This window comes from Jiangella asiatica, from assembly GCF_004349065.1.
Taxonomy (GTDB): Bacteria; Actinomycetota; Actinomycetes; order Jiangellales; family Jiangellaceae; genus Jiangella; species Jiangella asiatica.
In genome coordinates, this window is the sequence record NZ_SMKZ01000048.1 from 1 (window position 1) to 54,344 (window position 54,344).

Here is a 54,344-nt window from a genome sequence, read left to right on the forward strand (position 1 = left end):
CCCCCGGGCCCTGTCCGGTGATCATCAACGATTGAGCCTGCCTATGGCGTCACCAACCGTTGAGGATCACCGGGAACACCGCCCGCGGCCTCGTGCAGGCTGGCCGCGTTCGCACGGTCCCCGCGCACCCGGGCACCGAGCGCCGCCAGCAGCAGCCCGCCCACGACCCAGGAGCCCAGCACCAGGAGGGCCTGGCCGGACCCGGCACCGTCGAAGTAGGCCGTCGAGCGCAGCAGAGTGCCGCCGGCACCGGGCGGGAGGAGCTGACCCAAGGCGCCCCAGCCGGACGGCAGCAGCTCCGGCGACGACGTGACCCCGGACAGTGGGTTGCCCAGCAGCAGCACCACTGCCGCGCCCAGGCCGGCGCCCGGGTGACCCAGCAGCGCGTTCAGGCCGATGAGCCCGATCGACGTCGCACCGAGCGTGAGCGCGAACGCGCCGGCGTTGGCCAGCCAGTTGCCGTCCAGGACGCCGAGCCACGTCTGCATCACGAGCACCGCGACGGTCCCGCCGCCGAGCGCCGCGACGGTGGCGCCGACCAGCCGTCGCCCGACACCCGGCACCACGAAGCTCATCGCCGCGCCGATCGCGATGCCGGCCAGGACCATCGGCAGGGCGCCGGAGCTGAACCCGGCGCCGCGGGGATCGTCCTGCGGCAGCGGCACGACGTCCTCGACGGCGGCCGTCGGCGCCTCGCCGCCACCGGACTGCGCCGCGAGCTCGGCGGCCACCCCCTGCAACAGCTGGGCCACCAGTGGCCCCGCCGCCGACGCGGTCAGTACCTGGGGCGGCCCGGCGGGATCGAGCAACACGGCGCCGTAGACGTCGCGGTCCTCGATCGCCTCGCGTGCCGCCGCCTCGTCGTCAACCTGCGACACGTCGAAGGCGTCGGGCATGGCCGCGGACAGCTGCTCCTCGACCTGGCCGACCGCTTCCGGCGAGCCGGCGACGGCGATCGGCACGTCCCGTGGCGCCACCTCCGAGTTCGGCCAGACGAACGCGGTGACCAGCACGCCGATCATGAGTGACAGGCCGAGCGCGATGCCGATGACCCTGCGCATGATTTCCTCCGCAATAAAACGAACAATCGTTCTCTAATACTCTCGCTGGCGCCTGGAGCTGTCAAGAACGGGCGTTCGTTTTACAATGTGAGCATGCCCCGTGTCTCCGACGCCCATCTCGCTGCCCGCCGCCAACAGATCCTCGAGGCGGCCTGGCGCTGTTTCGCCCAGCAGGGTTTCCATGCCACGTCCATGCAGGACGTGTTCGCCGAGTCAGGGCTGTCGGCGGGCGCGGTCTACCGGTACTTCCCCAGCAAGGCCGACCTGGTACGCACCACCGCCGAGGGCATCGCCGGCATCGCCGACGAAGTGTTCCACGAGATGATGGACAGCGATCCCTGTCCCTGGCCGGACGAAGCACTGCGCCGCGTCATCACCTACATCCAAGAGCTGGTCACCGACGACGGCACCGACCGCACCAAGGTCGCGCTGCACGTGTGGTCCGAGGCCCTGCGCAACCAGGAGATCAACGGGATCGTCACCTCGATCGCCGACCGGCTGATCGCCCGCTGGGTGGAGCTGGCCGAACGCTGGCGCGCCGTGGGGTACGTGCCGGCCGACGCCGACGCGCAGAAGATCGGGCGCACACTCTACGGCGTCATGATCGGCTTCGTCGCGCAGCGGCACCTGTTCGGCCTGCGGGCCGAGGACTACGCCGACGGCTTCAGCTCGATCACCACGACGGGACACCCGGCCTCAGTCGCGGAAGTCGCCGGCGGCGATGCGTAGGCCACGCAACAGGTCGAACACCAGCTTTCGCTCGTCGTCGCCGAGTGCGCGCAGCCCGAACTCGGCCTCCATGAGCTCGGTCGTCACGCGGTCGACGGCGTCGCGGCCGGACTGGGTGATGCGGGCCAGCGTGCCGCGGCCGTCGCGCGGGTTGGGCTCGCGAGTGACGAAACCGGCCGTCTCCAGCCGCTGGATGGTGTTGGTGACGCTGGTCGGGTGCACCATGAGCCGCTCCCCGATCTTGGCCATCGGCAGCGCACCGGTGCGGCTGAAGCTCAACAGCACCAGCGCCTCGTAGCGGGCGAACGTCAGCCCGTACGGCCGGCAGATGCGGTCGAACTCACCGATCAGCAGCTGCTGCACGCGCATGATCGACGTGGCCGCGGCCATGGCGTCGGAGGGCCCGAAGCGGTCACGCCAGATCGACGCGGCACGCTCGATCGGGTCGAAGTCCAGGTCCAGTGGCTCCGCCATGAGCAGTCAGCCTCGCACAAGCGTCGGGTCCAGCACCAAGCACCAACTCCCACCTGTCAATGTCCGCTCTGGACCGACGACTCCAGGGGACTTCCGGCCCCCTGTCGTCGACGGTAGTGCATGACCCGACACGGGACCCTAGTAGACGTCGTAGCGCCGACGAGCGGAGACGGCCTGCCGTGAGCGCGGGTGGTCGGGCCGGCGCGGGTTCGGCTTCTTCGGCTCCTCAGCCGCCGGCGCGGACGCACCGGTGGCCTCGCGGCGCAGCGCATGGATGACCCGGGCCACGTCGGCCGGGCGCGGGATGTAGGTGATGTCGCGCACGCCCTGCTCCTGGGCGGCGTTCTCCAGCACCAGGTGGCCGGAGAAGAACGGGCGCAGCCACCATGGGCGCTCGACGGTGATGTCGAGCAGCCGGACGATCTCCATCTCAGCCTCTTTGAGGGTGAACAGCCCCCAGACCCGGAAGACCCGGGAGTCGGTGACGACGAACCGGTCACGGGAGATGTACAACGACTTGATCAACGTGTACCCGAGCAGACCGACCGCGCCGGCCAGCGGCAGCCAGGCGATCCGCGCCTCGATGAACGGCGTGGCCACCAGCAACACCAGCCCGCCCAGGGCGGCCAGCGCCGGCAGCGCGTAGAGGACCAGGCTGTGCTTGCACTCGGCGACGATCTCCTCGCCGGCCACGAGCTTCCGCTTGACCAGCCGGTGCCCGAACCACGACGTGAAGTTGCGCCAGAACAGCCGGATCAGGCCGTCCTCGGCCACCCGGTCCAGCCAACGGACGAAACCGTCAGTGAGACCGTCGACCGTCCGGCGCGGGGTCCACATGGGCCCGAGCTAGAAGAGCTCGGTGAAGAACGTCATGACGGCGTCGAAGAAGTCCGCGATGCCGCCGCCGAGTTCGCCGAGCAGGTCGGCCAGGCCCTCCGGCTCGGTGAGCACGAAGTAGACCAAAAACGCGATGCCCAGGATGATGAGCGCTTTCCTCACTGCATCATCCTTTCGTACCGATGCGCGCGAACGGGGCCGCCGCGCGCGGTGCTTGAAGACTTTGTACCCCAGATTTGGTCGTGATCCCTAACGCCACGCCGGATCATGACATCGCGGCGACGATCTTCTCCGCCGCCGTGTACGGGTCCTGCTCGCCGGCGACGACGCTGGCTGCCAGCTCGTCCAGGCGCGCGTCGCCGTGCAACCCCGCGAACCGGCGGCGCAGCCCCGTCAGGGCGATGGCCTCGATCTCGTCGCGGGCCCGCCGGACCCGGCGCCGGCCGGCCTCACCGCTGTCGGCCGACCACGACCGGTGCTTCTCGACGGCGTCGACGACCTCGTCCAATCCCTCGCCGCGGGAGGCGACGGTGGTCAGGATCGGCTGGCGCCACGCGCCCGGCGGGTGCTCGGTCATCCGGACCGTGGCTCGCAGGTCACGGACCACCTGGTCCGCGCCCTCGCGGTCGGCCTTGTTGACGACGAAGACGTCGCCCACCTCCAGGATGCCGGCCTTCGCCGCCTGCACGCCGTCCCCGAGGCCCGGCGCCAGCAGCACGACGGTGGTGTCGGCGAGCGCAGCGACGTCGACCTCGGACTGCCCGACGCCCACGGTCTCGACCAGCACGATGTCGCAGCCCGCGGCGTCGAGCACGCGGACCGCCTGCGGCGTGGCCCACGACAACCCGCCCAGGTGGCCGCGGGTGGCCATGGACCTGATGAACACGCCGGCGTCGGTGGCGTGCTCCTGCATCCGGACCCGGTCGCCCAGCAGCGCGCCGCCGGTGAACGGTGAAGACGGGTCCACGGCCAGCACTCCAACCCGCTCGTCACGCGCGCGGAATGCGCTGACCAGGGCCGACGTCGTGGTCGACTTGCCGACGCCGGGTGCGCCGGTGATGCCGACGACGAACGCGCCGCCGGCGTGCGGGGTGAGAAGCGCCGCCACCTCACGCAGCTCGGCCGAGCCGTTCTCGACCAGGGAGAGCAGCCTGGCGACCGCGCGCGGGTCGCCGTCGAGCGCCCGGGCGACGAGTTCGTCGACGGCCGTCACGGCACCCGCAGCACCAGGGCGTCGCCCTGGCCGCCGCCGCCACACAGCGCCGCCGCGCCGACCCCGCCGCCGCGCCGGCGCAGCTCCAGCGCCAGGTGGAGCGTGAGGCGCGCACCCGACATGCCGATGGGGTGCCCCACCGCGATGGCGCCGCCGTTGACGTTGACCCGCGCGGGGTCGAGCCCGAGCTCGCGGGTGCTGGCGATGCCGACCGCCGCGAACGCCTCGTTGATCTCGACCAGGTCGAGATCAACGGGGTCGATGCCCTCCTTGGCGCAGGCCGCCCGGATGGCCGCAGCCGGCTGGCTCTGCAGCGTGGAGTCCGGGCCTGCGACCACGCCGTGCGCGCCGACGTGCGCGATCGGGGTGACGCCGAGCTCGTCGGCCTTGGCCTCGCTCATGACAACGACCGCGCAGGCGCCGTCGGACAGCTGGGACGCCGAGCCGGCGGTGATGGTGCCGTCGGGACGGAAGCTGGGCCGGAGCCGGGCCAGCGTCTCGGCCGTGGTGTCGGCGCGGATGCCTTCGTCGCGGTCCACGACGAGAGGGTCGCCCTTGCGCTGCGCAACCTCGACCGGGACGACCTCGTCGGCGAACAGCCCGTTCTTCCACGCCGCGGCGGCCCGCTGGTGTGAGGCGGCGGAGAACTCGTCCTGCTCCTCGCGGGTGAGCGTGCGGTTGGCCGACTCGGTCAGCGCACCCATGGCCTGGTCGGTGAAGATGTCGTAGAGCCCGTCGTAGGACATGTGGTCGAGCAGGGTGACGTCGCCGAACCTGTGGCCGGCGCGCGACCCGGGCAACAGGTGCGGCGCGTTGGTCATGGACTCCATGCCGCCGGCGACGACGACATCGAACTCGCCCGCGCGGATGAGCTGGGCAGCCAGCGCGATGGCGTCGATGCCGGACAGGCATACCTTGTTCACCGTGAGCGCCGGGACGGTCATCGGGACGCCGGCCTTGACCGCGGCCTGCCGGGCCGGGATCTGACCGCAGCCGGCCTGCAGGACCTGGCCCATGATGACGTACTGGACCTGGTTGGCTGCCACGCCGGCCCGGTCGAGCGCGGCGGAGATGGCGAACCCGCCCAGATCGGTGGCGGAGAAGCCGGACAGCGAGCCCAGCAGCTTTCCGATCGGGGTCCGCGCCCCACCGGCGATGACGACCATGCGTCCTCCTCTGTTTCCAGCCACTCCAACCGTAACCGGCCCTCTTGCCCCCCGGTCGTCAGGCCGGCTGCACCAGCTCGACCAGCACGCCGCCGGCGTCCTTGGGGTGCACGAAGTTGACCAGCGAACCGCCGGTGCCGCGGCGCGCGGTGTCGTAGAGCAGCCGCAGTCCCTGCGCTCGCAGCGTGGCCGCGGCCGCCTCGACGTCGTCGACGCGGTAGGCCAGCTGCTGGATGCCGGGGCCTCGGGTGTTGAGGAACCGCGCGATCGGCGAGTCGGGGCGCAGCGGCGCGAGCAGCTGGATGCGGGGACCGTCGTCGCCGGCGCAGACGCGCAGCATCGCCTCGCGCACGCCCTGCTCCTCGTTGGCCTCCTCGTGCTCCACCTCCATCCCGAACTGCTCGCGGTACCACTCGACGGCGGCGTCGAGGTCCACGACGGCGATGCCGACGTGGTCGATCGTCGTGAACACGGCCATGCCCTGAAGATTACGGTGACGAGTCCAGTCGAAGAGATATCGACGGATGTGTCCCAACCGGTGGTGAGTTCGCACTCGGGCAACTAACGTGAGCACCTTGGAGAGGCCAGACGTTGATCTCCTGAGGACGTGACTGCCCGACCCCGACCAACCGAACCCCCCGAAAGCCGGCCAGCCCGCGGTGTGCGGACGTCCACCGCCATCGGCAGCGACGCGGAAGCGGAGTACTCTGCGTTGCACGCGAGGGGCTCGGCGTCCGTGACGGGGAAGACCCGGGCATAGCGCCTCGACGGAAATCGACCGAACCACAGACGTGTGCCGACACCACCGGTGGTCGCACCCCCGATGAGGGAGAACATGAGCGAGGTAAGAGAAGTAGCGGTCAGGGAGACGGGCACGGACGGCCTGTCGATCTTCGACGGCTCGCCGACGGGCGGGTTCACCATCGCGATGCGTGGCTACGACCGGGTCCAGGTCGAGCAGCACGTGCGGCAACTCGAGGCGACGCTCGCGCAGACGCGCGGCCGCGCCAATGAGCTGGACAAGCAGGTCGTCCGGCTCCGCCAGGAGCTCGCCCAGGCCAGTACCGAGCTCCGTGAGGTCGAGCGTCCGTCGTACTCCGGGCTCGGAGCGCGCATCGAGCAGCTGCTCCGGCTCGCCGAGGAGCAGGCGAGCGAGCTCATCGCGCAGGCCGACGCCGAGGCCAGCGAGACCCGCGCCGAGGCTCAGGTGCTCGCCACCGAGCTGCGCACCGCGGCCGAGAACGAGGCCAGCGAGCTGCAGGCCAACGCCAAGCGCAGCGCCGACGAGCTCATCGACGAGGCCCGAGTCGAGGCCGAAGAGGTCAGGTCCGCGGCCAACCGCGAGGCGTCCAACCTGGTCGAGACCGCCAAGCGCGAGGCGGCCAAGGTCCGTTCCTCGATCGACCACGAGACGAGCGAGCGGCGGGCCCAGGCCGAGCGCGAGCTGAGCCGCATGCGCGCGGTCGCCGAGCGCGAGGTCACCGAGATGCGCGCCACCGCCAAGCGCGAGGTGGACGAGCAGCGGAACTCCGCGAAGCGCGAGGCCGAGTCCATGCGGGCCAAGGCCCAGGCCATCCTCGACGAGGCGCAACTCAAGGCCGAGAAGGAGAACACCGAGCACGAGCTGCTGCTGGTCTCCAAGCGCGAAGAGCTCGAGCGCGAGATCAACGAGCGCTACGAGGCCTCCGTCGCCGAGACCCAGAAGCTGGTCAACGACGCCGAGAACCGTGCCGCCGACGCCGAGTCCCGCGCCGCCGCCGCCCACGAGCGCGCCGAGAAGGTCCGCCGCGAGGCCGACGAGCAGGCGAAGGCCCTCGTGGCCGGCGCCAAGCGCAACGCCGAGCAGCTGGTCGCCGAGGCCAAGGCGCACGCGGAGTCCATGGTCGGCGAGGCCAAGAGCGAGGCGTCCTCCACGCTCACCGCGGCCAAGCGTGAGGTGGCCGAGCTCAACCGCCAGCGCGACAGCATCACCGCGCACCTCAGCCAGCTGCGCAGCCTGCTCGGTGGGGTCGCGCCGACCGACCCGGCGCCGGCCGTCGAGTCCGGCAAGTCCGACGACGTCGTCGACGCCGAACTGGTCGACGACCCCTCGCAGGACAAGTAGGTCAGACACACCCGCGGGCGGGTGGCGCGAGCCGTCGGGCTCGGGCCACCCGCCCGCGAGTCGTGTCCGCGTCAGCTGGCGACGCGGACCATCGCCTCGACCTCGACCGGACTGCCGGTCGGCAGCTCCGCGACACCGATGGCGCTGCGCGAGGAGTGCCCGACCTCGTCCCCGAACACATGCTTCAGGTAGGCGGTCGCGGCGTCGGCCACCAGGTGCTGCTCGATGAAGCCGGGTGCGCTGGCCACGAAGACGGTGATCTTGACGACGGCGGTGACGGCCTCCAACGTGCCCAGCTCGCCCCGGATCGCCTCCACCACGTTGGCCATGCACCGCCAGGCGCACGCCCGCGCCGTCTCCAGGTCCACCTGGTCGCCGACCCGCCCGCTGGCGATGAGCGCGCCGTCCGGTCCCACCGCGGTCTGCCCGGACGTGACAAGCAGGTCGCCGTGCCGCCGGGTCATGGCGAGCGTGGGCCGGGTGGGCGGTGCGGGCGGCGGGGTGGCCGGTGCGGACGCGTGCCGGTCGTCGCTGGTCACGAAGGCTCCTCTGGATTCTGGATGCGCGGGATCAGGTACGGGGCAGATCCTGCCAGGTGTCCAGGACACCATGTACGGCGGCGGCCACCGCGTCGGGGTTCTCGACCGCGCTGAGGTGCCCGGCCGCCGCGATGACGTGCACCTGCGTGAATGACTGGAACGCCGCTGCCATGGCCCGCGCGTCGTCCTCACCGGCCAGCGTGTCCTCGGCGCCGACGACCACGGCACCCGGCACGCCGGCGGCGCTCGCCGTCCGCAACGTGTCGAACGACGCCGGACGCGCGGCCATCGCGCGCTGCGCCCAGGCGACCCCCCGGGGCCGGGCCGCGTCCAGCCACGCCGACACCCGGGCGACGATGGCGGGCCGCTCCCGCCGTGTGGTGTCGCCGAGCAGCGTGTCGACCATCGGGCGCAGCGTCCTGGTGCCGTGCTGGAGCACCGCGGCGGCAATCCGCTCGCGGTTGACGCGTGCCTCGCCGGTGTCCGCGCTGGCCTTGGTGTCCATGAGGACCACCCCCGCGACCCGGCCGGGGTGCCGGCGCAGCATCGCCATGGTGACGTAGCCGCCCATCGACAGCCCGCCGACCACGGCGCGCTCGACGCCCTCGCGGTCCAGCAGCTCGGCGACGTCGTCGGCGTACCGGTCGATCGTCGGCTGCTCGCCGCCGGGTTCGGGCGCGGTGCCGAAGCCGCGCAGGTCCGGCCGGATCACCCGGACCCCGGGCAGCCGCTCGACGACGCCGTCGTACATGACCGAGGACACCGGGAACGCGTGCAGCAGCACCAGCGGAAGGCTCACCCTTGGACCCTAGCGGGCAGGTCGACACGGATCAGCAAGCCTCCCTGGTCGCGGGGCCGGGCGACCACCCGTCCGCCGTGGGCGCGGGCGATCGATCGGACGATCGAGAGGCCGAGGCCGACGCCCTGGCCACGCGCACTCCGGCCCTCACCCCGCCGGAAGGGCTCGAACAGCCCTTCGACCTCGTAGGTACCGAGCTTCGGACCGGTGTTCTCGACCTGGATGGCGACCCAGCCGTCCCGCGGCCCGGTCCACACCCGCGCCGTACCGTCCGGACCGCCGTGACGGATCGCGTTCTGCACCAGGTTCACCACCATCCGTTCCAGCAGGACGCCGTTGCCGGTCGTCAGCGCGTGCCGCAGCTGCGACGTCACGGCCATCCCGTGGCGGGTGGCCTCGCCCTTCTCCTGGTCGAGGACCGCCGAGGTGATCTCGCGCAGATCGACCGCGACCGGTTCGGTGACCGACTGCTCGGAACGGGCCAGCGTCAACAGCCCTTCCACCAGCCTCTCGCTGCGCTCGTTGGTGGCCAGGAGCGTCGGCGCCAGCCGTCGCAGATCGTCGGAGATGTCCGGTTCGCCCAGCGCCACCTCCAGCAGAGTCCGGTTGACCGCCAGCGGCGTGCGCAACTCGTGCGACGCGTTGGCGACGAAGGTGCGCTGTGCGTCGAACGACCGGTCCAGCCGTTCGAGCATCGCGTCGAAGGTGTCGGCGAGCTCCCTCAGCTCGTCCTTCGGCCCGGTGAGCCCGATCCGCTCGTGCAGGTTGCGCTCAGCGACCCGCCGCGCGGTCTCGGTGACCTGTTGGAGCGGCCGGAGCGCACGCCCGGCCAGAAACCAGCCGAGGACACCCGCCAGCACCAAGGCGGCACCCAGCGCGACGATCGACCAGGTGAGCAGCCCGTGCAAGGTCTCGGCGCGGTATGCCTCGATGGCCGACCGAACGGTCTCGTCAATGCCCGCCGTGCGCCGCTCGACCTCGTCGTCCAGGAGATCGCGGCGGCTGGACGGCGCGTCGAGCAGCGACTGCGAGACCAGGAAGTACATCATCAGGACCAACACGACGCCGGCGGCCAGGAACGCCAGCGTGTACAGCAGTGTCAGCCGCAGCCTGATCGGCCACCTGGCCGCGATCACCCGCCGCCCCCGATGCGATAGCCGGCCGACACCACGGTGCGCACGATCGGCGGATCGCCGAGCTTGCGTCGCAACGTCATGACGGTCACCCGGACGACGTTGGTGAACGGATCAGCGTTCTCGTCCCATACCTTCTCCAGCAACTGCTCGGCGCTGACGACGGCACCGTCGGCGCGCATGAGCTCCTCGAGCACACCGAACTCCTTGCGGCCCAGGCGCACCGGCACGCCGTCGCGGGTGACCTCGTGCCGGGCCGGATCGAGCCGGAGACCGTCGCGTTCGAGCACCGGCGGGCTGGCCGCGCGGCTGCGTCGGGCGAGCGCCCGCAGCCGAGCCACCAGCTCAGCGAACGCGAACGGCTTGCCGAGATAGTCATCGGCGCCCAGCCCCAGGCCCTCGACGCGGTCGACCACGTCGGCCGCCGCCGTCAGCATCAGGACCCGGACGTCGTGCCGCTCCGCGACCAGCACACGGCATACGTCGTCGCCGTGCGTCCCCGGCAGGTCGCGGTCGAGCACGACCACGTCGTAGTCGTTCACGCCGAGCCGCTCCAGCGCCGCCGCCCCGTCGTACCCGACATCCACCGCCATGCCCTCTCGGCGCAGGCCACGAGCGATCGCGTCGGCCAGCAGCCGCTCGTCCTCGACGACGAGCACTCGCACCATCCACCTCCCGCGTCCCACCGAGGGAACTCGCTCGATCGAGTGTGCGGTCATCCTGGCCCGCGCGACCTAAGAACCGCGTAAGAACCGTGCGTGAACAGAACGGACGCGCCCAGCTTTGACGCCGGCTTTATCCGCTTCCTCGTACACCTGGTGCTGCCCGGTGCGCCCTGCGCCGGGGTCCCACCAGAGGAGTACGACATGACAGCCACAACCGCCGGGCGGCGACGGTTTCGTCTGGCCGCCTCGGCCGTGTCTCTGGCCGCGCTCATGGCCCTTACGGCCTGTAGTGGCGACTCCGAAGACCAGGAGGTCGCGTCGGCCGGCGACGACATCGTCGTCATCCCGGAGGGCACGCCGGACGATTCCGGCGACGCGGCCGACGACACCCCGACCGAGGACACGACCGAGGACGCCACGGCCGAGGACGTCGAACCGGACGATCAAGGGCTCGCGTTCGCCCAGTGCATGCGCGACAACGGGATCGACATGCCTGACCCGACGGGTACGGGTGAAGAGGCGTTCATGGAGGCGATGCAGGTGTTCGGCGACTACGACCGCGAGGTGCTGCGCCCGGCTTTGGACGCCTGTCGCGACCTCCTGCCCGCCCAGGCGACCATCGAGCAACGAGGGCCGCAGGACGAGGAGACCCGGCTGGCGCTCACCGAGTGCATGCGCGACAAGGGCGTCGAGGTGCCCGATGACGTCTGGGAGAGCGGCCTGCCCGAGGACGTCGACCGGGAGGAGTTTCGAGCCGCGCTGCGGGAATGCCGCGAGGAGACGGGCGTAGTCCGCGAGGAGACGGGGGAAGGCAGTGCGCAGCAATCCTGACCAGGCACGCACGACGACACTCAGCCTCGCCGACGAGGATGCCGCGGAGGAAGCCTCCGAGCAGGCCGACGAGCCGGCCCGTCCACGCCGGCGTGGTCTCTGGCTCACACTGGGTGCCGTCGTGCTGGCCGGCGCCGGCGCGGGCACGTGGTACTGGCAGCACGGCTTGTCCGAGTCGGCGTCGCCCACGGTGTCCGGCCCGGTCGCCACCGCCGAGGTCACTCGCGGCACGATCTCGGCGACGGAGACGTGGGCGGGAACGCTCGGCCACGGGTCGCCGTTCACCGTGTCCGCCACAGGCACCGGAACCATCACGCGCATCGCCGCCCAGGGCACCGTTGTGGGAGTCGGAGCGGCCCTCTACCACCTCGACGAGCAACCGGTCACGCTGCTCGCCGGGATGGTCCCGATGTACCGCGACATCGCGCCCGGTGACACGGGGACCGACGTCGAGCAGCTGGAAGCCAACTTGGTGGCGCTCGGCTACGACGGCTTCACCGCCGACGACGAGTACACGTGGCACACCGAGGCCGCCGTACATGAATGGCAGGATGACCTCGGCGCCGCCGCGACCGGCACGGTCTCGCGGGCGAGCGTCGTCTTCATGCCGGCCGGCGGCCGCGTCGACGGCGTGCACGTGGACGTCGGCGGCTCGGTGCAGCCTGGCTCGGCCGTGCTCGACCTCACCGGAAACGAGCAGGTCGTCAGCCTGGAAGCCGACGTGGACGACCGTGACCTGCTCGCGGTGGACACCGCGGTCACGGTCGGCCTACCCGGCGGCCAGCACATCGCCGGGAGCGTCAGATCGGTGACGGTCGTGAAGGCGGAGTCCAGCGGCTCCGAAGGCGGTCCGGGCGCCGGCGAGGAGTCCTCCGGTGCCGACGACACCATCACCGCCGTCGAGGTGACCTTGGCCGAACCGGTGGGCGAGGACCTGATCGGGTCGCCGGTGGACGTCCTGGTCGCGGTCGACGAGCGCACCGACGTCCTGCTGGTCCCCATCAGCGCCCTGCTGGCATTGGCCGCGGGCGGCTACGGGCTCGAGGTGGTGGCGGACGACGGCACGACATCGATCACGGCCGTCGACACCGGCCTGTTCGCCGACGGCCGGGTCGAAGTGAGCGGCGAGGGCTTGGCGCAGGGAACCGTCGTGGGGGTGGCCGGCCGATGAGCACCGACACCCTCGCGACCGCCGCCTCCACGGGCGCGGCCGGCGCCGACGCCGTCGTCGAGTTGGAGGACGTCGTCCGCGTCTATCCGGGACATCCGCCGGTGCGCGCGCTGCGCGGACTGAGCCTGCGCATCGACCGCGGCGAGCTCGTCGGCATCGTCGGGCCGTCGGGGGCGGGCAAGTCGACCCTGCTCCACATCCTCGGCACGCTGGACCAAGCCGACTCCGGGACCGTCCACATCGACGGCCATGACGTCGGCGCCATGAACGACCGCCAGCTCTCCGCGCTGCGAGCGCACCGGATCGGCTTCGTCTTCCAGCAGTTCTTCCTCAACCCTGGGGTCAGCGCGTTGGACAACGTCGCCGACGGGCTCCTCTACACCGGCGCGCCACTGGCCCGCCGGCGGAGGCGGGCTCGAACCACGCTGGAGCGGGTCGGACTCGGCAACCGGATGCATCACCGGACCAACGAGCTCTCCGGCGGGCAGCGCCAGCGGGTTGCGGTAGCGCGTGCGGTCGCGGGCCGCCCGTCCATGCTGCTCGCCGACGAACCGACCGGTGCGCTCGACTCGGCCTCCGGCGCCGGCGTGCTCGACCTGCTGCACGAATTGCACTCGGCCGGCACCACCGTCGTGGTGATCACCCCCGACCACGACGTCGCCGACTCGCTGCCCCGTCAGGTGCACATCCTCGACGGGCGGATTGAACACGACGAACGGAGGACGAGGTGACCGGCCCGAAGCCCAACGGGCGCGCCGGCGCGCCCACCCCGTCCCGGCTCCGCCCCCGTGACGTCCTGCGGGTGGCGGCGTCCGGCCTTCGGGCGCGTCCGCTGCGAGCGGTGCTGTCCGCGCTGGGCATCGCGGTCGGGATCGCCGCGATGGTCGCCGTCGTGGGCATCTCGGCAAGCAGCCGCGAAGAGGTCACCGAGCAGCTCGAGGCACTTGGCACCAACCTGCTGACGGTCGCGCCCGGGCAGACGCTCGGCGGCCAGCAGGCCACGCTGCCCGAGGGGAGCGTCGACATGGTGGCCCGGGTGGGTCCGGTCACGTCGGTCAGCGCGGTGGGCGAGGTCGACGCGTCCGTCTACCGAAGCGCCGAGATCGAGGAGACGCACACCAACGGCCTGACCGTCCTCGCCACGCGCACCGACCTGCTCGACACGGTCGGCGGCACGGTCAGCTCCGGCCGTTGGCTCGATGACGCGTTGGCCGGCTATCCGACCGTCGTCCTGGGAGCCAACGCCGCCGAACGCCTCGGGGTGTCCCGGACCGACGGCACCGTCTCGGTCTGGCTCGGCGACGAGTGGTTCACGGTGGTCGGCACCCTCGACCCGGTGCCGTTGGCGCCTGAGCTCGACTCGGCGGTCTTGATCGGGTGGCCGGCGGCCATGGAGGTGCTCGGCTTCGACGGCGCGCCGACGACGATCTACGAGCGCTCACCGGAGTCGGCCGTCGCGGCCGTGCGCGACGTGCTGCCAGCGACCGTGAACCCGTCCAGCCCCGAGGAGGTCACCGTCAGCCGGCCGTCCGACGCCCTCGCCGCTCAGGCCGCGACCGACGAGACGCTGACGACGCTGCTGCTGGCGCTGGGCGGCGTGGCGCTGCTGGTTGGTGGCATCGGCGTGGCCAACACGATGGTCATCGCCGTGCTCGAACGACGCTCCGAGATCGGGCTGCGGCGGGCGCTGGGCGCGACCCGGGCGCATGTGCGGCGGCAGTTCCTCGGCGAGTCGGTGCTGCTGGCCGGCCTGGGCGGGGTCGGCGGTGCCGTTCTCGGCGGCGGACTGACCGCGGCGTTCGCGTCGACGCGCGGGTGGCCGCTCGCACTGCCGGCCTGGGTCCTGGCCGCCGCGGCCGGCGCGACGATCGTCGTCGGCGCCCTCGCCGGCGCCTACCCGGCCGCGCGGGCCGCCCGGATGTCGCCGACGACGGCGCTGTCGGCGCCGTGAGCACGTCAGCGACGACGGCTGCGCGCCCGCCAGCAGCCGGTGTGCCAGTGCCGGCGCTCGTCGACGCCCTCGCCGGTGAACGACGTGCTGACGGCCGGCCACGCCACGACGTGCGGCGTGGCCGGCCGGATCAGCTGGTCACAGCCGGGGCATCGGTACGCCTTGGTGGACGAGCTGCCGGTGATGCGCCGCACCACCCAGTCGCCGTCGGGCCCGGCCTCGATGCTTTCGTGCACACCACCATGGTGTCAGCTGGTGGTCTGGCGTCAGCAGGTGGCGAGCATCTCCTGCAGCGCGGTCTTCTCCGCGGAGGTGATGGTGAGGTCCCAGTCGTACTTCACGTCGGTCCAGTGCCGTGCGTAGTAGCACCACCAGTTCTGGTTCGGCGGCCGCCACTCCGACGGGTCGCTGTCGCCCTTGGAGCTGTTGCTGCTAGCGGTGACCGCGATCAGCTGGCCGCGGGCGAGATCGTTGGCGAAGTCCTCGCGGCGGTCCTCGGTCCAGGAGCTGGCGCCGGAACGCCAGGCGTTGGCCAGCGGCACCATGTGGTCGACCGAGACGTCGGACGGCTCTTCGATCCACACCTGGTCGTAGACGCTGTACCAGCTGCCGGCGGTGGGATAGCAGTCGGCGCCCGTGCTGACGCCGGAACCGTCGCGGACGAGCACCATCTCGCGGGTGTTGCAGCTGCCCTCCGCGGGACTCCAGTGCGGGAACCGGTCGCGCGAGTACCCGCTGCTCGATCCGGGCGGTGCGACCGTGAGGCCGGCGAGCTGCTGCGCGGACTCCGCCGGCGACGGCGGGTCCGGCGGGTATGCGCTGGCCGGCGACACGAACCCGACGATCAGCGCGACGACGGCGAGGAGGGTGGTGACGAGGGCGATGAGGTGGCGGGCGAGGGCAGAGGAGCGCATGGCCGTTACCTTCCCGTTGGCTCTGAGTCGCCCATGATGTCAAGCTTTGCCCGTCCCGCACCAGACTCCAGCGGCGGCGCCGAGGTGACGATCCCGTGAACACCGTCAGGCGTTCCCCCGGCTGACTGGGCAACCGCAGCAGTCTCACACAGTGGCTTCGAAATGATCACGTTCAGCACGAGATCTCGTGTCACACCATGATTGCGAGCATGGTGTGACACGAGATCTCGTGCTGAACGTGATCATTTCGAGGTCACGTGCGCCGGCGGAAGCGGCAGGAGATCCACCATTCACAGTGCGGAGAAGGGGAGGCCGGCGGTGACCAGGTGTTCCAGGAGCGGCGCCGGGGCAAGGCCAGGCTCGCGGACCTCGGTGTGCATGCGCCGCAGGGTCTCGAGCACCGTGGCCGGACCGATCGCGTCGAGGAGCTCGAACGGGCCGGTCGGGAGCCGGCAGCCCAGCCGCATCGCGGTGTCGACGTCCGCGACGCCGGCGTAGTTCGCCTCGACCATGCGGACCGCGTCGTTCAGGTACGGGAACAGCAGCGCGTCGACGAGGTGGCCGGCCCGGTCGGCACAGGTGACCGGCGTCAGCCCGGCCGCGCGGCAGATGGCGGCGACGGTGGCGACGGCGTCCGGCGCGGCCACCGCGGTGCGGACCACCTCGGCGACGCCGGCGCCCGGCGCGTACCCGGTGAGGTGCAGGCCGACGACATCGGACGGGCGGGAGGTCGCTGCGGCGGAGGCGACGACGGGACCGGAGCCGGTGACCGCGACTACCGCGTCCGGCGCCAGGCGCTCGTCCAGCCGGGCGAGCAGGGCCGGGACGGCGGGAGCGACCACCAGCTGTGCCGCGCGCACGCCGTCGTCGTCGGTCGTCACGTCGAGGCCGACCTTGGCCAGGAGCTCACCGAGCGGGTCGGCCAGCGCCGGGTCGAGCACGGCCACCCGGCCGACGTCGCGGCCCGCCGGCGGAGCCGCCGGGCCCGAGGCGGACGCGTAGTCGTAGAAACCGCGGCCGGTCTTGCGGCCCAGCATGCCCAGCGCCACCAGCTGCCCAAGAACCGGCGCCGGCGAATGCAGCCGGTCGCCGCCCTGCCGGTACATCGTCACGAGGATCTCGTGCGCGGTGTCGAGGCCGATGAGGTCGAGCAGTGCCACCGGGCCCATCGGATACCCGCAGCCGGCGGTCATCGCGGCGTCGATGTCCTCGCGCGCCGCGTGACCGGTCTCGACCATGACGGCGGCCCGGTTGAGGTAGCCGAACAGCAGCGCGTTGGTGACGAAGCCGGCGCGGTCGCCGCATGCGACCGGTGTCTTGCCCAGCCGGCGAGCAAGCTCGGTGACCGCGGCGACGACGCCCGGCGAGGTCACCACGGTGCTGACCACTTCGACCAGGGCCTGGACGGGTGCGGGGTTGAAGAAGTGCAGGCCGACGACGCGCTCGGGCCGCGAGACCGCGGCGCTGATGGCCGTGACCGACAGCGACGACGTGTTGGTGGCCAGGACGGCGTCGGGTCCGACGACGGCGTCGAGCCGGCCGAACAGCTCGCGTTTGAGGTCCAGCCGCTCCGGGACAGCCTCGACCACGAGATCGACACCGGCGAGGTCGTCCAGCGCGGTGGTGAACCTCACGCGGCCGATCAGCTCGGCCTGCTCGCCCTCGGTCAGCTTGCCCCGGCCGACCGCCCGGTCGGTGGACGAACGCAGGTGCCCCTGCCCGGCGGCCAGCGCCGCGTCGTCGCGCTCGACGCCGACCACGTTCAGGCCGGCGCGCGCGAACACCTCCGCGATGCCGGCACCCATCGTGCCCAGCCCGACGACGCCTACCCGGGTGATCTCAGCAGCCATGGCCGCATCCTAGGCCGGCTTGCTTATTAGCTTAGCCAGTCCTTACATTGGCGCCGTGACCGTTTCGCCGACTTTGCCGCCCGCCGGCCTGGCCGCACGTGACGTCGACCTCGCCTACGGGCGCGATGTCGTCGTGCACGCCGCGTCGATCTCGCTCGCCGCCGGCACGGTCACCGCGCTGATCGGCCCCAACGGCAGCGGCAAGTCGACGCTGCTGCGCGCGCTGGCGCGGCTGCACCTGCCGGCCGCCGGCGCCATCAGTTTCGCCGACGGCGCCGACGTGCTCGCCCTGGACGGGCGCGAGCTGGCCCGGCGCATCACGCTGCTGGCGCAGAGCCGCACCACACCCGGCGGGCTCAGCGTGCGTGAGCTGGTCGAGTTCGGCCGCCACCCGCACCGCGCCCGATGGAGCGGACGCGACCCGGGCGGCGCCGGCGCGATCGAGCGGGCCATGGCACTGACCGGCATCGATGAGCTGGCCGACCGCCCGGTTCAGGCGCTTTCCGGCGGCCAGGCCCAGCGCGTGTGGCTGGCCAGCTGCCTGGCGCAGGACACCGGCCTGCTGCTGCTGGACGAGCCGACCACGTTCCTCGACCTGCGCTACCAGATCGAGATCCTCGACGTCGTCCGCGAGCTCGCCGACGAGCACGGCATCGGTGTCGGGCTCGTCCTGCACGACCTCGACCAGGCGGCCGCCGTGGCCGACCGGGTCCTCCTGCTCGAAGCGGGCCGCGTCACCGCCGACGGGTCTCCGCACGACGTCCTGACGCCCGAGCACCTGAGCCGGGCCTACGGGATCCGGGTCGACGTCCATGTCGACCCGGCGGACGGCCGCATCCACACCCGCGCCGTCGGCCGCCACAACGAGCGGGCCACCGCCACCACGAGATGACGAGGTACCCATGAGAACAGGGCGCGCACTCGCCGCGCTGTCGACGGCGTTCCTGCTGGTCGCCGCCGCGTGCGGGACGACGGAGGACGCCGCCGGCGACGACGAGGCCACCGAGGCCGCGTCCACTGGTGACGGCGGGTCCGAAGACTCCGGGCCGATCACCGTCACCGACGCCCGCGGCGTCGAGGTGACGCTCGAAGAGCCCGCGGTCCGGGTGGCCGGCACCGAGTGGAACGTCATCGAGCACCTCGTCTCGCTCGGCGTCATGCCGGTGGGCGTCTCCGACATCCAGGGCTACGAGACCTGGGTCAGCTCCGCACCGCTGGACGACACCCCCACCGACATCGGCACCCGCGGCGAGCCGAGCCTGGACACGCTCGCCCGGCTCGACCTCGACCTGGTGCTCGTCACCGACAGCCTGGTCGAAGGCGCCATCGAGCAGATCGAGCAGACCACGCCGGTGGTCGTCGTCCCCGGCGGCGACTCGCAGGACAACATCAACCAGATGTTCGAGAACCTCGACCTCGTCGCCGAGCTGACCGGTACCCAGGACCGGGCGGCGGAGCTGCGTGACGAGTTCGACGCCAAGATCGAGGAAGGGCGCGCGGCCGTCGAGGACGCCGGCGCCGCCGGTGACCCGGTCGCGTTCGCCGACAGCTGGGTCGACGCCGGCACGGTGAGCATCCGGCCGTTCGCCGAGGGCTCTCTGGTCTCGGACGTCTTCGCGGAGATGGGTCTGGAGAACCCGTGGCCGATGGAGGGCGACCCGGTGTACGGGCTGGCCCAGGCCGACGTCGAGGGCCTCACCGTGCTGCCCGAGGACATTCGCTTCTGGTACATCGCCAATGAGGTGGACGGTGGCGACGCGTTCGCCGACAACCTGGCCGACAACGCCATCTGGCAGTCGCTCCCGTTCGTCCAGAGTGGCAACGTGCACCGGTTCCCCGACTCGCTGTGGATGTTCGGCGGCCCGACCTCGATGATGCAGTTCGTCGACGCCGCCGTCGACGCGCTCGGCTGAGCCCGCGGCAGCCATGGCAGCGGCCACCGCGACCCCGCAGACCCCGGCGCCAAGGCCTGTGTCGGCGGCTCCGGAGCGCCCGGAACCGGCCGGCCCGCGCCGGCTCGGCCGGCTGGCGATGGTGGCCATCGGCCTCGCCGTCCTGATCGGTGTCACCGCCGTCATCCACCTCACCCAGGGCACCGCGCAGGTGAGCGCCGGCGACGTGCTGCGCTGGGCGCTGGGGCGCGGCGACGACGACGCCAGCGCGGTCGTGCTGGCGTCGCGGCTCCCCCGGCTGCTGGCCGCCGTCGTGGTCGGTGCGGCGCTGGGTGCGGCCGGCGCGGCGATGCAGTCGGTGTCGCGCAACGTCATGGCCTCGCCGGACACCCTGGCCGTCAACGCCGGGGCGCACCTGGCGCTGGTCACCGGCGCGACGTCCGGGGTGGCGCTGCCGCTGCTGGGCGCGGCCGGGGTGGCGTTCGTCGGCGGGCTGGGAGCCGCGGCCCTGGTGCTGGCGTTGTCCGGGCTCGGCGGCACCGGTGCGGTCCGGCTGGTCCTGGCGGGCTCGGCCATCGCCCTGGCGTTCCAGGCCCTCACCAGCACGCAGATCATCCTGTTCGCCGAGGAGACGCGCGGGCTGTTCGCGTGGGGCTCGGGGTCGCTGGGCCAGAACGGCCTGGACGGCGTGCGCACACTCGGGCTGGTCGCGGCGGTCGCGTTCGTGGCGCTGCTGGCGCTGGGCCGCAAGCTCGACCTCGTCTTCCTCGGCGACGACCACGCCCGGATGCTCGGCGTCAACGTGCGCCGGGTGCGGGTCGGTGCGGTCATGCTCGCGGTGCTGCTGTCCGCGGCCGCGGTGACGCTGGCCGGGCCGATCGGCTTCGTCGGCCTGGCCGCGCCGGCGCTGGTGCGGCTGGCCACCTCCGCCGTCCCCGGCCTGCACAAGCACGCCGTCCTGCTGCCGGTGTCGGCGGCCACCGGGATGCTACTGCTGCTCGCCTCCGACGTTATGCTGCGGGCCGCGATCGGTGCCCAGGACGCGCTCGAGGTGCCGACCGGCGTGATCACCACGATCTTCGGCGCCCTCTTCCTCATCGCCCTGGCACGGCGCATCCGGGTGTCCGACGCGGTCCGGGAGCCACCGGCCGCCGGTGCCCGCGGCGGGGTCGGCCGGCGCCGCTACACCGTCATCCTGACGACGCTGATGGTCCTCACGGTCGCCGCGATGGTGGCCGGGGTCCTGCTCGGCGACACCCGGCTGCTGCTCGGCGACGTCGTCAACTGGCTGTCCGGGCAGGCCGGGCCGATCGTCACCGGCGTCATGGACACCCGGCTCCCCCGTGTGGGCGCCGCGATCCTGGCCGGTGCCTCGCTGGCGCTGGCCGGCGCCGTCATCCAGGCCGTGAGCCGCAACCCGCTCGCCGAGCCGGGCATCATCGGCGTCGCCGGCGGCGCCGGGCTGGGCGCGATCTTCACCATCACGCTCGTCCCGCTGGCCGGCTTCTGGGCGATGGCCGGCATGGCCGGGGTGGGCGCCGGGCTGGCTGCGTTCCTGGTGTTCGCACTGGCGGCCAGGGGCGGCTTCGCCAGCGACCGGCTGGTGCTCATCGGCGTCGCGGTCTCGGCCGGCGCGCAGGCGCTGATCGTCGTCGTCATCACCCTCAGCGACCCGTGGAACGAGGTCAAGGCGCTCACCTGGTTGGCCGGCTCCACCTACGGCCGGTCCTTCGAGCACCTGCTCCCGATGTCGCTGGCGCTGCTGGCCGCGCTACCGCTGCTCTACTCCATGCGGCACAGCCTGGACCTGCTCGCCGTCGACGACCACACGCCGCGGGTGCTGGGAGTCGACGTGCCGCGGGCCCGGATGGTGCTGCTGGCCTGCGCGGTGGTGCTGACCGGCGCCTCCGTCGCCGGTGTCGGCGTCATCACCTTCGTCGGCCTGGTGGCGCCGCACGCCGCCCGCGCACTCGTCGGCCGCCGGCACACCCGGGTGCTGCCGGTGGCCGCGCTGCTCGGCGCCACGCTGGTCTGCGCCGCCGACACCCTCGGCCGGACGGTGATCGCGCCGGCCCAGCTGCCGGCCGGGCTGGTCACCGCCATCGTCGGCGCGCCGTACTTCGTCTGGCTGCTCTACCGCACCCGCACGACGGCGAACAGCCCTCGGCGCCGGCAGGGTTGGCGTGCCCGCAAGCAGGCGCTGCAGGACGCCCAGTTCCCATGATCATCAACGGTTGGCGACGTTATCGCGTCGCCAACCGTTGATGATCATGGGAACTGGGTAGGGGACCCGCATGTCCACGGATCAGGCCGAACGCCCCAGCGAGTTCCCGCCGCAGCAGCAGGAACCCCCGGGTTCCACCGCCGCGATGACCCCGACCCCCGACCATGGCGAGCGCAGCTACCGCGGCTCCGGCCGGATGACCGGACTGCGCACGCTGATCACAGGCGGCGACTCCGGCATCGGCCGGGCTGTGGCCATCGCGTTCGCACGCGAGGGCGCCGACGTCGCCATCACCCACCTGCCCGAAGAGGCCGACGACGCCGAGAGCACCGTCGCCCTGGTCACCGAGGCCGGCCGGCGGGGCGTCGCGTACGCCGCGGACCTGCGCACCCAGGAGGCCTGCGCCGACGTCGTCAACCGTGCGGTGTCCGAGCTGGGCGGCCTGGACGTACTGGTGAACAACGCCGGCTACCAGATGGCCCGTGAGGGCGGCATCGAGAGCATCAGCCCGCAGCGGCTGGACCGGATCATGAAGACCAACCTCTACGCGTTGTTCTGGATGACCCAGGCCGTGCTGCCGCATCTCCAGGCCGGGGGCTGCATCCTGAACAATTCCTCGATCCAGGCCTACGACCCGTCGGTGTCGCTGCTGGACTATGCCGCCACGAAGGCCGCGATCAACAACGCCACGGTGAACCTGGCCGCCGAGCTCGGGCCACGCGGCATCCGCGTCAACGCGGTCGCACCCGGGCCGATCTGGACGCCGTTGCAGCCGGCCACCCAGCCGGAGGAGAAGGTAACGAAGTTCGGCCAGGACACCCCGCTCGGGCGGGCCGGGCAGCCCGCCGAGGTGGCGCCGGCGTTCGTCTTCCTGGCCTCCCCGGGCGACGCCAGCTACGTCTCGGGAACGGTGCTGGGCGTCACCGGGGGCAAGCCGGTCTTCTGACGCGGGCCGGTCAGCGGTTCGTGTAGAGCAGTGGCCAGCCCGAGTCGGGACCCTCCGTCACAGGCACGGCCAGCTCGCACTCTCCGTCGAGGGTGCAGCGCACCACACCGCCGGCAGTGCGATCGTCGCTCCAGACGTCGACGAGCAGTGTGCCGTCGGATTCCCAGCTGACGTAGCCGGGGTACCCGCCCTCGATGCGCAGGACGGGCTCGCCGGTGCGAGCGTCGACGACGGCGACCGAGCCAGGCGGACCGACCTCGGCCCCCTCCCCCCGAACCTCGTCGGCGACAGTCGGGGCATCCGGCGACGGCAGGTTCACCGCCAGCAGCCGTCCGTCCGGAGAGAACGCGTCCCGGCCGGCGTCGCCGGGCTCGAACGTCCAGGCCACGTTACCGGTGGCGGTGTCGACGACGCCGAAGGCGCGACCGTCGCTGTCGTTGCGCGGGCCGAGCACCGCGAGGTCAGCGCGCGGGGAGAACGCCCGGACGAATCCGTAGTCGGTCCACGGGATGAGGGTGTCGGCGTCCACGTCCCAGAGGTAGATGCCGCTCGGGTTGTTCGTGGCCGAGTCGAGCACCACCCGGCCGTCGGGAAGGAAACCCATCGCAACACCGATCGGGCCGTCGTCGCCGGTGCTCTCGCGCGTGTGCAGCACCTCGCCGGTCCGCGCGTCCGCAACGTAGACCACCGTGTCGCCCGGCCCGGAATCCTCGGTCTCCGTCGACCAGTCGTGCACGGACCACGCGACCTGGGTGCCATCGGGCGAGACGGTTACGTTGTAGACCTGCCCGGCGCCGAGCTGCGTCCGCCCGCCGTCCCGGGTGAACAGCCAGACCTCGAGGTTGCCCTCCCCCGAGTCGTCCGGAGCCGGCTCGACGAGTGCCACCAGGCCGCCGGCGACCTCTTCCAGGACCCGGAAGGCCGGGAAGTCGCCCTCGAACGAAATCTCCCAGTCGCCGACGTGGATCACGCCGTCGGCGTAATAGGGCACGCCCGGCGCCGCGCCGGCCGACAGCGCGTCGAGGTCGAGCCTCACCGCCCCGCCGGCGCCCTGGTCCGGCACGTCGTCGGGGGCCGTGCCGCCCGACGCCGCTCCGTCCGACGCGCTCTGGCGGGGCCGGTCTGTGGCCAGCGGATCGGCGACGACGAACAGCGTGCCGGCCGCGACCGCTACGGCGGTACCGCCCGCCGTCGCCACCACGGTCAGCTTCCGGCGTCGCCGCGCCTGCCGCAGCACCTCGTCGGCCAGACCGGCGCGCGACGGAACGCGAGCGACGATGTCGTCCAGCGCGTCACGCAACTGGTCTTCGAGCGTCATGCTGATGCCTCCTCGGGAGTGGGAAGAGCGGCGTCGGCGGCCAGCTCTGGTGCGATGACACGCAGCCGGGCGAGGGCACGGGCCGTCTGGCTGCGGACCGTGCCGACCGAGCAGCCGAGGACCTCGGCGACCTCGCGCTCGGCCAGGTCCTCGTAGAACCGCAGGACGATGACGGCGCGTTGCCGCGGCGCCAGCCGCAGCAACGCCTGCCGCAGGTCGAGCCGGGCTTCGACTTCACCGGCCGCGTCGGCGACCGGCCGGTCCGGCGTGGACTCGACGGAGTCCTCCCGGACCAGCGAGCGCCGCCGCCACCGGGTGGCGCGGTCGTTGTAGATGGTGCGCCGGACGTAGGCCTCGGGGTTGTCGACCTTGTGCCACTTCCGGACCAGCTTGACGAGCGCCCCCTGGACGAGGTCCTCCGCCACATCGAGATCGCCGGTCAGGGCGTACGCGGTGCGGCGGAGGGCCAGCGAGCGGGAGTCCACGAACTCCCGGAACTCGCTTTCTGCTTGCGAATCCACACTCGTCCTTCCGTCCGGTGGTGTCGTCCTCCCTCACAGACGCATGAGCGTGGCCTCACTATGTCAGCCCGTCAGTCGTCGTCGTGGTCGTGACGGTCGCCGTCGTGGTCGTGACGGTCGCCGTCGTGGTCGTCGCGGTCGTCGTCGACGTCCACGCGGGTGATCTCGCCGGTGCCGGCGTCGACGCGGACATCGTGCTCGACGCGGTCGTGGACGATCTCGACCTTCCACTCCAGCCGGCCGTGTTCCATCTCCCGCTCGATCTCGCGGACCTCGCCGCCACCGACGTGGTCGACGGCGATCCCGGCGGCTTCGGCGCTGCTGATGGCCGCGTCGGGCTCGCTCGGCAGGGTGCTCGGCGAGTCGTCGGGCGTCGCGGAGTCGCTGGGGCTCGGCGAGTCACTGGGGCTCGGCGAGTCGTCGGGCGTCGCGGAGTCGCTCGGGCTGGGCGAGTCGTCCAGCGTGGCGGTCACCGCCGCCGGCGAGCCCCCGCCGCCGTCGTCCGTGGTGATCGCGAACGCCGTGCCGGCCGTGATCACCAGCGCGCCTGCCGCGGCCGCCGCCGCGAGAATGCGGTTCCTGGTCATGATGGTCTCCTCTGTCGTGTCCTCTCGGATGACCACCACGTTCGTCTCGATCGGCCTAGCGCCGCGCTGCCCGACGGTTAAGCCACCCCTAAGACCTTCCGTCCCCCACCCGATCGCGTTGATCACGACGGCGAGAATCAGGCGGGTCGAGCACCGAGGTCGACGACGACGGTGAGGCCGCCGCCGGGCGACCGCTCCAGCCGCAGCCCGCCGCCGCTGCGTTCGGCGGTCCGGCGCACGATGTCCAGGCCGAGACCGCTGGACCCGGAGCCGCTGACGCCGCGGCGCAGCATGCCGGTGGTGTGCCCCTCGGGCAGGCCGGGGCCCTGGTCGGCGATGACGAGCCGGGCGCCGCCCTCGGGCCGGGGTCGCAGCCGAACGGCGAACGGGGTGCCGTTCGGCGTGTGCGCGAAGACGTTGCCGAGCAGTGCGTCGACGCAGGCCTCCAGGTCGGAGCGGCTCAGGGCCACCGGCAGCGGGCCGGGTGCCACGGCCACCGTCAGGGCCCGGTCGGTGTCCTCGGCGAGGACCGCCCAGAACGCGACCCGCTCGCGCACCACGTCGGCGGCATCGGAGGCGACGCCGTCCGGTCCGCGGCTGCGCGCCTGTTGGATCACCTCCGTGACCGCCCGGTTCACCGCGTCCACGCCGGCGACGAGCCGTTCGGACTGGTCGGCGTCGGGAACGGCGTCGGCTTCCATCCGCAGTGTCGTCAGCGGGGTGCGGACGCGATGCGACAGGTCCGCGATCGTCTCGCGCTCCTCGCGCAGCAGGTCGGTGATCCGCCGGGCCAGGCCGTTCAGCGCGCCGGCCACCACGCCCAGCTCCCCCGGCGCCGTCGGGTCGGCGCGCGCGTCCAGCTCGCCGCGGCCCAGCCGGTGCGAGACGGCGGCGAGCTCCGTCGCCGACCGGACGAGCCGGCGCGCCAACCGATCCGCCACCACCAGGCTCACCAGCAACAGCGCGACGCCCAGCCCGGCCAGCAGCAGCCAGGCCCGGCCGACGCCGCGGCTCAGCTCGTCGTCGGGGACGAACGTGCGGATGACACCGACGCTGCCGGCCGGACCGTCGACGGCGAACACGATCTCGCGGCCACCAGAAGCATCCGTCGAGGCGCTCGTCCCCCGCTCGGCCAGCTCCACCAGCGGCGAGCGCTCGGCCGGGGCGCCGAGCGGGTCGCCGTCGGGCAGGAACACCGTCACGTCGAACCGGGACGTCGCGTCCACCTGCTCGACCGCGAGCGCGAGCAACGCCCGGTCGGTGGTGGCCACCAGCGACGTCAGCGACTGCGCCTCGACGGTCGCGGCCTGCACCGCCCGGTCGGCCGCGACGCCGCGCACCAGCAGGGCCAGCGGCACCAGGAACGCCACGAGCACGAGCGTCGTGGTGGCGGCGACGAGGACGAGGAGGCGGCGGCGCACCGGACCGTCACTCCGGTGGCGGGCTGAGCCGGACGCCGACGCCGCGGACGGCGTGCAGGTAGCGCGGCTGCTGCGCGGTCTCGCCGAGTTTGCGGCGCAGCCAGGACAGGTGCACGTCGACGGTCTTGTCCGCGCCGCCGTACGGCAGCTGCCAGACCTCGGTGAGCAGCTCGCGTTTGCTCACCACCTCACCGGCCCGGGCGGCGAGGTAGTGCAGGAGGTCGAACTCGCGCGGCGTCAGCTCCAGCGCGGCGCCGTCGAGCGTCGCCTCGCGCGAACGCGGGTCGACCCGCAGCCCGCCGACGGCGACCGTGGCCTCACGCTGCTCCTCGCCGCCGCGACGGAGGACGGCGCGGATGCGCGCGTCCAGCTGGGCGACCCCGAAGGGCTTGGTCACGTAGTCGTCGGCGCCGGCGTCGAGGACGGCGACGACCTCGGTCTCGTCGTCGCGTGCCGTCGCCACGATGACCGGGACGTCGCTGACGCCGCGCAGCATCCGGAGCATCGCCGTCCCGTCCAGGTCCGGCAACCCCAGGTCGAGGACGACGACGTCGGGTCGCTCGCCGACGGCCTGCTCGAGCCCGGACATCGCCGTCGGGGCGGATCGGACGGCGTGGCCGCGCTCGGTGAGGCCGCGGATCAGCGCCGACCTGATCGTCGCGTCGTCCTCCACGACGAGTACCTGGGCCATGCCGGGAACGATAGGCCACGCGACGCCACCGGCGCGGGACGACGGGCTGCGCATAGGGCGGCGTTAGGGGCGCCTTAACCCAGGCCGCGGGCATACTGCGGGCATGGGCAGGGCACGGTGGGTTCGGGTCGGCACGGTGGTGCTGCTGTGGCTGGCGGCCGCGGCCGGGGCCACCGCGGCCGGCCTGGCCGCCGTGGGAATGATCGGCAGCGACATCTTCGGCTCCAGCCAGGACCCGCTCACCCAGTCCGAGGTGGCGCAGCGGCTGGCCTCCCCCGAGCCGACCGCGCCCGATGCGACGTCACCTACCGCGGCGCCCACCGGGACCCCGTCGCCGTCGCCGTCACCGTCGGCGACTCAGCCTCCCGTGGGTGAGTCCCGTGTAGTCAACACCGCCGCCGGCACCGTGATCGCCCGTTGCGTGGCGAACGGCCTGGTCGAGATCCAGTCCGCCACCCCCGCCCAGGGCTACGACGTCGACACCGACGACGGCGACGAGGACCACCCGTCGGTGAAGTTCGAGAACGACAGCAGCGAGATCGAGGTCCGCCTCCGCTGCGTCGACGGCGTCATCGATCCGGAGATCCGCACCGACACCGACGACTGACGTAGGCTCGGCGCGTGCTCTCGTCGTTGCGGTCACCGTGAGTTCGATCCAGCTCCCCGCGCACGACAGCTGCCCCTTCTGCGACTACCTCGCCGGCCGGCGCCCCTTCACCGTCCTCGTCCGCAAGCTCGAGCCGCATCTCGTCCTGTCCTGACCTCCGGCCGCTCAGGCGAACATGCCGGGGCCGGGCGTGAGGATGCCGTCCGGGTCGACCTGCCGCTTCAGCCGCTCCAGGTGCGGCCACCGCTCGCCGTAGTGGTCCCGCCAGTCGGTGGGCCCGAACTCGACGGACTCGATCGGGTAGCGGACGCCGCCCAGCGCGCGGGCCCGCTCGTAGAGCCGCCGGTTGCGGCGCAGCATCGCGGCGGCGTACGCCGGTCCCGAGTCGGCCGGGCCGGCCGTCATGAGGGTGAACAAGTACACCCAGTCGCTGCCGTCCGGCGCCGGCAGCCGCAGCGACGGCCGGGTGAGCCGAGAGCGTCGATGCACGTAGAGCAGGACGAAGCCGCCCGTCCCGACGTCGTCCGGGTCGAGCCCGCTGACGGTCTCGGTGACGAACCGCTCGGCCTGCGACTCGGGCAGCCACACGGTGAACCACGGCTTGACGAACCCGCGCCAGCCCATCGCGGCGTCCAGCTCGTCGACGGCGTCGTCGATGCGGGCGACGTGCGGCAAGAACTCGTTCTCGGTGATCTCGGCGTCGCCGCCTGACACCGCCAGCCCGCGCAGCAGGTGGGCGTCGTCGGGCGGGTCGTGCGGGTCGTAGAACGTGAAGGTCTCGAGGTGATGCAGCTCCCCGCGTTCGCCGGGCCGCCACCACTCGCCGTAGGCCTCGCTGATCTCACCGCGCCGGACCAGGGTTCGCAGGTCGCTGAAGAACGCCGTGCCGCCGGTGTAGGTGAGGGCGTGCCCGCGTACCCTCCGCCGCGCCGGCACCAGCCCTACCGTGGCTGTGGTGATGATGCCGAACTGACCGAGGCCGCCCAGCACCGCCTCGAACAGGTCGCGCTCGTGGGTTGGTGAGCATCGCACCAGCTCACCGGTGCCGATGACCACCTCCAGTTCATGGACGCTGTCCAGCTGGCTGCCGGCCTCGAAGGCCGGCGGGACGCCGCCGAGTGAGAGTGTTCCGCCGAGGGTCAGCGCGAGGTAGCCGGTGAGGGCCGGAGGCGTGAGACCGTGCGGGCCCGCGGCCCGGGCCAGCTCCAGCCAGGTGGCGCCGGCATCGGCCACCGCATGGTCCGGCCCGATGGTGTGGATCGCCGCCAGCGACCGGTACTCGATGACCAGCCCGCCGGTCAGTCCCTGTCCGTGCGTCGTGTTCGCCAGTCCCCGCGCCGCCACCGGGATGCGGTGCGTCCGGCAGAACCGGACCATCGCCTGGACGTCCGCGACCGACCCGGGCCGCAGGACCGCCCGCGGCACCCTGCTGAGGTAGCGGCCGGCATCACGGGAGGCCTGCGCGCGGACGGGCTCCTCCCAGCGCAGGGCGCCGTCCAGGGGCGGGACGAGCGCGTCGTCCGCCAGGCCCGGCCAGCGTGCACGACCACGAGTCACGACGGCGGATCCCTCCGGTTCGATCATGGCGGTCTCGGGAGTCTACGCTGCGCGCCTCGCCGGTCCCGGGACCAGCCGAGAAGCGCTGGCGTATTCCGGCCAATGGCCGGAAACAGCCACACTCCGGTATAGACCACCAGCGCGGCGTCCGGATAGACACACTGCCATGCGCCGCTTGCTCACCGCCGTGTCCGCTCTCGCCATCGTCACGGGCCTCGGGATGTCCGCCGGCCAGGCGACCCCCACGCCGTCCGCCCCTGTCGTGGCACCGGACGAGCCGGTGAGCTCGTCGACACCGGTCGACGTGACGTTGGTGACCGGTGACCGGGTGCGGGTGACGCCGCTCACCGACGGGCGGCAGGCCGTCGAGGTCACCCCGGCGCGGCGTGCGAACGGCCGGCAGCCGAGCTTCGAGACGCTCGAGCGCGACGGCGAGCTGCACGTGATCCCCGATGACATGGTCGCCCTCATCCCCGAGCGGCTCGATCCGGCCCTGTTCAACATCACCGGCCTGATCGAGCAGGGCTACGACGACGCGTCGTCCGACGGCCTGCCGCTCATCGTGAAGCAGGGCGACGGCCGCCGCACGGCCGCCGCCGTCCCGGCCGCCGAGGTCACCACCGTGCTGGAGAGCATCGGCAGCGTCGCGGTCGAGCTGGACAAGGACGGCGCCGCGGCGGTCGGCTCGGCGCTCAGTGCGTCGTCGGACGGCGCCGAAGACGGCCGCGTCTCGACGCTGTCGGGCCCGCTGGCCGGCGTCGAGCGGATCTCCCTCGACGGCAAGGTCGTGCCGACCCTCGACGAGAGCGCCGCGCAGGTCGGCGCGCCCGCGGCCTGGGACGCCGGTCTCGACGGCAGCGGCGTGACCGTGGCCGTCCTCGACACCGGGATCGACCCGGCACATCCGGACTTCGCCGGTGTCGTCGTCGGCGAGGCCAACTTCACCGACGACGCGACCGCCGCGGACGGCTTCGGCCACGGCAGCCACGTCGCCTCGATCGCCGCTGGCACCGGGGCGGCCTCCGACGGCAGGTACCGCGGGGTGGCCGACGGCGTCGACCTGCTCAGCGGCAAGGTGATCGGGGACTCGGGCGTCGGGCAGTTCTCGTGGACCGTAGAGGCGATGGAGTGGGCTGCCGAACAGGGCGCGGACATCGTCAACATGAGCCTCGGCCCGCTGTACCCGGGGCAGGGAGGCGAGCTGAGCGAGGCCGTCGAGGCGCTGACCGCGCAGAACGGCACCCTGTTCGTCGTGTCGGCCGGCAACGGGAGTTGCGAGGAGTGCGTCACTCACCCGGCCTCCGCTCCGTCGGCGCTGACGGTGGGCGCGGTCGACAAGTCCGACGAGCTCGCCGGCTTCTCCAGCCGGGGTCCCCTGCCGGACACCTTCGACGTCAAGCCGGACGTGACCGCGCCCGGCGTGGGGATCGTGGCGGCACGGTCGAGCCTCGGCACGCTGCCGTGGCCGGCGATCCCGGTGGACGACCACTACATCCAGGTGGATGGCACGTCGATGGCCGCGCCGCACGTCACCGGTCTCGCCGCCCTGCTGCTACAGGCAGAGCCGTCGCTGGGCGCGGCCGAGCTGAAGTCGTGGCTGATGAACTCCGCCGTGGGCGCCGACGACCTGACGGTGTACGAGCAGGGCGCCGGACGGGCCGACGTCACGCGGGCCCTCGACAGTCGCGTGATCGCGGTGCCCGGCTCGGTCAGCCTCGGCTACTTCCAGTGGCCGCACGACGAGCGCGCGCCGCAGAGCCGGACCGTCACCTACCAGAACGTCACCGACGAGGACATCGTGCTCGACCTGGCCGTCGACGTCGTGAGGGAGGACGGCTCGGCCCCGCCGGCGGGGACGCTGACGGTCTCCGCGCCGACGGTGACCGTGCCGGCCGGGGCCACCGCCGCGGTGGAGCTCGTCCTCGACACGGCTGTGGGAGAGATCGGACTGTACGGCGGCTACCTGATCGGGTCGGCGGCCGACGGGACGACGGTGCGCACCCCGGTCGGGTACTTCCAGGAGCGGGAGTACGTGGAGCTGCGGGTCAGCGGGATCGCCCGCGACGGCCGGCCGGCCCGAGGCTCCGTGGACATCATCGACGTCGACGACGGGAGCGTGTACACCCGCAGCCTGACCGACGATCCGACGGTCCCGTGCACCGAGGACCCGTACGCGAACACCGCGTGCGTACGGGTCCCACCCGGCACGTACTCGGTGCTCGGCGTCATCGAGACCATGCCCGCCTACGTCGAGCCCGGGACCTTCGGCACAGCGCTGAACGCGAGCCTCGTCGGCGACCCCGAACTCGAGGTCACCGAGGACACCGAGGTCGTGCTCGACGCCCGCCTGGCGACCGAGGTGCTCGTGGACACGCCCGACCACGAGACGAAACGCAACGTCGGCGCCGCGATGGAGCTCATGTACTACCGGGCACCGGAGCAGGGCGACCCGATCAGCCGCGGCCGCAGCTTCTTCCCCGGTAGCCTGCTGGAGGAGCGGCTGTTCGTCCAGCCCACCGAGGACGTGTCCGTCGGCGAGTTCGTCGCCTACACCCACTGGAAGTTGGACGCACCACAGATCACGCTCGACGTCACGGCACCGCGGGAGCTCCAACTGAACCCTCAGTACTACCCGTGGCAGGCGCTCAGCGACTACTCGTCGCAGTTCCCGATGCTCGACGGCGACGTCGACACCGAGATCGTCGACGCCGGCCTCGGTCGGCCGGAAGACGTCGCCGCCGTCGACCTGGACGGGAAGGTGGCACTGATCGAACGGTCGGACACGATCGCCGTGGCCGAGCAGGCGAACAACGCCGCCGCCGGCGGCGCCGAGCTCGTGATGATCGCCAACGACCTACCCGGCGTGAACGCGGCCACGGGACCACCGGCGTTGCTGGAGGTGCCGACCACGTGGATCTCGCACGAGGAGGGCGAGGCGGTACGCGCGCTGCTCGCCGACGCGGCGGTGCACGTGGCCGGGCAGGGCATCGCGAGCAGCCCCTTCTCGTACGAGGTGATCTTCACCGAGGAGGGCTCGATCCCCGCCGAGCCGCACTACGTCGCGGACGCCGACGAGCTGGCAAGAGTCGAGTTCCCGCTGCACAGCCAGCTCACCGAGGACCTGTCGACGATCATCACCACCCGCCACTCGCTACCGTGGCCGATCACCCCGGTCGCGAACTCCTTGCCCTACCGGCGTGGGCACGCACCGCTCACCATGTATCTGACCCCTGGCCCGGTGCGCTGGAGCCATGTGGTGCAGGCACCCGACCCGGCCTACGGCTTCAAGTGGCCGCACGAGACCGTCGAGTACCTGAACCTGACCAGCACGGAGCGATCGTACGAGCCGGGCGAGCACGACACCCACAGCTGGTACGAGCAGCCCCTCGCGCTCGGCGCCAGCCCGTTGCAGCCACCGACGCGCACCGATGACACGGTTCGGCTGGACATGGGTGTGCTGGACAGTGCCGGCAATTACACGCCGGTCAGTAGCAGTTGGTTCGAGCCGGGCGGCCTCGACACCGGCTTCCGTCTCTACCGAGGTGAGGAGCTGATCACGGAGACGGCGCAGACCGCACTGGTGTCCTTCGAGGCCGAGCCCGAGCCGACGGAGTACCGCGTCGAGTACGACGTGGTCAACGACTCTCCCTGGGCTGAGATGTCCACACGGACGAGCTCGGTCTGGACGTTCACCAGTGAGCGTCCGGCCGACGGCGAGCAGCGAGTGGAGCCGATCCTCGGGGTCGACTACGACGTCGAGGTCGACCTGCTCAACCGCGCCACCCACCCGCGTGAACGCAAAGGGCCGCACGAGATCGCGATGACCTTCAGCCAGCCCGACGGCGCCGAGCGGATCCCCGTCGACGCCGTCACGCTCGAGATCTCCTACGACGACGGCGAGACCTGGGAGGAAATCCGCAACGTGCGCGAACGCGGCGACAACCACTACGTCGCGACCCTGTACGACCGCAGCTCGAACGCCGAGTTCGTCTCGCTGCGGCTGTCCGCGGCCGACGAGCAGGGCAACACGCTGGAGCAGGAGATCATCCGCGCCTACGCCGTGTCGCAGCGCTGACCCTGGCTGCGGCCCTGGACGTCGAGCCCGCGGCCGCCCGACTCCCGGCGACGCTGGGACGGTCACGGGTCGGCCTCGATGAGTATGTTGGTGCGGTGACCGAGAACGAGCCGTCGGTCGACGATCGTTGCCGCGCAGCTGAGGTCATCGCCGCTATGTGCCTGGCGACAGACCTCGGCATGGCCTTTCCCTTCGAGCACGGGTTGCACGCGACGCTGATCACGATGCGGCTCACCGATCTGCTCGACGTCGACGCGGAGACGGCGTCGCACACCTACTACCTCAGCCTTCTCATGTACGCCGGATGCACGACCGACGTCGAAGAGCATTCGCGGATCTTCGTCGGAGGTGCCACGGCCAACCTGATGCCGGTCCAGTTCGGTTCGAGGACGCAATCCCTCGGCGGAGTCGTCCGCGCGGTGTCGTCGCCGGACGGCCCGCCGCTCCGGCGGGCCTACGAGGTCGCCACCCGGCTGCCGATGGCGGCCCGCTTTCTGCGGCCACACTTCGCGGCCATCTGTGAAGTGGCGGAGATGATGGCCGAGCGGCTCGGCATGCCGCCCGCGGTACAGGGAATGTTCTTCCGCCTGACCGAGCGCTGGGACGGCAATGGAGTCCTGGGCAGAGGCACCGGCGACGACCTACCATTGCCGCTACGTATCGTTCATGTTGCGCGTGACGCCGCCAATCAACAGCTGATCGGCGGCACCGAACGCACCGCCGCGGTCATTCGGGAACGGGCGGGACATGCATTCGATCCGGACGTGGCCAACACCTTCGCCGATCACGCGGAGCAGATCCTGGCCGAATCCGAGTCCGAATCCGAAACCGCGGCCTCGGTCTGGGAGGCCACCCTCGCTGCCGAACCGAAACCTCGGCAAGCGCTCTCGGGCCCGGCGATCGACGGGGCTCTCGCCGCCATGGGCGACTTCGCCGATCTCGTCTCACCGTCGTTGACCGGCCACACCTCCGGAGTCGCCCGGCTGGCCGCCGATGCCGCGGAGCTCATGGGATTCGATGCCGCCAACGTCGGCAGGATTCGCCGAGCCGCGCTGGTGCACGACGTGGGACGAGTCGCCGTCCATCCGCGCATCTGGCTGAAGCCGGGACCGCTGACCGCCGACGAGTGGGAGCAGGTCCGGCTGCACCCGTACCACACCGGGCGAGTCTTCTCGCGTTCGCGGTTCCTTCACGACATCGCGTCCGTCGCCTGCGCACATCACGAACGTCTCGACGGCTCGGGATACAGCCAAGGCGCCACCGCCGCGTCACTGTCCCCGCAAGCCCGCCTCCTCGCCGTCGCCGACGCCTTCCATGCCAAGACCGAGCCCAGGCCTTATCGGCAGCCGCACTCCGCCGCCGAAGCCGCGGAGATCCTGGAACGCGACGCCAAGCAAGGAAAACTGGACCCGGGCTGCGTCGCCGCCGTGATCGAAGCCGCCGGACAGCGGGTTCGCCACCTCGAGCGGCCGGCCGGACTCACCGAGCGCGAAGTTCTGGTCATCGGTCTCATCGGCCGCGGGCTGCAGACCAAACAGGTTGCTCGACGACTGGGGATCTCGGCCAAGACGGCTGATCACCACATACAGAATGTCTATCGAAAGATCGGGGTGTCCACCCGTGCGGGCGCCACGCTTTACGCCATGCAGCACGGGCTGATGTCGTGGGGGGAATTCCCCATATCGCGGTGACGCCACAGTCCGTAGCTTTCCGGGCATGTGGAACAGCAACGGCCCGACGGCGGGGACGGCATTCGAGCGGAGCCCAGCATGGTGCCGCCTCGGGTGGGGTGCGCTCCTGAGCCTGGCCGTTTCCGCCGCGGTCGTGGCGTCCGCATCGAGCTCGGCTTCGCGCATCGGCGCACCACCCTACTGGCCGTGGCTACTGACCGGACTCCAGGTTCTGGGGCTGTGGGCGGCCGGTTCCCGACGGTGGTGGGGCTGGCTGCTCGGCGCGGCCGTCCAGCCGCCGTGGATCGCCTACGCCTTCGTCACCGGCCAGTTCGGATTCGTCCCGGGCTGCGCGATCTCCGCGACCGTCCAGGCCTACAGCTTCGCGCGCTGGAACGGCCTGGTGGACGCGGCCGGTGCTCGTCCAGCCGTCAACCCGACCACGGATCACCTCGAGGAGGTAGCACCATGAGCTCGCAACCAGCCGCATCGATCAACACCGTCGTCATCGGTGGTGGTCAGGCAGGGCTTTCTGTCGGATACCACTTGGCACGGCGCGGCATCCCGTTCGTCATCGTCGACGCTCACGAACGGATCGGCGACGCCTGGCGCACGCGATGGGACTCCCTTCGGCTCTTCACACCGAACCGACTCAACGGTCTCGATGGCATGCCGTTTCCGGCTCCCGGTCATTCGTTCGCCACGAAGGACGCGATGGCCGACTACCTGGAGTCCTACGCCGCACGGTTCGAGCTACCGGTCCGGACGGGCGTACGCGTCGACGGGCTACGACGGAACGGCGACCGCTTCCTGGTCACCGCGGGCGACCAGCGGTTCGACGCCGGCAACGTGGTCGTCGCCATGTCGTCGTGGCAGAGACCCGAGCGACCGGCGTTCACCCCCGCACTCGACCCCGGCATCGTCCAGCTCCATTCGAGTGAGTACCGCAACCCGTCGCAGCTTCGAGCCGGCGGGGTGCTCATCGTCGGCGGCGGCAACTCCGGTGCCGAGATCGCCCACGAGATCTGCCGAGATCACCAGGTGTGGCTGGCTGGTCCGCGTGTCAGCCAAGTACCGTTCCGCCCCGAGTCCGCCGTGGGCCGAGCGCTGATGCCGTTCGTCGGTCGCGTGGTCTTCCACCGCATCCTGACGACCAGCACCCCGATGGGCAGGAGGTTCCACGCCAAGCACCGCTTCCAGGCCGAACCGTTGCTCCGCGTCAAGTCCAAGGACCTGGCGTCTGCCGGGGTGAAGCGGGTCGGCCGGGTCACCGGCGTCAAGGACGGTCTGCCGATGACGGACGACGGAACCCCCATCGACGCGGCCAACGTCATCTGGTGCACTGGATACGAGCCCGGATTCTCCTGGATCGACCTGCCCATCTTCGAGAACGGGCTACCGCGACAGGTCCGTGGCGTCGTCGAGGGCGAGCCGGGTCTCTACTTCGTGGGACTGAAGCTCCTCTACGCGGTGTCGTCGTCACAGATTCACGGCGTCGGCCGCGATGCGGCCAGAGTGGTGAATGCCATCGTCGCCCGAACGGCGCCCGCCTCCCGGGACGCGCGGTTCATCGAGGCCATGGCCGCGGGCTGAGCTTCGGAACCGGTGCCGCTGCACCGTGCTCGCCCCGGCGGGCCGTGGCTGCCCGCACGTCTCCGTTCGCGCCCATCTGGATCAACGAGATGTGAACTGAGTCACGGCCGTTCATGGGGCGGCAGGGTGTCTCGTCTTCGTTCGTGGGCACAACGAACGGAGACGTGATGAGGATCTTCATCGCCGGAGCATCCGGCGCGATCGGCAGGCACCTCGTACCTCAGCTCGTGGCGCGCGGCCACGAGGTGGTCGGCACCACCCGCTCGGCGGCCAAGACCGGCGCGCTGCGCGCGCTCGGCGCCGAGCCGGTCATCGTCGACGCGCTCGACCCGGACTCGGTGGCCGACGTGGTGGCCAGGGCCGAGCCCGAGGTGATCGTCCATCAGCTCACCGCGCTGAGCGGACCGGCGGACTTCCGGCACGCGAAGAAGATGGCGGCCGCCACCAACCGGCTGCGAACCGTCGGCACCGATCACCTGCTGGCCGCCGCGCGCGCCGTCGGCGTCCGCAGGTTCGTGGCGCAGAGCAACGCTCTGTGGATGGAACGTGCCGGCGGGCCGGTCGCCGACGAGGACGGCAGGCTCGAGCCGAACCCGCCCAAGGACATGGAGGAGTCGGTGGCCGCGCTGCGCCACCTGGAGGAGACGGTGACCAGCATCAGCTGGGCCGACGGCATCGCGATTCGCTACGGTGCGTTCTACGGTGCCGGCACCGACATCAGCGCCGCGCCGGACGCCGTCATGGCCGGCCTGATCCGCAAGCGGAGGTTCCCGATCATCGGCGACGGCGGCGGCGTGTGGTCGCTGATCCACATCACCGATGCCGCGTCGGCCACGGTCGCGGCCATCGAACGCGGCAAGCCCGGCATCTATCACGTCGCCGACGACGACCCGGCGCCCGTGCGCGACTGGCTGCCGGACCTGGCCCGCGCGCTCGGCGGCGGACCGCCCCGCCGGGTACCCGCCTGGCTGGTGCGCCTGGTGGCCGGCAAGGGCCCGGTGAACCTGATGACGCAGGCCCGCGGGATCGCCACCGGAAAGACCAAGCGCGAGCTGGACTGGACGCCGTCGTACCCTAGCTGGCGCACGGGTTTCACCGAGGGAATGAGCTAGGCCGACATGTCCGCCTCGGATCACTACGAGGAGCTGCGGCCGCGGGCGTTCGCCATCGCCTACCGGATGCTCGGCAGCGTCAGCGAGGCCGAGGACGTGGTGCAGGAGGCGTTCCTGCGGCTGCACCAGACCCTGCGGCGGGACGAGCGGATTGCGTCGCCGCGGGCCTACATCGCCACGCTGGTCACTCGGCTGGCCATCGACCAGCTGCGCTCGGCCCGGGCACGGCGGGAGCGGTATGCCGGCGAGTGGATACCGGAACCACTGGTCACCGATCCTTCCCCGGCCGACCACGCCGAGACGGCAGACTCGCTGTCGTTGGCCTTCCTGGTGCTGCTGGAGAACCTGACGCCGCAGCAGCGGGCCGCGTTCCTGCTGCGCGAGGTGTTCGAGTACCCGTATCCGGAGGTCGCCGAGATCATCGGCACCAACGTGGACAGCACCCGGCACCTGGTCGCACGGGCACGCGATCACGTCCAGGAGCGGCGGCCGCGCTACCACGCCTCTCGGCGGCAGCGACAGGAGCTGGCTCGGCGCTTCTTCGCCGCCGCCAGGCAAGGCGACCTGCCCGGGCTGGAGGCCCTGCTGGCACAGGACGTGACACTCCACGCCGACGGCGGCGGGAAGGTGCCGGCCCTGGCCCGGCCCATCGACGGCCGGGAGCGCGTCGTCCGGACCTTCTCGGCCGGGATGTCCATGTTCGCGCGCTTCGATGTGCGCGTCCAGGTCACCGAGGTCAACGGCCAGCCCGGCGCGTTGGCGATCGACGCGCAGGACCGCCTGGTCGGCGTGATGGCACTGGACATCGCCGACGGCCGCGTCCAGGCCATTCACTCCGTCGCCAACCCCGACAAGCTTCAGCACGTCCGACTCGGCTCCCTTCTGCCCCAGGCCGCCGCCTCGGCGCCGACGTCTGACCCGTGAAGGGTGGGTGCGACTTGGACTCACATGTTGATCATGTGACCGGCGATGCCGTGGATGGCCTCCTTGACCGCTTCGGAGAGGGTCGGGTGGGCGTGGATATTGCGTGCGACCTCGTCGGCGGTGAGGTCCCAGAGCTGGGCGAGGGTGAGCTCGGGCAGGAGCTCGGTGACGTCCGGGCCGATCAGGTGGGCGCCGAGGAGCTCGTTGTGCCCGGCGTCGGCGACGATCTTGACGAAGCCGACGGGCTCGCCGAGGCCGTGGGCCTTGCCGTTGGCCATGAAGGGGAACTTCGCGACCTTGACCTCGTGGCCGAGCTTCTTCGCCTGCTCCTCGGTGTAGCCGAAGCTGGCGACCTGCGGCTGGCAGTACGTCGCGCGCGGGATCATGTCGTAGTCGATCGGCATGGTCTCGGCGCCGGCGATGGTCTCGGCGGCGACGACGGCCATGGCCTCGGCCGCGTGGGCCAGCAGGAGCTTGCCGGTGACGTCGCCGATCGCGTAGATGCTGGGCACGCTGGTGCGCAGGTACTCGTCGACCTGGATGGCGCCGCGCTCGGTCACCGTGACGCCGGCCTTGTCCAGGCCGTAGCCCTCGACGCGCGGGGCGAAGCCGATGGCCTGCAGGACCTTGTCGGCCTCGAGGACCTCCTGCTTGTCGCCAGTTGTCACGGTCACGCGAACGGGGTTACCAGGGTTGCCGCTGTCGTCGATGGAGTCGACCCGGGTGGACGTGCGCACGTCCACCCCGAGCTTCTTGTACTGGCGGGCCAGCTCCTTGGAGACCTCGGGGTCCTCCAGCGGCAGCATGCGGTCGAGGAACTCGACGACGGTGACGTCGACGCCGTAGTTGGCCAGGACGTAGGCGAACTCGACACCGATGGCGCCCGCGCCGGCGATGATGATGCTGCCGGGCAGCTCGCTCTCGAGGATCTGCTCCTCGTAGGTGACGACGCGCTCGCTGAGCTGGGTGCCGGGCAACAGCCGGGTCGCGGCGCCGGCGGCGATGATGCAGTGGTCGAACGTGACCGTGTCGGTGCCGCCGTCGTTCAGCTTGACCTCGAGGGTGTTGGCGTCGGTGAACGTGCCCCACCCGTCGATCTCGGTGATGCCGTTCTTCTTCATCAGGTAGTGGATGCCCTTGACCCGGCCGTCGGCGACCGTGCGGCTGCGCTCGTACGCCTTCGAGTAGTCCGCCGTGATCTCGCCCTCGATGGTGATGCCGAAGGTCTTCTGGGCCTCGTTCTTGATGATGTGGGTGAGCTCCGCGTTGCGCAGCAGCGCCTTACTCGGGATACACCCCACGTTGAGGCAGACCCCGCCCCAGTACTTGGCCTCGACGACGGCCACCGACTTGCCCAGCTGGGCCGCCCGGACGGCCGCGGTGTACCCGCCGGGTCCGGCACCCAGGACGACGACATCGAAGTGCGCACTCATGATGCACAGCCTAGATGGACCCACCCCTCGCGACGGTGTGAGCTGGCCGACTCTTGGGTGAGCCAGACCACGGCGACGACGAAGGACCGGGTCAGAACAGCCGCGTGCTCGGGTCGTCGACCCCGCGCAAGGCGTCGTAGTCGACGGTGAGGCAGGTGATGCCGCGATCGACGGCGAGCGTGCGGGCCTGCGGCTTGATCTCCTGCGCGGCGAACACGCCCCGGACCGGTGCGAGCAGCGGGTCGCGGTTGAGCAGCTCCAGGTAGCGGGTCAGCTGCTCGACGCCGTCGATCTCGCCGCGCCGCTTCACCTCGACGGCGACGGCGACACCTTCGTCGTCGCGGCACAACAGGTCGACAGGGCCGATGGGCGTCGGGTACTCGCGCCGGACCAGCCGCCACCCGGCGCCGAACGTCTCGACCTGATCGGCCAGCAGCACCTGGAGGTGCGCCTCGACCCCGTCCTTGACCAGCCCGGGGTCGACGCCGAGGTCATGGCTGGAGTCGTGGGCGACCTCGTGCAGCCGCACGACGAGGCGGTCGTCGGTCTTGCCGTTCTGCACGGTCCACACCGCCGTGACGCCGTCGGCCCGCTCGGCGTCGTCGGGCTCGGCGACGGTGAGGGTGCACGGCGGGCTCATCCAGTTCAGCGGCTTGTACGAGCCGCCGTCGGAGTGCACGAGCACACTGCCGTCCGCCTTGACCATGATCAGTCTGGTGGCGAGGGGCAGGTGAGCGGTCAGCCGGCCGGCGTAGTCCACGCTGCAGGTGGCGATGACAAGCCTGATGCCACACCTCCGGGGTCGCGGTCTTCGCCGCAACTGTAGACGGCTCCTGGTGACGACCCGACCGCCACGCCGTAGTCAGAACCCTAGGAGGGTGATCGCGGGCGCCAGCCGGTCTTCACGCGGTCAGCGCGGCGGCCAAGGCATCGTGCTGGGTCAGGAACCAGGCGTGGCTGCGCTTGATGTTGTCGCCGGCACCGTCGGCCCACATGCGCGCCCAGCCGCCGCCGTCGCGCTCGGCCCGGAACTTCATGGTGTGCCACGTGCGGGCGAACCGGCGGTCGACGACGGCGAGCAGGTCGCGACGCTGGTCGGCGTCGAGTCCGTAGGCGTCTGCGAAGGCCCGCATGCGGTGCCCGGGGTCGGCGTCGCGCAGGGCGGGGTCGCGGTCGTCGGGAGCACTGAGCGGCGCCCAGTAGCGCAACGTCGTGGCGACGTCGAGCAACCGCGTCGTCGGGCCGGCGAGGTCGAAGTCGACGATCCCGACCGGGCGGCCGTCGACGAAGATCGTGTTCTCGAAGGTGATGTCGTTGTGGCCGACGACGTCGTCGGTGCCGGGATCGAACGGCGGCGGCACGCCGGAGATCTCGGCCGGCCGGGGCCAGGCGACGCCGTCGGGCAGCGGTACCTCGGCGGACAGGTCGTGGAGCCGGCGCTGGATACGGGCGACCTCGCGCAGCGCGTCGTCGGTGACGGCCCACGGCGCGAGCGGCCGGCCGCCCATCTCGCCGTCGAGATAGGTGAGGATCTCCCGACCCTGCGCGTCGAAGCCGAGGAAGCGCGGCGCGTGCGGGAACCCGGCTTCCTCGAGGTGACGGAGGTAGGCGTGGATCGCGGGCGCGCCGTCGGCGGGGCGCCGGCGGACGGTGCCGCCGCGTCGGACCACGCCGTCGCTGACGTCGCCGCCGAGCAGCGGGGTCTCGACGACGCCGTCCAGAGCGTCGGCGACCTCGTCCAGGAAGGCGTCGACGGCGGCGCGGAACTCCGCCGGCCGCTCCAGCCACGGGAAATGCCCGCAGTGGTCGAGGACGGCGACGCGGCCGGCCGGGAACAACTCGCTCACCGCCCGGACCGGGGCGACGCCGGTGGTGGCGTCCTCGGCTCCGGCGACGACGAGGGTGGGCGCGGCGACGGCGCGCAGGCGCTGAGCGAGGTCGTCGGGTGGCGGGACGCTGAAGTAGGCGCGGTTGGCGGCGAGGAACCACCGGCCGCGGCGCACGTGCTCGGCGTAGGCCGGGGTCCAGGTGGCGAACGCGGTCGGGGACATCACCTGCTGCCAGGCGTAGAACCCCTCGTCGGTCAGCTCGGCGGGGCCGGCCTCCAGCGCGGCGAGGGCGGCGTCGAACGCGGGCTCACCGCGTCTGCGCTCGACGATCGCGTCGGCGTCGGACGGGACGTCGACCAGGTACGCCGTCGGCGGGGTGATCAGGATCAGCGCCGCGACGCGGTCCGGATACTGCGCGGCGTACGAGACGGCCAGCCGGGTACCGGCGGAGTGACCGGCGAGGACGACGCGGTCCACCCCGAGGTGGCGGCGCAGCGCCTCGACGTCGTCGGCCTGGCGCCAGTAGGAACCGGCTGGTGGTTCGTCGGGCGCCGGAGACTCGCCGACGCCGCGCAGGTGCGGCACCACGAGCGGGTGCTTCTCGGCCAGCCCGGCGAGGTCGCCCAGGTAGGCAGGGTGCTGGGCGGCTCCCCCGGCCAGCACGACGATGGGAGCGCCGGCGCCGGCGTCGGTGGACAGCTCGTCGTAGTGCAGGCGCGCGTCATCGGCGGCGAGATAGGTGGGCATTGACTGACGGTACGCCAGAGAGCGTTGCCAGTTGTGCCCGGTCATGCCGAGCACACGTTCGGGCACCGGTTGCTTGAGCGCTCCGCCGCGGCGGTCGCGGACGCGCTCGGCATGACAGTGACCGACGTCGAAACCGCGCTGGCGTACTGGGCCGACTACCGCGATGAGATCGACGAACTGATCTCACGCGAGCACGCCGCCCAGGACGAGGCGCTCGCGATGTGGGAACGACGACGGACGCTGGATGCCCTCTGACCGGACGATGATCCAGTTCCTCCTGGACGAGCACTACCCGGCCTGGCTCGCGGAGAACCTGACTGCGGACGGCATCGACACCGTGGCGCTGATGGCACATCGCCCCACCTCCGGGGCGCTGACGACACCCGCGTACTCGAAGCTGCGGTCGCTGAACGCCGGGTTGTCGTGACCGAGGACGTCACCACGCTCGGCGCCGCGGGGGGGCGGAGTCAGTGGAAGTCGCGGGAACGGTGCCGGGCATGCAGCGCGCGGGCGGCCTCGGGATGGAGCTCGTCCAGGGACGCCAGCTTGTCGGCGACGAGGTTGGTCACGCCGTCCTGGCGCTCGAGGACGCCCCGGATGATCATGCACGAGGCGTTGCGGGCGACCCGGCGGTGCCGATGCCAGAGCCCGGAGCCGCAGACGACGTTGAGCATCCCGGTCTCGTCCTCGAGGTTGAGGAACGTGACGCCGCCGGCGGTGCCGGGGCGCTGCCGGTGCGTGACCAGGCCGGCGACGGTGAGCCGGCGACCGGGCTCGGCGGTGGCGAGGGCGTCGATGGCGAGGATGCCCTCGCGGCGCAGGAACGACCGCAGGTGCGTCAGCGGGTGGTCCGACGGCGAGATCGAGGTGGCCCACAGGTCGGCCAAGGTCAGCTCGACGTCGCTCATGCCGGGCAGCGGCGGCGGTGCCGGTGCCGCCGAGACGGCCTCGAGCTGGTCGGCGGTTTCGGTGTAGCCGGCGTTCCACAACGCCTCCCGGCGAGTGAAGCCGAAGCCCTCGAACGCTCCCGCGGTGGCCAGCGCCTCCATCTGGCGGGTGTCCAGCCCGGCGCGGCGGGACAGGTCGGTCATGCCGGCGAACGGCCGCTCCGTGCGCGCGGCGACGATCCTGGCGGCGACGTCGGAGCCGATGCCGCGGACGGCGTCCAGGCCCAGCCGGACCGCGTAGCCGGTGTCTCGCCGGTGCTCCGGCGTGGGGTCGGGGGTGCCGTCGACCCACGCGGTCGGCTCGTGGGCCGGCTCCAGGCAGCCGGCCTGCCCGGTCGGGCCGGGCACGCCGTCCAGCTCGAGGTCGGCCACCGCGCCGGAGACCACGATGTCGGGACGGAGGATGCGCACCCCGTGCCGGCGGGCGTCGCCGACCAGGGACTGCGCGGAGTAGAACCCCATCGGCTGGGCACGCAGCAGCGCGGCGAGGAACGCGCCCGGATAGTGCAGCTTGAACCAGGAGCTGACGTAGACGAGCTTGGCGAAGCTGAGTGCGTGGCTCTCGGCGAACCCGAAGTTGGCGAAGGACAGGATCTTCTTGTAGAGCTGGTCGGCGTCGGCACCGGTGATGCCGCGCTTGGTCATGCCGGTGTAGAGCTTGTCCTTGATGCTCTCAATGCGTTCGATGCCGCGCTTGGAACCCATGGCGCGGCGCAGCAGGTCGGCGTCGTCGGGGGTGCAGTCGCCGACCGCGATGGCCATCTGCATCAGCTGCTCCTGGAACAGCGGCACACCCAGGGTGCGCAACAGCACCGGCTCCAGGTCGGGGTGCGGGTAGGTGACCTCCTCCTTGCCGGTGGCGCGGCGGATGTAGGGGTGGACCGCGCCGCCCTGGATCGGGCCGGGGCGGATGAGCGCGATCTCGATGGCCAGGTCGTAGAACTTGCGCGGCCGCAGCCGGGGCAGGGTGCCGATCTGGGCGCGGCTCTCGACCTGGAACACCCCGATGGAGTCCGCACGGCAGAGCATGTCGTAGACGGCCGGCTCCTCCTTGGGGATGCCCTGCAGCGTCCACGCCTCGCCGAGGTGCTCGGCCACGATGGTGATGACGTGGTTGAGCGCGCTCAGCATGCCCAGGCCGAGCAGGTCGAACTTGACCAGGCCCATCGACTCGCAGGCGTCCTTGTCCCACTGCAGCACGGTGCGCTTGTCCATACGGGCCCGCTCGATGGGGCACACCTCGCCGATCGGCCGCTCGGTGAGGATCATGCCACCGGAGTGGATTCCCAGGTGGCGCGGCGACCGCATCAGCTGGTTGGCGAGGTCGACCACCGGAACGGGGATCTCGTGATCGGCGGCGTCGTCCTGGGCCAGCGCCGCCCAGCTGTCGATCTGCTTGGACCAGGCGTCTTGTTGCCCCGGCGAGAAGCCCAGCGCCTTCGCGGCGTCGCGGATGGCCATCTTGGGGCGGTAGCTGATGACGTTGGCCACCTGGGCGGCGTTGTGCCGGCCATATCGGTCGTACACCCACTGGATGACGTCTTCGCGCCGGTCGGAGTCGAAGTCGACGTCGATGTCGGGCTCCTCGTCGCGGTTGGCCGAGATGAACCGCTCGAACGGCAGGCCGTAGAAGACCGAGTCGATCACGGTGACGCCGAGGGCGTAGCAGACCGCCGAGCTGGCCGCCGACCCGCGTCCCTGACAAAGGATGCCCTCGTCCCGGGCGTAGGCGACGATGTCGTGGACGATGACGAAGTAGCCGGCGAAGTCCTTCTCGTCGATGACCCGCAGCTCGTGCTCGACGCGCTCCCGGGCCTCCTTCTCGTGCGGCAGGCCGCGGTAGTACTCCTCGAAGCCCTTCTCCACCAGGACCCGTAGCCAGCTCATGGCCGTGTGGCCCTTCGGGATGTGGTGCTTCGGCAGCCGCGGACTGGCCTTGTGCAGGTCGAAGGCAAGCTCGTCGGCCAGCTCCACCGTCCGGGCCACCGCGCCGGGATAGCCGGCGAACCGGGCTGTCATCTCCTCACCCGTGCGCAGGCAGGCCGCGGACCACGCGGGCAGCCAGCCGTTCATCTCCGCCAGGCTGCGCCGGGCTCGGATAGCCGCCATCGCGGTGGCCAGCCGGTACTCGTCCGGATCGGCGTAGTGGACGTTGTTGGTGGCCACCACCGGGAGGCCTCGGTCGGCCGCCAGCCCGGCCAGCACGCGGTTGACGTCGTCGTCGACGGGGTGGCCGTGGTCGATCAGCTCGGCCACCACGTGCTCACGCCCGAACATCGCGACCAGCCGATCAAGCTCCGCCGCCGCGGCCTCGTGGCCGGCGTTGGCCAGCGCGGCCCGGACCGGCCCCTTCCGGCACCCGGTGAGCACCATCCAGTGCCCGCGCCCGCGCTCGGCCAGCTCGTCGAGGTGATAGACCGGCTTGCCCTTCTCGTCGCCGCGCAGGTGGGCGTCGGTGATGGCCGCGGCCAGCCGGTGGTAGCCCTCGACGCCGCGGGCCAGTACCAGCAGGTGCCTCCCGAGCGGGTCGGGCACGCCGTTCTGCGACGCGTCCAAGCCCAGCGACAGCTCGGCGCCGTAGATGGTCCGAAGGTTCTCCGCGGCGTACTTCTGCGCGGTCTCGGCGAACAGCGGTGCGCCGTAGAAGCCGTCGTGATCGGTCAGCGCCAGCCCGTGCAGGCCCAGCTCGATGGCGCGTTCCACCAGCCGGTCCGGGCCGCTGGCGCCGTCGAGGAAGCTGAAGTTGCTGTGGGAGTGCAGCTCGGCGTACGGCGTGATCGGGCCGTCCGGGCGGCGCACCTCCGCCTTCTGCCGGAGGGCCTTCTTGCGGCGTGAGACCGGCCCTTCCTCCGGTGGCACCGTCGACCGGTCGGACAACCGGCTCTCAAGCTCACTCCACGGTATCGGCGGGTTGTTCCACCCCATCGCTCACCCCCAGCCCGATCCGGCGCTAGTCATAGCCGGCCTCGATCCACCAGCCGTCGTCCGCGGATCGCATCAGCCAGGCGCGCCCGTCAGCACCGACGATCTGGAACCTCGCCACCCAGCACGCCGGCTCCTCCCACCACAGCTCCTCCACCGGCCACGGACCCGCCCACGCCGTGATCGGCTGCCAGTCCTCGCCGTCCTCCCGCGAACCGGCCCCACCCGGCCGGCGCCGGAACCGGGCCGGCGCCGCACTCACCGCGCCGCGGGCGGTGACCCACACCGTCCGGCCGTTGGCGTCGACGACGGTGACCGGCCGCGGCTCGGCGAAGATCAGGGCCGGGGCCGGCGGCGGCAGGCTCCCCGGCCACGGCAGCTCCACCGGACGCAGCCCGGCGCAGCGCTCACCCCACGGGACGAGGGCCTGCCGATCGGCCGGCGCCCGGCCGCCCTGCACCGTCGGGACCGTGACCGCCTGGTGGCCGAGCATGCCCTGCACCCGGGCCACCGCCCGTTCGACGCGTTCATCGGTGCCACCACCCCACAGGCCGGCGGCGTGGGCGCCGGTGGGCTCGACCGTCTCGGGGACGAACCGCACCAGCTCGACCGGCGCCGTCACCCCCATGCCCTCCGACCGGCCCCGCAGCTGCCCGCGCAGCTGCCAGTGCACCCGGTCGACCAGGTCGGCACTGCCGAACCAACGCGAATGCGCCCAGCTACGCACCGAGGCCACCGCGTGGTCGCACTCGGCCTCGACCCGCACTTCGGTGCAGACCAGGCCGCGGTCGGCCAGCTGGGTGACGAACCGTTCGGAGGTCTGACGCACGCTGAAACACACCGCCTCGACAGTGGTCAGCGGCGGCTCGAACCGCACCTGGCAGGCCAGTTCGGGCGGCGGGGTCCGCGCGCCCAGCAGCGACTCGTCGTTGCCGCGGGCGAGGCGGTGGACCTTCGCGCCGTAGCTGCCGAACCGGGCCTGGACGTCGCGGGCGGACAGCCGCGCGAAGTCGCCGAGGGTGCTCAGCCCCAGCCGCCGCAGCAGGCCGGCCACATCGGCGTCGTCGATGACCCCGACCGGCAGCTCCCGCAGGAACGGCGCCGACCCGCCCGTCTCGACCACGAAGGTGTCTTGTGGTTCGGCCCGGCGGGCCGCCTGCTCGGCGGTGAACAGGTCGTCGGCGACGCCGATCCGGCAGTCCCACACGCCCAGCCCGACCAGGCGCTCGGCGATCACCGCGCCGGCGGCGAGCTCACCGCCGTAGAAGCGGCCCGGCGCGCGGACGGCCAGCAGCCCCGGCCGCAGCGGCGCGACACCCGGCCGCAGCTCCTCGACCGCCACCAGCACCGGCTCGAACGCGCGCGCGTCGCGGTCGGGGTTGTCGTCGACGAGCATCAGCTCGGGACAGCGGGACTGGGCGTCGCGGCGCCGCATCGCCCGACGCACGCCCTCGTCGCGAGCGGCCTCGTTGCAGGCGACGACGGTGTTGTGGGCCAGCACCGCGGCCGGTGTGCCGGTGCCGATGCCCTCTTCGTTCATCGCCGCCACCACCGGCCAGTCCGGGCACCAGACCACCAGCACCCGGCGCCTGGGACCGTCGCTCATCCGGCCACCTCCAGTGCCGCCAGGTCCGCACCCGACACCGAGCCGTCCGGCCCCGGAAGCCACAGCCACACCGACCGGGGCCGGGCGCTGGCACCCCGTCCGGACGCCTCGACCCTCACCCGCTGGCCGCGCAGGTACCCGCCGCCGTGCTCGACGCCGACCCACAACGACGACGCCACCCGCAGCCGGGTCTGCGCGCCCTCCCACTCGCCCAGCACGACCAGCGCCGAGCCGTGCCGGCGGGCCAGCGCGACCAGCCGACGCGCCAACTGCCCCGTCACCTGGACCGGCGGCCGCACCAGGACGACCTCGGCCGCGGTCAGCAACACGGCGACGACCTCGGCCCACTGCTCCCCCGGGTCGACCACCAGCACCACACGATCCAGGTCGGCACCCATGTCCGCCGCGGCCAGCACCCCGAACTCGGGCATGCCGACCACCGCGCACCACGCACCGGCCGCCGACGCACCCGCCAGCAACGCCAGCGGCAGCATGCCAGTGCCGCTCACCGAGACCACCTGACCACGGCGCAGCCCGGTGAGAAGCTTGCGCAGGGCGGGCAGGACCGACACGTGCTCGACCGGCTCCGCGAGCCCCGCACTCGCCAGCGCCGCCTCGGCCTGCTCAAGCCCCCGACTCGTCACCCACCCATCGTCGAACGTGTGTTCGACCACTGTCAAGTCGGCTGCTCAACTTTCTGCCAGGGCTCGATCGTGGGTAGAGCCGGCGCCTACTTGGGAGCCGTGAAGCGGGCCCGCCAGAGGTCACGGAGCAGCGCGATCTCGGCCATGTGGTGGATGAACTCGAGGTTCGCACCCCACAGCACGGAGATGAACGGCTCGTCGGGGTCGGAGCCGTACGGGTACTGCGAGAAGCCGACCGTGTCGAGCTGCTCCTCGGTCATGGCGGCGACGCTGTCGCGCCAGCGGTCCATCACCGCCCAGAACCGCTCGACCGCCTCGGCGGCGGAGGGGGTGAAGTCGACCAGCAGCTTCGGCTCCTGCCGCCGCGCACCGAAGGTCCACTCCCATTGGCCCGCGAAACCGAAATGCAGGTGCCCCAGCCGCCACGCGATGGTGGTGATCGGCGCCTCGTCCGGCTCCGGCGGACCGGTGTGGGCGAGAACCTCCTCGACCCTCTCGACGCTCACGCTCCAGTCGTCGGCGATCTTGTCGACCGTCATGCCGCTGGCGGCCTGCCGGGCGATCTCGGCGTACTCGCTCGCCGGGATGTCCGGGACGCCGAGGTCGAGTACCCATTCGCCCGGCCCGAACGCCCTCGGCGTCGCAGCCTCGTCGCGGCGCCGGATCGACCAGCAGCCCGGCACGGGCTCCCACAGGTACTCCTCGTCGCCGAGCCCCAGCAGCCGCACCTCGGCCATGTCCCTGGCTTTGTCGTGCTGGTCGAGCAACAGGCCCAGACGGTCGGTCCGCACCCCTGCGATCTCCATGCCCACGCCTCCCTCTCAATGCGCGCGAGGCTAACCGCTCGAGTCGCGGGGCGCGACCGCATTCCTCGCCGGCGAAGCGGCGGTGAACTGCCGGTCGACGACGGCCAACACTGCCGCGTGTGTCGCCTGGTCCGCCGCCACGACGAGCCCGCCGACGCCGGAGTGCAGCGGCTGTCCTCGCAGACCCGTGACCACGCATCCCGCGGCCTGGCACACCGCGATCCCACTGGCGAAGTGCACGCTGTCACGCAGGTCCCCATCGGTGACGTAGGCGGCCCGACGGCCGGCGGCGACCCACGCGACCGCCAGGCTGGTGGACACGACCCGCGGCCGGAACCGGTCGGTGAACTCCGCCTCCGCCAGCAGGCGCACGGCCCGGAACGCGGGGCTGTTGGGAAACGGCGGGTCGAGGTTGACGTCCACCAGCCGTGAGTCCGCCGACGGCGTCAGCCTCGTGTCCGCGCCGTCCCGCCGGACCTACGCGCGACCGCCGTCGGCCCAGAAGACCTCTCCGGCGAAGGGGTCGGCCGACACCCCCACGTCGACGTCAGCGCCCAGCCGGAGTGCGACGTTGACCGCCACCAGGGTGGTTCGAGCGGCGTAGTTCAGCGTGCCGCAGAGCGGGTCGACCAGCCAGGTGCGCTCGGCGTGCGGATCACCGGTTCGCCCGCTCTCCTCCCCGACGACGGCATCGCCCGGGCGTGCTGCCCCAAGTACGTCGATCACCGCCTGCTCCGACTCGACGTCGGCGGCGGTGGCGAAGTCCGTCGGAGACTTCTCCAGCCGGGCCAGCGGCTGGCCGTACCGCCGGAGCACCACAGCCGCGCCTGCCTCCGCCGCCGCGATGGCCACCTCCCAATCCGTGACAGGCATGCACCGAACGATAGGGCTCTTCCGCTGCTTCCGTGGGTGCGCCTGGCCTCGAATGATCACGTTCAGCACGAGATCTCGTGTCGCACCATGCTCGCAACCATGGTGAGGCTCGGGGGATCCTGCTGAACGTGATCATTTCGAGGCCACGGCGCGAACAGCCGGCACCGGTACGCACGGAGCCACCGGATGACGCATGATCAGGGGATGCTGAACCGGACACCCGTGGTGCGCGAGGCACACGCCTCCGACCTCCACGCCGTCGCCGACGTCCTCGCCACCGCCTTCGATGCCGACCCGCTGATGCGCTTCATCGTCCCGGCCGACGGCTACCGCCGCCGGGTCGCCACCCTGTTCGCATTCGAGGCCGCGCTGAGCCCGGCGTGGGTGGCCGTCGACGACGGACGGGTCACCGGTGCCGCGTTGTGGGCGCCGCCAGGTCACCGGCCGAGCCCGCTGGCGCTGCTACGACACAGCCCGAAGGTGGTCCGGACGTTCGGGTCGCGCATGCTCACCGCGGCCCGCCTGTTCCGCATCGTCGAGCAGGCTCACCCGAAGACTCCGCCGCACTGGTACCTGCAGACGCTCGGGGCTGCCGAGCAGGGCCGAGGCATCGGCGGTGCGCTGCTGCGCGACGGCCTGGCGCGGGTCGACGCGGCCGGGCTGCCGGCATATCTGGAGTCCTCGGCGCCGGGCAACGTCCCCATCTACGAGCGGTACGGGTTCCGCGTGACCGGTGAGATCGCCCTGCCCGGGGGTCCGAGCCTCGTCCCCATGTGGCGCGAGCCTGTCGGCGCGTCCGATTAAGGTCGGGTACGTGGCTTCCGACATCTCGATCTATCCGACCGCGCCGCGCGGCGACGACTCCGACGTCCTGCACGGCATCACGGTGCCCGACCCGTTCCGCACGTTGGAGGACGAGGCGGACCCGTCCACACAGGCGTGGTCCAAGGCACAGTCGGTCCTGCTCGACGAGCACCGCGCCCGCTGGGGCCTGCGCGAGCGGTTCCGCTTCCGGCTGGGCGAGCTGCTGCGGGCCGGCTCCGTCGGCACGCCGGTCTGGCGCGGCGAGCGGCGGTTCCACACCCGCCGGGCTCCCGACCAGGAGCACGCGGTGCTGCTCACGACGGGCGCCGACGACGTCGAGCGCGTGCTCGTCGACCCCGTCGCCCTCGACCCCACCGGCGCCACCACGCTCGACACCTGGCAGCCATCCAAGGAGGGCCACCTACTGGCCTACCAGATGTCCGAGGGCGGCACCGAGGAGTCGGTGCTGCGGGTGCTCGAGGTCGATTCCGGCGAGGTCGTGGACGGGCCGATCGACCGTGCCCGCTACTCCCCGGTCGCGTGGCTGCCCGGCGGCGAGGCGTTCTACTACGTGCGCCGGCTGCCCGCCGACGCCGTCCCGGCGGGCGAGGACCAGTTCCACCGCCGTATCTACCTGCACCGGCTCGGCACCGACACCGCCAGCGACGTCGAGATCTTCGGCGACGGCATGGAGAAGACCAACTACTACGGCGTCTCGGTCAGCCGCGACGGCCGGTGGCTGGTCGTCAGCGCCGCTCAGGGCACCGCGCCGCGCAACGACGTCTGGATCGCCGACCTCGCCGGTGACGACGCCGACCCGGCGGCACCCCGCCTGCGGCCGGTCATCGTCGGCACCGACGCCAAGTCCGGCCTGCACGTGGGTCGCGACGGGCGCCTCTACGTCTGGACCGACCTCGACGCGCCGCGCGGCCGGCTCGCCGTCACCGACCCCACCACGCCCGAGCCGGAGCACTGGCGCGACCTGCTGCCGGAAGACCCGGACGCGGTGCTCGAGGACTTCGCCCTGCTCGACGGCGACGAGCTCGACCAGCCCGTGCTGCTCGTCGCGCGCACCCGGCACGCCGTCACCGAGGTCACCGCACACGACCTCGGCACCGGCCGGCCGCTGCACACGCTCGAGCTGCCCGGCATCGGCAGCGCGGGCGGCCTGTCCGAGCGTCCCGAGGGGGGTCACGAGGCGTGGTTCGGCTACACCGACCACACCGTCCCCGCCCGGGTGCTGCACTACGACGCCCGTACTCGCGCCGTCACCACCTGGGCGGACGCGCCGGGCGAGATCGAGCTCCGTGCCGTCACCTCACAGCAGGTCACCTACCGCTCCAAGGACGGCACCGAGGTCCGCATGGTCATCGTGTCGCCGGCTTCGAGCCAGGACGAGGGCGGGGGGCGGCCGGTGCGGCCCGCCGTCCTATACGGCTACGGCGGCTTCAACATCGCGCTGACCCCGGCATACTCGGCTAGCATCCTCGCCTGGGTCGAGGCCGGCGGCGTCTGGGCGGTCGCCAACCTGCGCGGCGGCTCCGAGGAGGGCGAGGAGTGGCACCGCGCCGGCATGCGCGCCAACAAGCAGAACGTCTTCGACGACTTCCACGCCGCGGCCGAGTACCTGGTCGCGCAGGGGTGGACGACACCGGAGCAGCTGGCCATCAGCGGCGGTTCCAATGGCGGCCTGCTGGTCGGTGCCGCGCTGACCCAGCGCCCGGAGCTGTACCGGGCTGTCGTCTGCTCCGCGCCGCTGCTGGACATGGTGAGGTACGAGAAGTTCGGGCTCGGCGCGACGTGGAACGACGAGTACGGCACCACCGCCGACCCCGAGGAGCTGGGCTGGCTGCTCGGCTACTCGCCCTACCACCACGTTCACGAGGGCACTGTGTACCCGTCGGTGCTGTTCACCGTGTTCGACGGCGACACCCGTGTCGACACGATGCACGCCCGCAAGATGGCCGCCGCGCTGCAGGCAGCGACGGCGGGCGACCCCGCTGAGCGGCCGATCCTGCTGCGCGCGGAAGGCAACGTCGGGCACGGCGCCCGGGCCGTCTCGCGCACGGTCGACCTCAGCGCCGACCAGCTCGGCTTTCTCGCCGCCCAGCTGGGCCTGAGCGGCGCGCCAAGCGGCGGCGCGGGTGTCCAGCCGGACCGGGAGGCCGGATGATCCCTGCTGCCGTGATCGCCGCCGCGATCGTGCCGGTGGCGGCGATCCCCGCTGCCGACGCCACCGACGGCGACCGGTTCTCCGGTGAGTGGTGGGCCGACGTCCTGCTCGACGTGCCCCTCCGGCTGGCCGGGCTGGTCCTCATCGCCGTCGTCGTCCGTTACCTGCTGCACAAGATCATCGACCGGATGGTGCGGCGGACGGTGGAGAAGGCGCCGCCGAAGGAGGTGCTCGGGTCGGCACGGGCCGCCCGCATCGTGTTCGGTGGCACCGGCGCGTACTCGCAGCGGCGGGCTCTGCGCGCGGAGACCCTCGGGTCGGTGCTGCGCAGCATCTCCACCGTGGTCATCGGCGCCATTACCATCGTGATGGGGCTGGAGATGCTCGGCTACTCCATCGGCCCGGTGCTGGCTTCGGCCGGGGTGGTCGGCGTCGCGCTCGGCTTCGGCGCGCAGAACCTGGTCAAGGACTTCCTGGCCGGAACGGCCATGCTGCTGGAGGATCAGTACGGCGTCGGCGACGTCGTCGACATGGGGCACGCCGTGGGCACCGTCGAGTCGGTCAGCCTGCGCATCACCCGCCTGCGCGACGTCGACGGCACCGTCTGGTACGTCCGCAACGGCGAGGTCATGCGGCTGGGCAACTCCTCCTACGGCTGGGCACGGGCCGTCCTCGACGTCCAGGTGAGCAACGAGGCCGACGTCACCCGGGCGCGGCGGCTGCTGGAAGAGATCGCACAGGAGCTGGCCGCCGAGGACGCGTGGGACGACATCATCCTCGAGCGCCCCGAGGTCTGGGGTGTCGAGGACCTCCAGGCCGACCACGTCCTCATCCGGCTCGTCGTCAAGACCAAGCCGCTGGAGCAGTGGCGGGTCGCCCGGGAGCTGCGCGAGCGCATCAAGCGCCGGTTCGACGAGGCTCAGCTCGCGCTGCCGGTGGCCACCGAAGGGGCGCGCGAGGACATGGAGCACGCCACCTCCTCGCC

Annotated in this window: 49 protein-coding genes and 1 pseudogene; 22 read left to right on the forward strand and 28 right to left on the reverse strand. The window is 71.9% G+C overall.

Annotated elements, in window-relative coordinates:
* Window positions 1-41 precede the first annotated feature (41 nt).
* Complete coding sequence (locus tag E1269_RS24930) at window positions 42-1,061, reverse strand: ABC transporter permease (protein ID WP_131899664.1); 1,020 nt, start codon at window positions 1,059-1,061, stop codon at window positions 42-44.
* Window positions 1,062-1,154: 93 nt separating this feature from the next.
* On the opposite strand from E1269_RS24930, the gene E1269_RS33050 reads away from it, so the two are divergent.
* On the forward strand, window positions 1,155-1,790 hold the full coding sequence (locus tag E1269_RS33050; RefSeq protein WP_203434046.1) for a TetR/AcrR family transcriptional regulator: 636 nt from the start codon (window positions 1,155-1,157) through the stop codon (window positions 1,788-1,790).
* Here E1269_RS33050 and E1269_RS24940 read toward each other — a convergent pair.
* The 6 genes from E1269_RS24940 to mce all read right to left on the reverse strand — a co-directional run bounded on the left by E1269_RS24940 (window position 1,758) and on the right by mce (window position 5,958).
* The gene (locus tag E1269_RS24940) at window positions 1,758-2,264 is read right to left on the reverse strand and encodes a MarR family winged helix-turn-helix transcriptional regulator (protein ID WP_131899666.1); all 507 of its coding nucleotides are present in this window, start codon (window positions 2,262-2,264) and stop codon (window positions 1,758-1,760) included. The two genes, E1269_RS33050 and E1269_RS24940, sit on opposite strands and share 33 nt — an antisense overlap.
* 138 nt (window positions 2,265-2,402) lie before the next feature.
* On the reverse strand, window positions 2,403-3,101 hold the full coding sequence (locus E1269_RS24945) for a PH domain-containing protein (RefSeq protein ID WP_131899668.1): 699 nt from the start codon (window positions 3,099-3,101) through the stop codon (window positions 2,403-2,405).
* Between the two features lie 9 nt (window positions 3,102-3,110).
* A complete protein-coding gene (locus tag E1269_RS33055) occupies window positions 3,111-3,263 on the reverse strand; it encodes a hypothetical protein (RefSeq protein ID WP_203416749.1) in 153 nt (50 codons plus the stop codon).
* A gap of 103 nt (window positions 3,264-3,366) precedes the next feature.
* Window positions 3,367-4,314, reverse strand: coding sequence for a methylmalonyl Co-A mutase-associated GTPase MeaB (gene meaB / locus E1269_RS24950; RefSeq protein WP_131899670.1), 948 nt, complete (start codon window positions 4,312-4,314; stop codon window positions 3,367-3,369).
* On the reverse strand, window positions 4,311-5,480 hold the full coding sequence (locus tag E1269_RS24955; protein WP_131899672.1) for an acetyl-CoA C-acetyltransferase: 1,170 nt from the start codon (window positions 5,478-5,480) through the stop codon (window positions 4,311-4,313). Before E1269_RS24955 ends, meaB begins: the two co-directional genes overlap by 4 nt.
* 58 nt (window positions 5,481-5,538) lie before the next feature.
* The gene (mce, locus tag E1269_RS24960; protein WP_131899674.1) at window positions 5,539-5,958 is read right to left on the reverse strand and encodes a methylmalonyl-CoA epimerase; all 420 of its coding nucleotides are present in this window, start codon (window positions 5,956-5,958) and stop codon (window positions 5,539-5,541) included.
* Window positions 5,959-6,315: 357 nt separating this feature from the next.
* Between mce and E1269_RS24965 the strand changes: the two genes are divergently transcribed.
* The gene (locus E1269_RS24965) at window positions 6,316-7,584 is read left to right on the forward strand and encodes a coiled-coil domain-containing protein (RefSeq protein ID WP_131899676.1); all 1,269 of its coding nucleotides are present in this window, start codon (window positions 6,316-6,318) and stop codon (window positions 7,582-7,584) included.
* A 71-nt stretch (window positions 7,585-7,655) separates the two neighbouring features.
* On the opposite strand, the gene E1269_RS24970 is transcribed toward E1269_RS24965, so the two are convergent.
* Genes E1269_RS24970 through E1269_RS24985 form a run of 4 tightly spaced genes read right to left on the reverse strand, consistent with a single transcriptional unit; the run spans window position 7,656 to window position 10,720 of the window.
* Window positions 7,656-8,123 (reverse strand): RidA family protein, encoded by a 468-nt coding sequence (locus E1269_RS24970; RefSeq protein ID WP_162606621.1) that lies wholly within the window; start codon window positions 8,121-8,123, stop codon window positions 7,656-7,658.
* Window positions 8,124-8,154: 31 nt separating this feature from the next.
* On the reverse strand, window positions 8,155-8,922 hold the full coding sequence (locus tag E1269_RS24975; protein WP_203434047.1) for an alpha/beta fold hydrolase: 768 nt from the start codon (window positions 8,920-8,922) through the stop codon (window positions 8,155-8,157).
* Window positions 8,919-10,058 (reverse strand): sensor histidine kinase, encoded by a 1,140-nt coding sequence (locus tag E1269_RS24980; RefSeq protein WP_203434048.1) that lies wholly within the window; start codon window positions 10,056-10,058, stop codon window positions 8,919-8,921. Before E1269_RS24980 ends, E1269_RS24975 begins: the two co-directional genes overlap by 4 nt.
* Window positions 10,055-10,720, reverse strand: coding sequence for a response regulator transcription factor (locus tag E1269_RS24985; protein ID WP_131899680.1), 666 nt, complete (start codon window positions 10,718-10,720; stop codon window positions 10,055-10,057). Before E1269_RS24985 ends, E1269_RS24980 begins: the two co-directional genes overlap by 4 nt.
* Before the next feature lie 201 nt (window positions 10,721-10,921).
* Between E1269_RS24985 and E1269_RS24990 the strand changes: the two genes are divergently transcribed.
* The 4 genes from E1269_RS24990 to E1269_RS25005 are packed head-to-tail and all read left to right on the forward strand — an operon-like array spanning window position 10,922 to window position 14,673.
* Window positions 10,922-11,551 (forward strand): hypothetical protein, encoded by a 630-nt coding sequence (locus tag E1269_RS24990; protein ID WP_131899682.1) that lies wholly within the window; start codon window positions 10,922-10,924, stop codon window positions 11,549-11,551.
* The gene (locus tag E1269_RS24995) at window positions 11,535-12,722 is read left to right on the forward strand and encodes a peptidoglycan-binding protein (protein WP_131899684.1); all 1,188 of its coding nucleotides are present in this window, start codon (window positions 11,535-11,537) and stop codon (window positions 12,720-12,722) included. The genes E1269_RS24990 and E1269_RS24995 overlap by 17 nt, the downstream gene beginning before the upstream one ends.
* Complete coding sequence (locus tag E1269_RS25000; protein ID WP_131899686.1) at window positions 12,719-13,453, forward strand: ABC transporter ATP-binding protein; 735 nt, start codon at window positions 12,719-12,721, stop codon at window positions 13,451-13,453. Before E1269_RS24995 ends, E1269_RS25000 begins: the two co-directional genes overlap by 4 nt.
* Window positions 13,450-14,673 carry an ABC transporter permease gene (locus E1269_RS25005; RefSeq protein WP_131899688.1) on the forward strand — a complete coding sequence of 408 codons (1,224 nt, stop codon included), beginning with the start codon at window positions 13,450-13,452 and terminating at the stop codon, window positions 14,671-14,673. Before E1269_RS25000 ends, E1269_RS25005 begins: the two co-directional genes overlap by 4 nt.
* A 5-nt stretch (window positions 14,674-14,678) precedes the next feature.
* Here the strand turns inward: E1269_RS25005 and E1269_RS25010 are convergent, their stop codons facing one another.
* The 3 genes from E1269_RS25010 to E1269_RS25020 all read right to left on the reverse strand — a co-directional run bounded on the left by E1269_RS25010 (window position 14,679) and on the right by E1269_RS25020 (window position 17,437).
* A complete protein-coding gene (locus tag E1269_RS25010) occupies window positions 14,679-14,909 on the reverse strand; it encodes a hypothetical protein (protein WP_131899690.1) in 231 nt (76 codons plus the stop codon).
* Between the two features lie 30 nt (window positions 14,910-14,939).
* Window positions 14,940-15,587 (reverse strand): HNH endonuclease family protein, encoded by a 648-nt coding sequence (locus tag E1269_RS25015; RefSeq protein WP_131899692.1) that lies wholly within the window; start codon window positions 15,585-15,587, stop codon window positions 14,940-14,942.
* Between the two features lie 290 nt (window positions 15,588-15,877).
* Entirely contained in the window at window positions 15,878-17,437 is a 1,560-nt protein-coding gene (locus tag E1269_RS25020; RefSeq protein WP_131899694.1) for a 3-hydroxyacyl-CoA dehydrogenase family protein, read from the reverse strand.
* Between the two features lie 55 nt (window positions 17,438-17,492).
* On the opposite strand from E1269_RS25020, the gene E1269_RS25025 reads away from it, so the two are divergent.
* The 4 genes from E1269_RS25025 (at window position 17,493) to E1269_RS25040 (ending at window position 22,499) form a co-directional block, all read left to right on the forward strand.
* Window positions 17,493-18,329, forward strand: coding sequence for an ABC transporter ATP-binding protein (locus E1269_RS25025; RefSeq protein ID WP_131899696.1), 837 nt, complete (start codon window positions 17,493-17,495; stop codon window positions 18,327-18,329).
* A 10-nt stretch (window positions 18,330-18,339) separates the two neighbouring features.
* On the forward strand, window positions 18,340-19,350 hold the full coding sequence (locus tag E1269_RS25030) for an ABC transporter substrate-binding protein (protein WP_131899698.1): 1,011 nt from the start codon (window positions 18,340-18,342) through the stop codon (window positions 19,348-19,350).
* 13 nt (window positions 19,351-19,363) lie between these two features.
* Window positions 19,364-21,553: an iron ABC transporter permease gene (locus E1269_RS25035; RefSeq protein ID WP_131899700.1), complete on the forward strand. Its 2,190-nt coding sequence runs from the start codon at window positions 19,364-19,366 to the stop codon at window positions 21,551-21,553.
* Window positions 21,554-21,623: 70 nt separating this feature from the next.
* The gene (locus E1269_RS25040; protein ID WP_131899702.1) at window positions 21,624-22,499 is read left to right on the forward strand and encodes an SDR family oxidoreductase; all 876 of its coding nucleotides are present in this window, start codon (window positions 21,624-21,626) and stop codon (window positions 22,497-22,499) included.
* 10 nt (window positions 22,500-22,509) lie between these two features.
* Here E1269_RS25040 and E1269_RS25045 read toward each other — a convergent pair whose 3' ends face one another.
* The 5 genes from E1269_RS25045 to E1269_RS25065 all read right to left on the reverse strand — a co-directional run bounded on the left by E1269_RS25045 (window position 22,510) and on the right by E1269_RS25065 (window position 27,037).
* A complete protein-coding gene (locus E1269_RS25045) occupies window positions 22,510-23,817 on the reverse strand; it encodes a WD40 repeat domain-containing protein (RefSeq protein ID WP_131899704.1) in 1,308 nt (435 codons plus the stop codon).
* Complete coding sequence (locus tag E1269_RS25050; protein WP_131899706.1) at window positions 23,814-24,338, reverse strand: SigE family RNA polymerase sigma factor; 525 nt, start codon at window positions 24,336-24,338, stop codon at window positions 23,814-23,816. The genes E1269_RS25045 and E1269_RS25050 overlap by 4 nt, the downstream gene beginning before the upstream one ends.
* 71 nt (window positions 24,339-24,409) lie before the next feature.
* Window positions 24,410-25,051 (reverse strand): PepSY domain-containing protein, encoded by a 642-nt coding sequence (locus E1269_RS25055; protein WP_131899708.1) that lies wholly within the window; start codon window positions 25,049-25,051, stop codon window positions 24,410-24,412.
* Between the two features lie 11 nt (window positions 25,052-25,062).
* A complete protein-coding gene (locus tag E1269_RS25060; RefSeq protein WP_131899710.1) occupies window positions 25,063-26,346 on the reverse strand; it encodes a HAMP domain-containing sensor histidine kinase in 1,284 nt (427 codons plus the stop codon).
* A 7-nt stretch (window positions 26,347-26,353) separates the two neighbouring features.
* Entirely contained in the window at window positions 26,354-27,037 is a 684-nt protein-coding gene (locus E1269_RS25065; protein ID WP_131899712.1) for a response regulator transcription factor, read from the reverse strand.
* 103 nt (window positions 27,038-27,140) lie between these two features.
* Here E1269_RS25065 and E1269_RS25070 point away from each other — a divergent pair, with 103 nt between their 5' ends.
* The gene (locus E1269_RS25070; RefSeq protein ID WP_131899714.1) at window positions 27,141-27,644 is read left to right on the forward strand and encodes a septum formation initiator; all 504 of its coding nucleotides are present in this window, start codon (window positions 27,141-27,143) and stop codon (window positions 27,642-27,644) included.
* A 165-nt stretch (window positions 27,645-27,809) separates the two neighbouring features.
* Here the strand turns inward: E1269_RS25070 and E1269_RS25075 are convergent, their stop codons facing one another.
* Window positions 27,810-29,201, reverse strand: a complete 1,392-nt coding sequence (locus E1269_RS25075) for an FAD-binding protein (RefSeq protein ID WP_203434049.1) — start codon at window positions 29,199-29,201, stop codon at window positions 27,810-27,812.
* 166 nt (window positions 29,202-29,367) lie between these two features.
* On the opposite strand from E1269_RS25075, the gene E1269_RS25080 reads away from it, so the two are divergent.
* The 6 genes from E1269_RS25080 to E1269_RS25105 all read left to right on the forward strand — a co-directional run bounded on the left by E1269_RS25080 (window position 29,368) and on the right by E1269_RS25105 (window position 38,575).
* Entirely contained in the window at window positions 29,368-33,276 is a 3,909-nt protein-coding gene (locus tag E1269_RS25080; RefSeq protein ID WP_131899718.1) for a S8 family peptidase, read from the forward strand.
* 95 nt (window positions 33,277-33,371) lie between these two features.
* The gene (locus E1269_RS25085; RefSeq protein ID WP_131899720.1) at window positions 33,372-34,967 is read left to right on the forward strand and encodes an HD domain-containing phosphohydrolase; all 1,596 of its coding nucleotides are present in this window, start codon (window positions 33,372-33,374) and stop codon (window positions 34,965-34,967) included.
* Between the two features lie 25 nt (window positions 34,968-34,992).
* Window positions 34,993-35,418, forward strand: a complete 426-nt coding sequence (locus tag E1269_RS25090) for a hypothetical protein (RefSeq protein ID WP_131899722.1) — start codon at window positions 34,993-34,995, stop codon at window positions 35,416-35,418.
* Complete coding sequence (locus E1269_RS25095) at window positions 35,415-36,539, forward strand: flavin-containing monooxygenase (RefSeq protein WP_131899723.1); 1,125 nt, start codon at window positions 35,415-35,417, stop codon at window positions 36,537-36,539. The genes E1269_RS25090 and E1269_RS25095 overlap by 4 nt, the downstream gene beginning before the upstream one ends.
* A 167-nt stretch (window positions 36,540-36,706) precedes the next feature.
* On the forward strand, window positions 36,707-37,651 hold the full coding sequence (locus tag E1269_RS25100) for an NAD-dependent epimerase/dehydratase family protein (RefSeq protein ID WP_131899725.1): 945 nt from the start codon (window positions 36,707-36,709) through the stop codon (window positions 37,649-37,651).
* Between the two features lie 6 nt (window positions 37,652-37,657).
* Entirely contained in the window at window positions 37,658-38,575 is a 918-nt protein-coding gene (locus E1269_RS25105) for an RNA polymerase sigma-70 factor (RefSeq protein WP_131899727.1), read from the forward strand.
* 20 nt (window positions 38,576-38,595) lie between these two features.
* Here the strand turns inward: E1269_RS25105 and lpdA are convergent, their stop codons facing one another.
* The 3 genes from lpdA to E1269_RS25120 all read right to left on the reverse strand — a co-directional run bounded on the left by lpdA (window position 38,596) and on the right by E1269_RS25120 (window position 42,584).
* The gene (gene lpdA / locus E1269_RS25110) at window positions 38,596-40,008 is read right to left on the reverse strand and encodes a dihydrolipoyl dehydrogenase (protein ID WP_131899729.1); all 1,413 of its coding nucleotides are present in this window, start codon (window positions 40,006-40,008) and stop codon (window positions 38,596-38,598) included.
* A 91-nt stretch (window positions 40,009-40,099) separates the two neighbouring features.
* The gene (gene nucS / locus E1269_RS25115; RefSeq protein ID WP_131899749.1) at window positions 40,100-40,795 is read right to left on the reverse strand and encodes an endonuclease NucS; all 696 of its coding nucleotides are present in this window, start codon (window positions 40,793-40,795) and stop codon (window positions 40,100-40,102) included.
* A 115-nt stretch (window positions 40,796-40,910) separates the two neighbouring features.
* The gene (locus E1269_RS25120) at window positions 40,911-42,584 is read right to left on the reverse strand and encodes an alpha/beta fold hydrolase (protein ID WP_131899731.1); all 1,674 of its coding nucleotides are present in this window, start codon (window positions 42,582-42,584) and stop codon (window positions 40,911-40,913) included.
* A gap of 33 nt (window positions 42,585-42,617) precedes the next feature.
* On the opposite strand from E1269_RS25120, the gene E1269_RS25125 reads away from it, so the two are divergent.
* Both E1269_RS25125 and E1269_RS25130 read left to right on the forward strand, forming a co-directional pair.
* Complete coding sequence (locus tag E1269_RS25125; RefSeq protein WP_131899733.1) at window positions 42,618-42,839, forward strand: hypothetical protein; 222 nt, start codon at window positions 42,618-42,620, stop codon at window positions 42,837-42,839.
* Window positions 42,829-43,011, forward strand: a complete 183-nt coding sequence (locus E1269_RS25130) for a hypothetical protein (RefSeq protein ID WP_131899735.1) — start codon at window positions 42,829-42,831, stop codon at window positions 43,009-43,011. Before E1269_RS25125 ends, E1269_RS25130 begins: the two co-directional genes overlap by 11 nt.
* A gap of 40 nt (window positions 43,012-43,051) precedes the next feature.
* Here E1269_RS25130 and E1269_RS25135 read toward each other — a convergent pair whose 3' ends face one another.
* The 5 genes and pseudogenes from E1269_RS25135 to E1269_RS34375 form a co-directional block, all read right to left on the reverse strand.
* Complete coding sequence (locus E1269_RS25135) at window positions 43,052-46,456, reverse strand: error-prone DNA polymerase (protein WP_131899737.1); 3,405 nt, start codon at window positions 46,454-46,456, stop codon at window positions 43,052-43,054.
* A 25-nt stretch (window positions 46,457-46,481) separates the two neighbouring features.
* Window positions 46,482-48,059, reverse strand: coding sequence for a DNA polymerase Y family protein (locus E1269_RS25140; RefSeq protein WP_131899739.1), 1,578 nt, complete (start codon window positions 48,057-48,059; stop codon window positions 46,482-46,484).
* Entirely contained in the window at window positions 48,056-48,703 is a 648-nt protein-coding gene (locus tag E1269_RS25145) for a hypothetical protein (RefSeq protein ID WP_239001020.1), read from the reverse strand. Before E1269_RS25145 ends, E1269_RS25140 begins: the two co-directional genes overlap by 4 nt.
* A gap of 86 nt (window positions 48,704-48,789) precedes the next feature.
* Window positions 48,790-49,509 (reverse strand): DinB family protein, encoded by a 720-nt coding sequence (locus E1269_RS25150; protein ID WP_131899741.1) that lies wholly within the window; start codon window positions 49,507-49,509, stop codon window positions 48,790-48,792.
* A gap of 30 nt (window positions 49,510-49,539) precedes the next feature.
* A pseudogene (locus E1269_RS34375) lies at window positions 49,540-50,382 on the reverse strand (inositol monophosphatase family protein).
* 186 nt (window positions 50,383-50,568) lie between these two features.
* Here E1269_RS34375 and E1269_RS25160 point away from each other — a divergent pair.
* From E1269_RS25160 to E1269_RS25170, 3 genes are all read left to right on the forward strand, one after another.
* The gene (locus tag E1269_RS25160) at window positions 50,569-51,186 is read left to right on the forward strand and encodes a GNAT family N-acetyltransferase (protein ID WP_203434052.1); all 618 of its coding nucleotides are present in this window, start codon (window positions 50,569-50,571) and stop codon (window positions 51,184-51,186) included.
* Between the two features lie 10 nt (window positions 51,187-51,196).
* Window positions 51,197-53,359, forward strand: a complete 2,163-nt coding sequence (locus E1269_RS25165) for a prolyl oligopeptidase family serine peptidase (protein WP_203434053.1) — start codon at window positions 51,197-51,199, stop codon at window positions 53,357-53,359.
* Window positions 53,356-54,344, forward strand: a 989-nt coding sequence (locus E1269_RS25170; protein ID WP_131899743.1) for a mechanosensitive ion channel family protein, incomplete at its 3' end; no start/stop codon positions are given. The genes E1269_RS25165 and E1269_RS25170, both read left to right, overlap by 4 nt.

Bases quoted from the DNA above. Each gene is read 5' to 3' on its own strand.
- E1269_RS24930 (WP_131899664.1), bottom strand. From the start codon at position 1,061: ATGCGCAGGGTCATCGGCATCGCGCTCGGCCTGTCACTCATGATCGGC.
- E1269_RS33050 (WP_203434046.1), top strand. From the start codon at position 1,155: ATGCCCCGTGTCTCCGACGCCCATCTCGCTGCCCGCCGCCAACAGATC.
- E1269_RS24940 (WP_131899666.1), bottom strand. From the start codon at position 2,264: ATGGCGGAGCCACTGGACCTGGACTTCGACCCGATCGAGCGTGCCGCG.
- E1269_RS24945 (WP_131899668.1), bottom strand. From the start codon at position 3,101: ATGTGGACCCCGCGCCGGACGGTCGACGGTCTCACTGACGGTTTCGTC.
- E1269_RS24955 (WP_131899672.1), bottom strand. From the start codon at position 5,480: ATGGTCGTCATCGCCGGTGGGGCGCGGACCCCGATCGGAAAGCTGCTG.
- mce (WP_131899674.1), bottom strand. From the start codon at position 5,958: ATGGCCGTGTTCACGACGATCGACCACGTCGGCATCGCCGTCGTGGAC.
- E1269_RS24965 (WP_131899676.1), top strand. From the start codon at position 6,316: ATGAGCGAGGTAAGAGAAGTAGCGGTCAGGGAGACGGGCACGGACGGC.
- E1269_RS24990 (WP_131899682.1), top strand. From the start codon at position 10,922: ATGACAGCCACAACCGCCGGGCGGCGACGGTTTCGTCTGGCCGCCTCG.
- E1269_RS25000 (WP_131899686.1), top strand. From the start codon at position 12,719: ATGAGCACCGACACCCTCGCGACCGCCGCCTCCACGGGCGCGGCCGGC.
- E1269_RS25015 (WP_131899692.1), bottom strand. From the start codon at position 15,587: ATGCGCTCCTCTGCCCTCGCCCGCCACCTCATCGCCCTCGTCACCACC.
- E1269_RS25020 (WP_131899694.1), bottom strand. From the start codon at position 17,437: ATGGCTGCTGAGATCACCCGGGTAGGCGTCGTCGGGCTGGGCACGATG.
- E1269_RS25030 (WP_131899698.1), top strand. From the start codon at position 18,340: ATGAGAACAGGGCGCGCACTCGCCGCGCTGTCGACGGCGTTCCTGCTG.
- E1269_RS25035 (WP_131899700.1), top strand. From the start codon at position 19,364: ATGGCAGCGGCCACCGCGACCCCGCAGACCCCGGCGCCAAGGCCTGTG.
- E1269_RS25040 (WP_131899702.1), top strand. From the start codon at position 21,624: ATGTCCACGGATCAGGCCGAACGCCCCAGCGAGTTCCCGCCGCAGCAG.
- E1269_RS25045 (WP_131899704.1), bottom strand. From the start codon at position 23,817: ATGACGCTCGAAGACCAGTTGCGTGACGCGCTGGACGACATCGTCGCT.
- E1269_RS25065 (WP_131899712.1), bottom strand. From the start codon at position 27,037: ATGGCCCAGGTACTCGTCGTGGAGGACGACGCGACGATCAGGTCGGCG.
- E1269_RS25070 (WP_131899714.1), top strand. From the start codon at position 27,141: ATGGGCAGGGCACGGTGGGTTCGGGTCGGCACGGTGGTGCTGCTGTGG.
- E1269_RS25080 (WP_131899718.1), top strand. From the start codon at position 29,368: ATGCGCCGCTTGCTCACCGCCGTGTCCGCTCTCGCCATCGTCACGGGC.
- E1269_RS25090 (WP_131899722.1), top strand. From the start codon at position 34,993: ATGTGGAACAGCAACGGCCCGACGGCGGGGACGGCATTCGAGCGGAGC.
- E1269_RS25095 (WP_131899723.1), top strand. From the start codon at position 35,415: ATGAGCTCGCAACCAGCCGCATCGATCAACACCGTCGTCATCGGTGGT.
- E1269_RS25100 (WP_131899725.1), top strand. From the start codon at position 36,707: ATGAGGATCTTCATCGCCGGAGCATCCGGCGCGATCGGCAGGCACCTC.
- E1269_RS25105 (WP_131899727.1), top strand. From the start codon at position 37,658: ATGTCCGCCTCGGATCACTACGAGGAGCTGCGGCCGCGGGCGTTCGCC.
- lpdA (WP_131899729.1), bottom strand. From the start codon at position 40,008: ATGAGTGCGCACTTCGATGTCGTCGTCCTGGGTGCCGGACCCGGCGGG.
- E1269_RS25120 (WP_131899731.1), bottom strand. From the start codon at position 42,584: ATGCCCACCTATCTCGCCGCCGATGACGCGCGCCTGCACTACGACGAG.
- E1269_RS25130 (WP_131899735.1), top strand. From the start codon at position 42,829: ATGCCCTCTGACCGGACGATGATCCAGTTCCTCCTGGACGAGCACTAC.
- E1269_RS25135 (WP_131899737.1), bottom strand. From the start codon at position 46,456: ATGGGGTGGAACAACCCGCCGATACCGTGGAGTGAGCTTGAGAGCCGG.
- E1269_RS25140 (WP_131899739.1), bottom strand. From the start codon at position 48,059: ATGAGCGACGGTCCCAGGCGCCGGGTGCTGGTGGTCTGGTGCCCGGAC.
- E1269_RS25150 (WP_131899741.1), bottom strand. From the start codon at position 49,509: ATGGAGATCGCAGGGGTGCGGACCGACCGTCTGGGCCTGTTGCTCGAC.
- E1269_RS25160 (WP_203434052.1), top strand. From the start codon at position 50,569: ATGACGCATGATCAGGGGATGCTGAACCGGACACCCGTGGTGCGCGAG.